The 52,263-nt window shown below is 64.8% G+C and carries 63 protein-coding genes (2 of these 63 running past the window's edge); 36 read left to right on the top strand and 27 right to left on the bottom strand.

Annotated features, from left to right (window positions below):
* Window positions 1-438, top strand: the end of a protein-coding gene (locus ACFFP0_RS21565) for a calcium-binding protein (protein ID WP_377264254.1). Its footprint begins 957 nt before the window's first position; the window shows 438 of its 1,395 coding nt (coding positions 958-1,395); the start codon falls outside the window, past its left edge; the stop codon is at window positions 436-438.
* 59 nt (window positions 439-497) lie between these two features.
* On the opposite strand, the gene ACFFP0_RS21560 is transcribed toward ACFFP0_RS21565, so the two are convergent.
* The 4 genes from ACFFP0_RS21560 to ACFFP0_RS21545 form a co-directional block, all read right to left on the bottom strand.
* Window positions 498-1,808, bottom strand: coding sequence for an alpha/beta hydrolase (locus ACFFP0_RS21560; protein ID WP_377264253.1), 1,311 nt, complete (start codon window positions 1,806-1,808; stop codon window positions 498-500).
* A 190-nt stretch (window positions 1,809-1,998) separates the two neighbouring features.
* Window positions 1,999-2,826: an aldo/keto reductase gene (locus ACFFP0_RS21555; RefSeq protein WP_377264252.1), complete on the bottom strand. Its 828-nt coding sequence runs from the start codon at window positions 2,824-2,826 to the stop codon at window positions 1,999-2,001.
* A 383-nt stretch (window positions 2,827-3,209) separates the two neighbouring features.
* Window positions 3,210-4,259 (bottom strand): aldo/keto reductase, encoded by a 1,050-nt coding sequence (locus tag ACFFP0_RS21550; RefSeq protein ID WP_377264251.1) that lies wholly within the window; start codon window positions 4,257-4,259, stop codon window positions 3,210-3,212.
* 24 nt (window positions 4,260-4,283) lie between these two features.
* On the bottom strand, window positions 4,284-5,480 hold the full coding sequence (locus ACFFP0_RS21545) for an MFS transporter (protein ID WP_377264250.1): 1,197 nt from the start codon (window positions 5,478-5,480) through the stop codon (window positions 4,284-4,286).
* A gap of 160 nt (window positions 5,481-5,640) precedes the next feature.
* On the opposite strand from ACFFP0_RS21545, the gene ACFFP0_RS21540 reads away from it, so the two are divergent.
* The 3 genes from ACFFP0_RS21540 to ACFFP0_RS21530 all read left to right on the top strand — a co-directional run bounded on the left by ACFFP0_RS21540 (window position 5,641) and on the right by ACFFP0_RS21530 (window position 7,860).
* On the top strand, window positions 5,641-6,534 hold the full coding sequence (locus tag ACFFP0_RS21540) for a LysR family transcriptional regulator (RefSeq protein WP_377264249.1): 894 nt from the start codon (window positions 5,641-5,643) through the stop codon (window positions 6,532-6,534).
* 85 nt (window positions 6,535-6,619) lie between these two features.
* Window positions 6,620-6,955 carry a hypothetical protein gene (locus ACFFP0_RS21535; protein WP_377264248.1) on the top strand — a complete coding sequence of 112 codons (336 nt, stop codon included), beginning with the start codon at window positions 6,620-6,622 and terminating at the stop codon, window positions 6,953-6,955.
* 239 nt (window positions 6,956-7,194) lie between these two features.
* Window positions 7,195-7,860, top strand: a complete 666-nt coding sequence (locus ACFFP0_RS21530; protein ID WP_377264247.1) for a trypco2 family protein — start codon at window positions 7,195-7,197, stop codon at window positions 7,858-7,860.
* 18 nt (window positions 7,861-7,878) lie between these two features.
* Here ACFFP0_RS21530 and ACFFP0_RS21525 read toward each other — a convergent pair whose 3' ends face one another.
* The gene (locus ACFFP0_RS21525) at window positions 7,879-8,538 is read right to left on the bottom strand and encodes a glutathione S-transferase family protein (RefSeq protein ID WP_377264246.1); all 660 of its coding nucleotides are present in this window, start codon (window positions 8,536-8,538) and stop codon (window positions 7,879-7,881) included.
* A gap of 142 nt (window positions 8,539-8,680) precedes the next feature.
* On the bottom strand, window positions 8,681-9,394 hold the full coding sequence (locus ACFFP0_RS21520) for a gamma-glutamylcyclotransferase (RefSeq protein WP_377264245.1): 714 nt from the start codon (window positions 9,392-9,394) through the stop codon (window positions 8,681-8,683).
* Here ACFFP0_RS21520 and ACFFP0_RS21515 point away from each other — a divergent pair.
* The gene (locus tag ACFFP0_RS21515) at window positions 9,393-9,785 is read left to right on the top strand and encodes a hypothetical protein (RefSeq protein WP_377264244.1); all 393 of its coding nucleotides are present in this window, start codon (window positions 9,393-9,395) and stop codon (window positions 9,783-9,785) included. The genes ACFFP0_RS21520 and ACFFP0_RS21515 overlap by 2 nt on opposite strands.
* Before the next feature lie 18 nt (window positions 9,786-9,803).
* Here ACFFP0_RS21515 and tam read toward each other — a convergent pair whose 3' ends face one another.
* Window positions 9,804-10,574, bottom strand: a complete 771-nt coding sequence (gene tam / locus ACFFP0_RS21510) for a trans-aconitate 2-methyltransferase (RefSeq protein WP_377264243.1) — start codon at window positions 10,572-10,574, stop codon at window positions 9,804-9,806.
* 168 nt (window positions 10,575-10,742) lie between these two features.
* On the opposite strand from tam, the gene ACFFP0_RS21505 reads away from it, so the two are divergent.
* Window positions 10,743-11,630: a branched-chain amino acid aminotransferase gene (locus tag ACFFP0_RS21505; RefSeq protein WP_377264242.1), complete on the top strand. Its 888-nt coding sequence runs from the start codon at window positions 10,743-10,745 to the stop codon at window positions 11,628-11,630.
* A 168-nt stretch (window positions 11,631-11,798) separates the two neighbouring features.
* On the opposite strand, the gene ACFFP0_RS21500 is transcribed toward ACFFP0_RS21505, so the two are convergent.
* The 3 genes from ACFFP0_RS21500 to ACFFP0_RS21490 all read right to left on the bottom strand — a co-directional run bounded on the left by ACFFP0_RS21500 (window position 11,799) and on the right by ACFFP0_RS21490 (window position 13,810).
* On the bottom strand, window positions 11,799-12,416 hold the full coding sequence (locus tag ACFFP0_RS21500; protein WP_377264241.1) for an alpha/beta hydrolase: 618 nt from the start codon (window positions 12,414-12,416) through the stop codon (window positions 11,799-11,801).
* A gap of 241 nt (window positions 12,417-12,657) precedes the next feature.
* Complete coding sequence (locus tag ACFFP0_RS21495; protein ID WP_377264240.1) at window positions 12,658-13,401, bottom strand: sulfite exporter TauE/SafE family protein; 744 nt, start codon at window positions 13,399-13,401, stop codon at window positions 12,658-12,660.
* Window positions 13,402-13,486: 85 nt separating this feature from the next.
* A complete protein-coding gene (locus ACFFP0_RS21490) occupies window positions 13,487-13,810 on the bottom strand; it encodes a hypothetical protein (RefSeq protein WP_377264239.1) in 324 nt (107 codons plus the stop codon).
* A gap of 172 nt (window positions 13,811-13,982) precedes the next feature.
* Between ACFFP0_RS21490 and ACFFP0_RS21485 the strand changes: the two genes are divergently transcribed.
* The gene (locus ACFFP0_RS21485) at window positions 13,983-14,585 is read left to right on the top strand and encodes a superoxide dismutase (RefSeq protein WP_377264238.1); all 603 of its coding nucleotides are present in this window, start codon (window positions 13,983-13,985) and stop codon (window positions 14,583-14,585) included.
* Window positions 14,586-14,894: 309 nt separating this feature from the next.
* Entirely contained in the window at window positions 14,895-15,737 is an 843-nt protein-coding gene (locus ACFFP0_RS21480; protein WP_377264237.1) for a metallophosphoesterase, read from the top strand.
* Window positions 15,738-15,834: 97 nt separating this feature from the next.
* Here ACFFP0_RS21480 and ACFFP0_RS21475 read toward each other — a convergent pair whose 3' ends face one another.
* Window positions 15,835-16,539, bottom strand: coding sequence for a helix-turn-helix transcriptional regulator (locus tag ACFFP0_RS21475; protein WP_377264236.1), 705 nt, complete (start codon window positions 16,537-16,539; stop codon window positions 15,835-15,837).
* A 134-nt stretch (window positions 16,540-16,673) separates the two neighbouring features.
* On the opposite strand from ACFFP0_RS21475, the gene ACFFP0_RS21470 reads away from it, so the two are divergent.
* Window positions 16,674-17,306 (top strand): LysE family translocator, encoded by a 633-nt coding sequence (locus tag ACFFP0_RS21470; protein ID WP_377264235.1) that lies wholly within the window; start codon window positions 16,674-16,676, stop codon window positions 17,304-17,306.
* Here the strand turns inward: ACFFP0_RS21470 and ACFFP0_RS21465 are convergent.
* Window positions 17,278-18,351, bottom strand: a complete 1,074-nt coding sequence (locus ACFFP0_RS21465; protein WP_377264234.1) for a phosphatase PAP2 family protein — start codon at window positions 18,349-18,351, stop codon at window positions 17,278-17,280. The genes ACFFP0_RS21470 and ACFFP0_RS21465 overlap by 29 nt on opposite strands.
* A 304-nt stretch (window positions 18,352-18,655) precedes the next feature.
* Here ACFFP0_RS21465 and ACFFP0_RS21460 point away from each other — a divergent pair, with 304 nt between their 5' ends.
* From ACFFP0_RS21460 to ACFFP0_RS21450, 3 genes are all read left to right on the top strand, one after another.
* Window positions 18,656-19,093: a c-type cytochrome gene (locus tag ACFFP0_RS21460; RefSeq protein WP_377264233.1), complete on the top strand. Its 438-nt coding sequence runs from the start codon at window positions 18,656-18,658 to the stop codon at window positions 19,091-19,093.
* A 91-nt stretch (window positions 19,094-19,184) separates the two neighbouring features.
* A complete protein-coding gene (locus ACFFP0_RS21455; protein ID WP_377264232.1) occupies window positions 19,185-20,099 on the top strand; it encodes a cytochrome c in 915 nt (304 codons plus the stop codon).
* A 76-nt stretch (window positions 20,100-20,175) separates the two neighbouring features.
* Window positions 20,176-20,553: a YybH family protein gene (locus tag ACFFP0_RS21450; RefSeq protein ID WP_377264231.1), complete on the top strand. Its 378-nt coding sequence runs from the start codon at window positions 20,176-20,178 to the stop codon at window positions 20,551-20,553.
* Window positions 20,554-20,613: 60 nt separating this feature from the next.
* Here ACFFP0_RS21450 and ACFFP0_RS21445 read toward each other — a convergent pair whose 3' ends face one another.
* From ACFFP0_RS21445 to ACFFP0_RS21425, 5 genes are all read right to left on the bottom strand, one after another.
* Entirely contained in the window at window positions 20,614-21,102 is a 489-nt protein-coding gene (locus ACFFP0_RS21445) for a GNAT family N-acetyltransferase (protein ID WP_377264230.1), read from the bottom strand.
* 187 nt (window positions 21,103-21,289) lie between these two features.
* The gene (gene pip, locus ACFFP0_RS21440; RefSeq protein WP_377264229.1) at window positions 21,290-22,252 is read right to left on the bottom strand and encodes a prolyl aminopeptidase; all 963 of its coding nucleotides are present in this window, start codon (window positions 22,250-22,252) and stop codon (window positions 21,290-21,292) included.
* 148 nt (window positions 22,253-22,400) lie between these two features.
* The gene (locus ACFFP0_RS21435) at window positions 22,401-22,817 is read right to left on the bottom strand and encodes a MerR family transcriptional regulator (protein WP_377264228.1); all 417 of its coding nucleotides are present in this window, start codon (window positions 22,815-22,817) and stop codon (window positions 22,401-22,403) included.
* Between the two features lie 144 nt (window positions 22,818-22,961).
* Complete coding sequence (locus ACFFP0_RS21430; RefSeq protein WP_377264227.1) at window positions 22,962-23,300, bottom strand: hypothetical protein; 339 nt, start codon at window positions 23,298-23,300, stop codon at window positions 22,962-22,964.
* On the bottom strand, window positions 23,300-23,851 hold the full coding sequence (locus tag ACFFP0_RS21425; protein ID WP_377264226.1) for a hypothetical protein: 552 nt from the start codon (window positions 23,849-23,851) through the stop codon (window positions 23,300-23,302). Before ACFFP0_RS21425 ends, ACFFP0_RS21430 begins: the two co-directional genes overlap by 1 nt.
* Before the next feature lie 242 nt (window positions 23,852-24,093).
* On the opposite strand from ACFFP0_RS21425, the gene dmeR reads away from it, so the two are divergent.
* Complete coding sequence (gene dmeR / locus ACFFP0_RS21420; RefSeq protein ID WP_377264225.1) at window positions 24,094-24,366, top strand: Ni(II)/Co(II)-sensing transcriptional repressor DmeR; 273 nt, start codon at window positions 24,094-24,096, stop codon at window positions 24,364-24,366.
* A 21-nt stretch (window positions 24,367-24,387) separates the two neighbouring features.
* The gene (dmeF, locus tag ACFFP0_RS21415; protein ID WP_377264224.1) at window positions 24,388-25,386 is read left to right on the top strand and encodes a CDF family Co(II)/Ni(II) efflux transporter DmeF; all 999 of its coding nucleotides are present in this window, start codon (window positions 24,388-24,390) and stop codon (window positions 25,384-25,386) included.
* A gap of 24 nt (window positions 25,387-25,410) precedes the next feature.
* On the opposite strand, the gene ACFFP0_RS21410 is transcribed toward dmeF, so the two are convergent.
* From ACFFP0_RS21410 to ACFFP0_RS21395, 4 genes are all read right to left on the bottom strand, one after another.
* Complete coding sequence (locus ACFFP0_RS21410; protein WP_377264223.1) at window positions 25,411-25,614, bottom strand: hypothetical protein; 204 nt, start codon at window positions 25,612-25,614, stop codon at window positions 25,411-25,413.
* Between the two features lie 190 nt (window positions 25,615-25,804).
* Window positions 25,805-26,341: a hypothetical protein gene (locus ACFFP0_RS21405; RefSeq protein WP_377264222.1), complete on the bottom strand. Its 537-nt coding sequence runs from the start codon at window positions 26,339-26,341 to the stop codon at window positions 25,805-25,807.
* Window positions 26,342-26,353: 12 nt separating this feature from the next.
* Complete coding sequence (locus ACFFP0_RS21400; protein WP_377264221.1) at window positions 26,354-26,869, bottom strand: DUF1697 domain-containing protein; 516 nt, start codon at window positions 26,867-26,869, stop codon at window positions 26,354-26,356.
* 262 nt (window positions 26,870-27,131) lie between these two features.
* Entirely contained in the window at window positions 27,132-29,240 is a 2,109-nt protein-coding gene (locus ACFFP0_RS21395; protein WP_377264220.1) for a S9 family peptidase, read from the bottom strand.
* A 226-nt stretch (window positions 29,241-29,466) separates the two neighbouring features.
* Here ACFFP0_RS21395 and ACFFP0_RS21390 point away from each other — a divergent pair, with 226 nt between their 5' ends.
* Window positions 29,467-29,853 (top strand): DUF930 domain-containing protein, encoded by a 387-nt coding sequence (locus ACFFP0_RS21390; RefSeq protein ID WP_377264219.1) that lies wholly within the window; start codon window positions 29,467-29,469, stop codon window positions 29,851-29,853.
* A gap of 34 nt (window positions 29,854-29,887) precedes the next feature.
* Here the strand turns inward: ACFFP0_RS21390 and ACFFP0_RS21385 are convergent, their stop codons facing one another.
* Both ACFFP0_RS21385 and ACFFP0_RS21380 read right to left on the bottom strand, forming a co-directional pair.
* The gene (locus tag ACFFP0_RS21385) at window positions 29,888-31,051 is read right to left on the bottom strand and encodes an AI-2E family transporter (RefSeq protein ID WP_377264218.1); all 1,164 of its coding nucleotides are present in this window, start codon (window positions 31,049-31,051) and stop codon (window positions 29,888-29,890) included.
* An 89-nt stretch (window positions 31,052-31,140) separates the two neighbouring features.
* The gene (locus ACFFP0_RS21380; protein WP_377264217.1) at window positions 31,141-32,004 is read right to left on the bottom strand and encodes a VOC family protein; all 864 of its coding nucleotides are present in this window, start codon (window positions 32,002-32,004) and stop codon (window positions 31,141-31,143) included.
* Between the two features lie 215 nt (window positions 32,005-32,219).
* Between ACFFP0_RS21380 and ACFFP0_RS21375 the strand changes: the two genes are divergently transcribed.
* The 4 genes from ACFFP0_RS21375 to ACFFP0_RS21360 all read left to right on the top strand — a co-directional run bounded on the left by ACFFP0_RS21375 (window position 32,220) and on the right by ACFFP0_RS21360 (window position 34,494).
* Window positions 32,220-32,630, top strand: a complete 411-nt coding sequence (locus ACFFP0_RS21375; protein WP_377264216.1) for a universal stress protein — start codon at window positions 32,220-32,222, stop codon at window positions 32,628-32,630.
* 119 nt (window positions 32,631-32,749) lie between these two features.
* On the top strand, window positions 32,750-33,070 hold the full coding sequence (locus ACFFP0_RS21370; RefSeq protein WP_377264215.1) for a TraR/DksA family transcriptional regulator: 321 nt from the start codon (window positions 32,750-32,752) through the stop codon (window positions 33,068-33,070).
* A gap of 150 nt (window positions 33,071-33,220) precedes the next feature.
* Window positions 33,221-33,886, top strand: a complete 666-nt coding sequence (gene trhA / locus ACFFP0_RS21365) for a PAQR family membrane homeostasis protein TrhA (protein WP_377264214.1) — start codon at window positions 33,221-33,223, stop codon at window positions 33,884-33,886.
* Window positions 33,887-33,990: 104 nt separating this feature from the next.
* Window positions 33,991-34,494: a GNAT family N-acetyltransferase gene (locus ACFFP0_RS21360; RefSeq protein WP_377264213.1), complete on the top strand. Its 504-nt coding sequence runs from the start codon at window positions 33,991-33,993 to the stop codon at window positions 34,492-34,494.
* A gap of 119 nt (window positions 34,495-34,613) precedes the next feature.
* Here ACFFP0_RS21360 and ACFFP0_RS21355 read toward each other — a convergent pair whose 3' ends face one another.
* Entirely contained in the window at window positions 34,614-35,240 is a 627-nt protein-coding gene (locus ACFFP0_RS21355; protein ID WP_377264212.1) for a DUF1062 domain-containing protein, read from the bottom strand.
* 408 nt (window positions 35,241-35,648) lie between these two features.
* On the opposite strand from ACFFP0_RS21355, the gene ACFFP0_RS21350 reads away from it, so the two are divergent.
* The 6 genes from ACFFP0_RS21350 to ACFFP0_RS21325 all read left to right on the top strand — a co-directional run bounded on the left by ACFFP0_RS21350 (window position 35,649) and on the right by ACFFP0_RS21325 (window position 39,829).
* Entirely contained in the window at window positions 35,649-36,059 is a 411-nt protein-coding gene (locus ACFFP0_RS21350) for a (R)-mandelonitrile lyase (protein WP_377264211.1), read from the top strand.
* 146 nt (window positions 36,060-36,205) lie between these two features.
* Window positions 36,206-37,363, top strand: a complete 1,158-nt coding sequence (locus ACFFP0_RS21345; RefSeq protein WP_377264210.1) for an endonuclease/exonuclease/phosphatase family protein — start codon at window positions 36,206-36,208, stop codon at window positions 37,361-37,363.
* 193 nt (window positions 37,364-37,556) lie between these two features.
* The gene (locus tag ACFFP0_RS21340) at window positions 37,557-38,426 is read left to right on the top strand and encodes an aldose 1-epimerase family protein (RefSeq protein ID WP_377264209.1); all 870 of its coding nucleotides are present in this window, start codon (window positions 37,557-37,559) and stop codon (window positions 38,424-38,426) included.
* Between the two features lie 58 nt (window positions 38,427-38,484).
* Entirely contained in the window at window positions 38,485-38,799 is a 315-nt protein-coding gene (locus tag ACFFP0_RS21335) for an ArsR/SmtB family transcription factor (protein WP_377264208.1), read from the top strand.
* The gene (locus ACFFP0_RS21330) at window positions 38,796-39,155 is read left to right on the top strand and encodes an SRPBCC family protein (protein ID WP_377264207.1); all 360 of its coding nucleotides are present in this window, start codon (window positions 38,796-38,798) and stop codon (window positions 39,153-39,155) included. Before ACFFP0_RS21335 ends, ACFFP0_RS21330 begins: the two co-directional genes overlap by 4 nt.
* Window positions 39,156-39,217: 62 nt before the next feature.
* Window positions 39,218-39,829 carry an ATP-dependent Clp protease proteolytic subunit gene (locus ACFFP0_RS21325; protein WP_377264206.1) on the top strand — a complete coding sequence of 204 codons (612 nt, stop codon included), beginning with the start codon at window positions 39,218-39,220 and terminating at the stop codon, window positions 39,827-39,829.
* Between the two features lie 164 nt (window positions 39,830-39,993).
* Here ACFFP0_RS21325 and msrB read toward each other — a convergent pair whose 3' ends face one another.
* Complete coding sequence (gene msrB, locus ACFFP0_RS21320) at window positions 39,994-40,404, bottom strand: peptide-methionine (R)-S-oxide reductase MsrB (RefSeq protein WP_377264205.1); 411 nt, start codon at window positions 40,402-40,404, stop codon at window positions 39,994-39,996.
* A 170-nt stretch (window positions 40,405-40,574) separates the two neighbouring features.
* Between msrB and ACFFP0_RS21315 the strand changes: the two genes are divergently transcribed.
* From ACFFP0_RS21315 to ACFFP0_RS21270, 10 genes are all read left to right on the top strand, one after another.
* A complete protein-coding gene (locus ACFFP0_RS21315; protein WP_377264204.1) occupies window positions 40,575-42,923 on the top strand; it encodes a putative monovalent cation/H+ antiporter subunit A in 2,349 nt (782 codons plus the stop codon).
* 250 nt (window positions 42,924-43,173) lie between these two features.
* The gene (locus ACFFP0_RS21310) at window positions 43,174-43,602 is read left to right on the top strand and encodes a Na+/H+ antiporter subunit B (protein ID WP_377264203.1); all 429 of its coding nucleotides are present in this window, start codon (window positions 43,174-43,176) and stop codon (window positions 43,600-43,602) included.
* Window positions 43,602-43,979: a Na+/H+ antiporter subunit C gene (locus tag ACFFP0_RS21305; RefSeq protein WP_377264202.1), complete on the top strand. Its 378-nt coding sequence runs from the start codon at window positions 43,602-43,604 to the stop codon at window positions 43,977-43,979. Before ACFFP0_RS21310 ends, ACFFP0_RS21305 begins: the two co-directional genes overlap by 1 nt.
* 1 nt (window position 43,980) lies before the next feature.
* Window positions 43,981-45,579 (top strand): Na+/H+ antiporter subunit D, encoded by a 1,599-nt coding sequence (locus ACFFP0_RS21300; RefSeq protein WP_377264201.1) that lies wholly within the window; start codon window positions 43,981-43,983, stop codon window positions 45,577-45,579.
* Window positions 45,576-46,049 carry a Na+/H+ antiporter subunit E gene (locus ACFFP0_RS21295; RefSeq protein ID WP_377264200.1) on the top strand — a complete coding sequence of 158 codons (474 nt, stop codon included), beginning with the start codon at window positions 45,576-45,578 and terminating at the stop codon, window positions 46,047-46,049. The genes ACFFP0_RS21300 and ACFFP0_RS21295 overlap by 4 nt, the downstream gene beginning before the upstream one ends.
* On the top strand, window positions 46,046-46,450 hold the full coding sequence (locus ACFFP0_RS21290) for a cation:proton antiporter (protein ID WP_377264199.1): 405 nt from the start codon (window positions 46,046-46,048) through the stop codon (window positions 46,448-46,450). Before ACFFP0_RS21295 ends, ACFFP0_RS21290 begins: the two co-directional genes overlap by 4 nt.
* A complete protein-coding gene (mnhG, locus tag ACFFP0_RS21285) occupies window positions 46,447-46,785 on the top strand; it encodes a monovalent cation/H(+) antiporter subunit G (protein WP_377264198.1) in 339 nt (112 codons plus the stop codon). The genes ACFFP0_RS21290 and mnhG overlap by 4 nt, the downstream gene beginning before the upstream one ends.
* 434 nt (window positions 46,786-47,219) lie before the next feature.
* Entirely contained in the window at window positions 47,220-47,654 is a 435-nt protein-coding gene (locus ACFFP0_RS21280; RefSeq protein WP_377264197.1) for a Ros/MucR family transcriptional regulator, read from the top strand.
* 310 nt (window positions 47,655-47,964) lie between these two features.
* Window positions 47,965-48,387 (top strand): helix-turn-helix domain-containing protein, encoded by a 423-nt coding sequence (locus tag ACFFP0_RS21275; protein ID WP_377264196.1) that lies wholly within the window; start codon window positions 47,965-47,967, stop codon window positions 48,385-48,387.
* Window positions 48,380-49,195, top strand: coding sequence for a DUF6456 domain-containing protein (locus ACFFP0_RS21270; RefSeq protein WP_377264195.1), 816 nt, complete (start codon window positions 48,380-48,382; stop codon window positions 49,193-49,195). Before ACFFP0_RS21275 ends, ACFFP0_RS21270 begins: the two co-directional genes overlap by 8 nt.
* A 321-nt stretch (window positions 49,196-49,516) precedes the next feature.
* On the opposite strand, the gene ACFFP0_RS21265 is transcribed toward ACFFP0_RS21270, so the two are convergent.
* Together ACFFP0_RS21265 and ACFFP0_RS21260 are read right to left on the bottom strand one after the other, a co-directional pair.
* The gene (locus tag ACFFP0_RS21265; protein ID WP_377264194.1) at window positions 49,517-49,936 is read right to left on the bottom strand and encodes a SufE family protein; all 420 of its coding nucleotides are present in this window, start codon (window positions 49,934-49,936) and stop codon (window positions 49,517-49,519) included.
* A 254-nt stretch (window positions 49,937-50,190) separates the two neighbouring features.
* Complete coding sequence (locus tag ACFFP0_RS21260; RefSeq protein WP_377264352.1) at window positions 50,191-50,634, bottom strand: DUF5330 domain-containing protein; 444 nt, start codon at window positions 50,632-50,634, stop codon at window positions 50,191-50,193.
* Between the two features lie 528 nt (window positions 50,635-51,162).
* Between ACFFP0_RS21260 and ACFFP0_RS21255 the strand changes: the two genes are divergently transcribed.
* Window positions 51,163-52,263: the 5' portion of a sensor histidine kinase gene (locus ACFFP0_RS21255; protein ID WP_377264193.1), read on the top strand. The gene runs 498 nt beyond the window's last position; the window shows 1,101 of its 1,599 coding nt (coding positions 1-1,101); its start codon is at window positions 51,163-51,165; its stop codon lies beyond the right edge, outside the window.

Here is a 52,263-nt window from a genome sequence, read left to right as displayed (position 1 = left end):
CGCCTCCGCGGCGGTGCGGGCAATGACGAGATCGTCGGCGGCGCCGGCAGGGATCGCATCCATGGCGGCGAGGGCAACGACATCCTGTCCGGCGGCGCCGGCCGGGATGTCCTGACGGGCGGAGAAGGCCGGGACACTTTCGTCTTCGACGTGCAGCCCGGTTGGGCAAACAGCGACCGGATCGTGGACTTTTGCTCCGCCGACGATGTCTTCCGGCTGGACAGCGCGGTATTCGCCGGGGTCGCCGCGGGCGTCCTGGATGCAGACGCCTTCGTGCAGGGCCGGGCCGCCCTGGATGAGAACGACCGCATCATCTACGACCGCTCCTCCGGTCGCCTGCTCTTCGATGCCGACGGTTCCGGCGATGCGGCCGCGGTGACGTTCGCCACCGTGAACCGCGGCACGGCGCTGGCCCCGGACGACTTCCATTTCGTCTAGGCGCGGCTCGCCGGGCGGCCTTGGGCATTGCCTGGGGCCGCCTGTCGCTGCGTCGTTTCCTACTCTCCCGCCACCCGTGGCTCGAAATCCATGATGAACCGGCAAGGCTCGTTGCCGTAGCGGGCGCTTGCCGCCTTGCAGCCGTCGGCGACCGACGCGCGGGTCGGCCTGTTCCCCTTGTCGATCCATTCGACCATGGCCGAGAAGATCGCCGCATACTGGGGTGTCGAGAGCTTGCTGTGCTGGTTCTCGTCCGTGAAGGTCTGCACCAGCAGGTCGGCATTGCCGGCCTTCGCCACCGTCTCGCGATACTGCGCCTCCAGTTCCACGAAAGCGGTCGGATCGTTCTTCGCATGCATCGAAATGGTGGGCAGCGCGATCGCGCCGGTCAGGTCCGCGTCATAGGCAAGCAGCCGCCGGGCCTCGGCATCGGCGGCGAACCGCTCCACGCCCCTGTTGAGGGCCGCGTCGTCATCCGAACCGGAATAGACGGTCTTCGAATTGTCGAACGGGTTCTTTCCATCGAGGCGCCGCCAGACGATGTCCTGGAAAAGGTTGGTCGCCCAGGCGAGATGCGCCACGAGGTTGCTTTCCGGCACCCTGGTGACGGCGAGGATGTTGGCGAGGTTTCTCGCCTGTTCCGGCGAGCGCCTGTCTTGCGCAAGCGAGATGCCGGTGCATTCGTCCACCCGTTTTTCGAGTTCCGCCCGCGGCATCCTGCCGTCCTTGGGAAGTCCCTGCCACACGGGATACTGCGTTTCTTCCGGGCGCGGGTGGTTCCTGCAGTAATATTGATAGACGGCGCGCAGGTCCGCGCGGAAACCGTAGGAGCCGGTGCCGCCGCCGAGCACGCCGCTCGTCAGCACCACGCCGTCGTAGTTCTTTCTGCCGTCCGCATCGAGCGCATGGAGTTCGGCGGCCTTGGCGGCCACGTTGCCGCCCCAGGACTGGCCGTGCAGCAGCGTGAGCCGCGGCTCGCCAAGCAGCTTGCGGGCGATCTTGCGGACGTTGCCGGTATCCTCGGCGGCCATGCGCACGCCGTAACCCTCGCGGCGATAGTTGGAGCCGGCCCAGGCATAACCCTCCTGCACGGTGACGGCGAACCGTTCGAGATCCTCGACCGGATCATCCGGCTTCGGCTTTGCGGTGCGTGGCCCGCCATGCGAATGCACGACGAGGATGCCGTTCCAGTTCTCCGGCCTGGCGATCCAGTAGAAAGCGCCGTTCTCGTCGGCGCCCGCGAAGCATTCGGTTCCCCGGGGAAGCGAGGCCGGGCAATCCTTCTTCTCCTGCCCCAGGGCCGGCAATGCCGCAGGCAGGGACATGACGGCGGCGAAAGCCACCGAAGCCAACAGTGTCCTGAAATACATGGAAAATTTCCTCCTACTCCACGACCCGAGGTTATTCCGGCCTGTGGAAGGGAGGCAATCGCCGCGGCGGCCGGCAATGCGGATCAGGCGCGATTCCGCACCTGCGAATGTTTCCCATTCCGCCCAACCGGGAATGGGGATGGGTGGAAAATCACCCATCCCTGGATTTGATGATCGTCAAATCTGAACATCAATCGTCCCAGTCGGGCGCGAGATGCCCCGGGTTGACGATGCGGCCATTCGGGCGGGCAAGGCCGTGGATCGCCTCCATCTCCTCCAGCGAGAGCGCGAAGTCGAAGACGTCGAAGTTCTCCGGCAGGCGTGAGACGTTCGCGGTCTTGGAGAGCGCCACGACGTCCTTCTGCTGCACGGCCCAGCGCAGCACGACCTGGGCCGCCGTCTTGCCGTGCCTTGCGCCGATCTCCTTGAGAAGCGGATCGTTCGGCACCTTGCCATCGGCCATCAGGTAATAGGCGGTCAGCGACATTCCGGTTCTGCGGGCTTCCTGCAGCACCTTCGTCTGGCGGAGATAGGGATGGTATTCGACCTGGTTGGTGGCGATCGGCGCATCCGAGAGCTTTACGGCTTCGGCCATCAGCGCCGCCGAGAAATTGGAGATGCCGATATTCCTCACCTTGCCGGCCCTGCGGACCTCGTTCAGCGCGCCGATCCGTTCGGCAAGCGGCACGTCGCTCTTCGGCCAGTGAAGAAGGAGCAGGTCCACGTAATCGGTCTTCAGCTTTTTCAGGCTTTCGTCGACCGAGGCGACGAACAGGTCGTGCGGATACTTGTCGACCCAGACCTTGGTGGTGAGGAAGATGTCGGCGCGCGGAATGCCCGATCCGGCGATCACGTCGCCGACAGCGGCCTCGTTGCCGTAGATCTGCGCGGTATCGACGTGGCGGAAGCCGAGCTTCAGGGCTTCGGGCAGCACGCGCAGCACATCCGCGTCCGGCATGCGGAAGGTGCCGAAACCGAGTGCGGGAATATTGGCGCCGTTGGCGCTGACTGTGAACATGGACAGAACTCCTGTGGAAAGCCCGGCTCGATTGTCGAAACGGCGCCGGGCAAATGAGGCCCATTACTAAATGGACCGACTCTGCAACGGATCAACCTCCGTCTTTTCGGAGGGCGATCGCATGTGGGGAACCGGGCAGGTGCCGCTTGCTCCCTCTTCTCCCCAGCGAGGCGATGAGGGGGTGTACGCGCGGCGAACGCAGCGCCGGCCTGTGGCTTCGCCCCTTCGTCCGGTCCTTCGGACCGCCTTTGTCGGGACGGGCCACGGGTCTTGCCCGTCCTTCGGACCCTCGCTGGGGAGAAGAGGCGCTTTGCCTGCCTCGTCATTCCACGGAGGCCCGGCACATCCTGCCCCGATGCGATTGCCCTGTTCCTTCTCGGGGACTACCCGGCGATGGGCGGGTTGAGACGGGCGAAGCCCTCCTGCCGCCGATAGGGGAAATGCGGATAGGGCGCGGTGACGGCGCTTGCCCGGTCGAGCTTTTCGACCTGCTCCTTCGTCAGCGACCAGCCGGTCGCGCCGAGGTTCTGGCGAAGCTGTTCCTCGTTGCGCGCGCCGATGATGACGGAGGAGACGGTGGGGCGGCTGACGAGCCAGTTGATCGCCACCTGCGGCACGGATTTTTCGGTTTCCGTCGCCACCTCTTCCAGCGCATCGACGACCTTGTAGAGCAGTTCGTCGTCCACCGGCGGGCCGAAATCCGCCGTCTCGTGCAGGCGGCTGCCTGCCGGGATCGGCCTGGTGCGGCTGATCTTGCCGGTGAGCCGTCCCCAGCCGAGCGGGCTCCAGACCAGCGCCCCGAGGCCCTGGTCCCGACCCAGGGGCATCAGGTCCCATTCGTAATCGCGGCCGACCAGCGAATAGTAGACCTGGTTCGCCACATAGCGGTTCCAGCCGTGCTTTTCGGCGGCGGCGAGCGATTTCATGATCTGCCAGCCGGAGAAGTTGGAGACGCCGATATAGCGCAGCTTGCCATCCTGCACGAGCCGGTCGAGCGTCGAGACGACCTCTTCCACGGGCGTCGAGGCGTCGAACGCGTGGAGCTGGAAGATGTCGATATGGTCGGTGCCGAGCCGCTTCAGAGCCGCCTCGACGGAGCGGATCAGCCGGTGGCGGGAGGAGCCCCAGTCGTTCGGCCCAGGGGCGTTCAAGTCACCTGTCGGCAGGCTCGCCTTGGTGGAGATCAGCACAGCGTCGCGCCGGCCCTTGATCGCCTGCCCGAGCACCTCCTCCGAGGCGCCGGCCGAATAGACGTCGGCCGTGTCGAACAGGTTGACGCCGGCTTCGAGGCAGATGTCGACGAGGCGGCGCGCCTCCTCGACATCCGTGGTGCCCCAGTGGCTGAAGAGCGGCCCGGAGCCGCCGAAAGTGCCGGCTCCGAAGCTCAAGACCGGCACTTTCAGGCCGGATGCGCCGAGATTGCGGTATTCCATGGCTGTGGCTCCTCTGTGAGCGGGTTATTCGGCGGGGCAGTTGAGGGCGGGGGAGCCGTCGATTGCGGCGCTGCGCCTGTCCAGCCGGATGGCGAAGAGCGCGACCGCCAGCGCCGCGAGCGGCACGAGGCCGGCAACCAGCGTGACCGCGCCGAGGCCCGGGCCGCGGTCGATGACGACGCCGCCGAGCCACGCGCCGATCGCATTGCCGAGGTTGAAGGCGGCGATGTTGAAGGACGAGGCGAGGCCCTGGCCGGCGCCTTCCGCCTTCTGCAACACCCACATCTGCAACGGCGAGACGGTGGCGAAGGCGGCGGCGCCGAAGAGGCCGATGGCGATCACGGCGGGCACCGGCTGGTGGATGGCGGCGGTCAGCGCCAGCAGCACGACGGAGAGCGCCACGAGGCTGCCGACGACGGTCGGCACCAGATGGCGGTCCGCAAGCCAGCCGCCGGCGAGGTTGCCGACGACGAGCCCGCCGCCGAAGACGAGCAGGATCGGCGAAACGGCGGCTTCGGAAAAGCCGGTGATCTGCGTGAGGATCGGCGCGATATAGGTGAAGCCCGCGAAGACGCCGACCCAGGAGAGCACGGTGGTCAGCAGGCCGAGCAGCACGGAACGGCGGCCGAGCACGGCAAGCGCGCCCTGTGAGGCTTCCTCCTCGTTGTCCGCGGCCTTGTCCCCGGGCACCAGCAGGCTGATGACGGCAAGGGCGACGATGCCGATCAGCGTCACCGCCCAGAAGGTCGCGCGCCACCCGAAGGCCTGGCCGAGCCAGGTGCCGAAGGGAACGCCGAGGATGTTGGCGACGGTAAGGCCCGTGAACATGATGGCGATGGCGGAGGCTTTCTTGTTCGGCGCGACGAGGCTGGTGGCGACCACCGAGCCGACGCCGAAGAACGAGGCATGCGCGAACGCGGTGAGAACGCGCGCCGCCATCAGCGTCCAGTAGTCGGGGGCGATCGCGCAGGCGAGGTTGCCGATGGTGAAGACCACCATCAGGCTCATGAGCAGCGTCTTCTTCGACCATTTGCCGGCGATCGCGCCGAGCAGGGGCGCGCCGATCACGACGCCGAGCGCATAACCGGAAATGAGCAGGCCGGCCGCCGAGATCGACACGCCGAGATCGGCGCTGACCTCCAGAAGCAGGCCCATGATGACGAATTCCGTGACGCCGATCCCGAAGGCTCCGGCCGTCAGGGCATAGAGTGCAAGTGGCATTGGTGCGGTCCTTGTCCTGGGGAGGAAGGGAATTTGATGCGGCGCAATATCCGCGCAGGCCACTTGCCTGTGTAGCCGCATAAGCGGATAATCATCTGTGAAACAAAGTCACAGATGGGGCGGACACGGCACGACGATCAAGGAAGAGCGAGGATAGACGATGGACAATCGCGCGGGAGAAATGGAGGTTTTCGTGCTCGCGGCGGAGCTCAAGAGCTTCTCGGCCGCGGGGCGCAAGCTGAAGCTGTCGCCGTCTGCCGTGAGCAAGCTCGTCACGCGGCTGGAGAACCGGCTCGGCACCCGCCTTGTCGTGCGCTCCACGCGCCTGCTGCAACTGACCCCGGAAGGCGAGACCTATCTGGCGCGCGCCCGGCGCATCCTCGCCGAAATCGCCGACACGGAGGAGGTGGTGGCCGGCGGCGGGCGCATGCTGCCGCGCGGGCCGCTGTCCATCAATGCCTCGGTCGGGTTCGGCGAGCGCTACATCCTGCCGCTTGCCGGCGAATTCCAGCGGTTGTTTCCCGATGTGCAGCTCGACGTGACGCTTACCGACGACACCGTCGACCTGATCCGCGAGCGGGTGGATATCGCCATCCGGCACGGCCCCTTGCGCGATTCCTCGCTGATGGCGCGAAAGCTCGGCGAAAGCCGGCAGGTGGTCATGGCCTCGCCCGGCTATCTCGATCGTCACGGCATGCCGAAAACACCGGCCGAACTCATCCATCACAACTGCATCAATTTCAATTTCCGCCGGTCGGTGGAAGGCTGGCCCTTTCGTGATCCGCAGACCGGCAGGCGTGACCTCCTGCCGGTTTCGGGAAACCTGAAGGCGAGCAGCGGATCGATCATCCGGCAGTTCTGCCTTGCCGGTCTCGGCATCGGCCGTGTCGGGCGCTTCCATGTGGAGCCGGATATCGAGGCCGGCCGGCTGGTGCCGGTGCTGGAGGATTTCAACCCCGAGGATATCGAGCAGATCCACGCCGTCTATGCCGGCCACGAGCATCTGGCGGTGCGCATCCGCACCTATATCGATTTCCTGGCGGCCCGGCTTTGACGACGGGGTGTGTCGTCAAAGCCGCATTCGTGCCACGCTTTGGCCGATTTTCTTGCGGAATCCGGCTGGACAGGAGATTCTCACCATGTCCGAACAACTGAACGAGATTCTTGCCCGCATCCATGCCGAGGTGAGCGCCGCTTCGGCAGAACGTCCGCATCTGAACATACCCATGGAAGACCTGCGGTTGCTGATCCAGAGTTTCGAGATCCTCCATTCGGAAAGGGAGGAGCTGCGGCGCAGGGTCGACCAGCACGAGGACGTGATGGAAGCCGTGACGGTTTTCATCGAGGCATACCGCGACAAGTACAAGAACTACGGCAGCGGCGGAGTGCGCCCGAGCGCGGTGCTGCGGCGCGAAGTCTGGAGGATCTGGGCGGCGATGAACGGCCATATCGTCGTAAACGACAGCGATTTCTAACCTTTCGGCCCGTGGCCGCGTGGGACGCGGATGATCGCGTCGACAGCGTTCCGCTTGTCACGGACGTCCGGTTCGCCTGGAGCAATCCCAGCAAAAGTGGGAACCGGTTTTGCGTCCGGAATTGCGTGGAAATAGAGAGATGGAGCATTTTAGGTGATTCCGTTTTTACCGGAAATGCTCTAGCTTGTGCATTCAGCGAATGCAGACTGCCGAATGATGCTCCAGGCCCGGGGGATGCCATGGCGTTGCAAGCTATCCTGAATGCGGTTCCGGTTGTCGTCGTGCTCGCCATCGCGGGCTTCGTCGCCTGGTATGTCCTGGGCAGGGCGGGCAAGCCCATGCCGGTGGTCGAGCAGTTCCCGCTGGAAAGTACGATCGGCGAGATCAAGGCCCAGTTGCGCAACCTCGAAGAGGGGGGCGGGGTCGGTTCGGGCCTTGAGCTCAAGGAGATCGGGATCGAGCTCCTTGTCCAGCAGGAAACCAAGCAGACGGGCGAGGCCGGCGTCAAGGAGATCAAGGTGCCGGTTTTCCAGAAGCCGAAGATCGACGCCAGCGCCAGTTTCGGCCGGACGGAAACCGGGGCTTCGAAGGTCACGTTGACGCTTGCGCCGGATTTCCCGCAGACGGACGGCGAGGCCTTCGCCGGGCAGCGGATCGAATTCGCAGCGCTCCTGATCGCGGTCCGCGAGGCGCTGAAGGCCGGCGTGAACGTGCCGCCCAGGCTCGGTGTCAAGGCTCTGGAGGTCGAACTCAGTTTCGTGCTGGTGCGGAGCACCGGCGCGAAAGGAAAGATCGAAGTCTTCATGGTTTCGGTCGGCGGAGAGGCCTCCCTGGAAAACAGGAGCAGCAACAAGGTGACGCTCAAATACGAGCATCCGGCGGCTTCGGCGACCAGACCGGCCTGATTGGCAGGCCGGGAGCTCTCAATCCCGGTCCGGCGCCCCGAGCGGGAAGAACGGCCGGTAGGGACGCGCCTCGTCGACCGCGCGGGCGAAGGAAGGCCGCGCCAGCAGCCGGTTGCGATAGGCCCGCAGGTTGCCGAAATGCGCGCCGATCCCATGCGTCCAGTCGGCGTAGAAGAGCGCCGGCGCAGCGGCGCAGTCGGCAAGGCTGAAGCCGCCGCCTGCGGCCCATTCGCGATCCGCCATGTGCCGGTCGAGCCAGCCATAGGCCGCATCCAGCATATCGCGCGCCTCTTGCACGCCGTAGGGGTCGCGCCTGTCTTCCGGCCGCAGCGCGTTGAAGACGACCTTCTGTTGCGGCGTGGAGATGTAGTTGTCGAAGAAGCGGTCGAGCATCCTGACCTCCAGCGCCGCGTCCGGAGCGTCGGGAACGAGCCGCACGGGGCCGGGATAATGCACCTGCAGGTATTCGATGATGATCGTCGCCTCGAAAACGGGCTTGTCCCCGTCCATCAGCATCGGAAAACGCTTCACCGGCCACACGCTGCAGAGTTCCTCATAGGCCGAGGGGTCCTCCGGCCCGAGCATGCGGGTGTCGAATTCGGTGCCGTTCTCGTAAAGGGCTGTCAGCACCTTCTGGCAATAGGACGAGAAGGGGTGCGAATAGAGGATCGGGCGCATGTCGGCCTCCCATAACCGATTGCAAAACGAAACCAGTATCGTATAGCTTAACTGATATTGATTTGCAACCGGTTTACAGGCCTGCCCTTGGCCGCGATCCGGTCTTCGCCCCTCTCGGGAGGCATGGCGCGTCCGGGAAAGATCAGGAGCCGAAGGCGGCGGGCGCCAGCGCCGGCGGCATGTGGAGCGCCCGGATTTCCGCGGCCACCAGTTCCTGCAGCCGCCAGAGGTTGCGGTCGCGGATGCCGAATTCGGCAAGATGCACGACGGTGTTGTAGAGATATTCGGCGCAGGAGCCGCGATGCCCGCAGGCGCGGGCGAGGACTGGCGCCACTTCGTGAAGCGGCAGCAGCGGACGGACGATCCGCTGGCTCGTTCCGCCGACCCAGAAGGTCAGCGCCCGCTGCGTTTCCCCGGATGCGGTCCGCACCGGCAGCCATCGCACCGAGGAAAGGCTGTCGAGATTGCTGATCTCCCGCCGCAGCGCCCTTTCGATCTGGACACGCTTTTCCGCGGCCGCCACCTGATAGATCACCCCGTCGCAGCGCCCGCCGCGCGACAGCATCATCATCAGCCCCGGCTGGGCCGGCGTGCCGCGACCGCGTTCGATCCTGAGCGAGAACGACCGGTGCCAGCCATAAAGGCTTGCGCGCGCGCTGGCGATGGAATCGAAGCCCGGTTTCCAGATCAGCGATCCGTAGGCGAATATCCACAGCGGTTCGTCGCCGACCTCTGCGGTCAGGCGGTCTGCCAAGAGCATATAGTCCTCGTCGCTGAGCGGCTCCCATGAGGGCGGCGGACCGGGGTCGATTTCCTCGCGGAAACAGAGGTCGACCAGTTCCTGGGTGAGCGACATGGCCCGGAAATTCAGCGAGGCAAGGGTTTTCGGCATGGTCCTGAACGGTTTTTCGGGCAAGGCGGCGAAAACGGCAAAACCGGAGAGTGCAGGCGGGTCCGGCGCAAGTCAATCCGTTTTGCTGCGCTGCCGTATAGACGCCCAGATGTTTTGCTGGATAAGGAATCACGGATTGTTTCCGGCTGAAACCTTTCCCGATCACTGGAGAAGTGGAGTTCCTGGACTGATGCGTTGGCTTTTCATTGCGGTACTGGCGATTCTGGTTGGTTGCATCCTGAGCATCATCTGGATGAATGATGACAGCAACTGGCCCCGGAGTGGCAACCGCGTCGATGGAACGCAGCCCTCGCAGCAGAATCCGCTTGTGCCGCCTCCGCCCACCAATCCGTGAGCGTTTGCCGCCCGCCTTTCAGGCTTTCACGGCGATGAGGAAGAGGCGCGGGAAGCGCAGGAGCACCCGTCCGTCCGTCATCGGCGGATAGGCCTTTGCGATCCGGGCGGTATAGTCCGCCGTGAAGGCTTCCGCATGCGCCGGGCCTGCGGCTTCGAGATAGGGCCTGAGCCCGGTCGCCTTGACCCATTCGACGATCGCCGGCGCGCTCGCGAGCGGATGGTAATAGATCGTGTGCCACACGTCGACGCGGACGGATTTTCCCATCAGCGCATCGAAATAGGCCGCGGGCGGGGGCAGCGGCGGCCGCCTTATCCGTCCGCCGGCGAAAGCCCCGGCCCAGGGACCGGCCGCCCCGGTTTCTTCCATCAGCGTATGGCTCGGTTCGGAAAGATTGTCCGGCATCTGCACCGCCAGCACGCCGCCGGGCCTGAGATGATCCATCAGCCGGGCGAGCGCCGCCAGGTGGTTCGGCACCCACTGGAAGACCGCATTGGCATAGAGCAGGTCGGCCGGCGCGGCCGGCGCCCAGTCGTTGAGATCTGCCTTGAGGAACATGGTGCCCGGCAACCGCTTGCGCGCCGCGGCCAGCATGTCGTCGTCGCTGTCGAGACCGACGACATTGGACGCGCCGAAGCGCTCCGCCAGCAGTTCCGTGGAATTGCCCGGCCCGCAGCCGAGATCATAGGCCCGCGTCGCGGCGGCGAGAGGCACCTGCGCGGCAAGGTCGCGGGCCGGCCTGGTGCGCTCGTCCTCGAACTTCACGTACTGCTCCGCCGACCATGCCATCTCACGCGCTCCCGCCGATTCCGATGAGAGGAAAATGCCACTACGGACGTCCGGCCTCCATGCACAAAAACATCAATTTTTGTGATGACTCATCTCATATTATCGCTTGACCTCGGACCGGAGGCGGGCCTTCACTCACCGCGCAATTGAAGAGCCAAGGAGACAGCCATGCCCGTCGATACCGCCGCCCGCACCACCACCTGGACCTTCGTGGATGGCGAATGGCTCGAGGGCAATCCGAAGCTCGTCGGCCCGACCTCGCATGCCATGTGGCTGGGCTCGACCGTGTTCGACGGCGCCCGCTGGTTCGATGGAATTGCGCCCGACATCGACCTGCATTGCCAGCGCGTCAACCGTTCGGCGAAGAACATCGGATTGACGCCGGTGATGGCCGCCGGGGAGATCGAGGCGCTCGCCTGGGAAGGCGTGGAGAAATTCGACGGAAAGACGGCGATCTACATCAAGCCCATGTACTGGGCCGAACACGGCATGCCTTTCAGCGTCGTCGCTGCCGATCCGGAATCGACCCGTTTCGCGCTCTGCCTCTTCGAGGCGCCGATGGCGACGGCGAAGCCGTCCTCGCTCACCGTTTCCCCTTATCGCCGTCCCAACCCGGAAGTGGCGATGACCACCGCCAAGACGGGCAGCCTCTATCCGAACAGCGGCCGCATGATCCTCGAGGCGCGCTCGCGCGGCTTCGACAATGCGCTCGCGCGGGACATGAACGGCAATGTCGCCGAGACGGCCTCTTCGAACATCTTCATGGTCAAGGACGGCGTGGTGATGACGCCGGTCGCCAACGGCACGTTCCTCGCCGGCATCACCCGTTCCCGCGTCATCGGTCTTTTGCGCCAGTCCGGCTTCGACGTGCGCGAAACGACGCTGACCGTGGAGGATTTCATGGATGCCGACGAGATCTTCACCTCCGGCAACTATTCCAAGATCGTACCGGTCAACCGTTTCGAGGAGCGCGAGCTTCAGGAAGGCCCGGTCGCCCGCAAGGCGCTGGAAGTCTACATGGACTGGGCGCATTCCAAGACCGGCGACGACGCCTGATGCCGGAAGCATCGGCCCGAAAATCGGAATCGGTTTTCGGAAAGCACGATGCGTCGTTTCAATAGGTTAGAGCGCCGCGTGAAAGGAGCTTCGCGCGATGGGCTGCAGCCTGTTGTTTTCATGCATGCCGTCGCCGCAAATCCGCCGCGCGCCTTTGCGCGACAGGCGTTAGCGGCCGAAGATCCGGGCCAGGAACGCGCCGGCGTGGCTGGCGCCCGCGCCCGAGATCGTATGGCCAAGGCCCGGTTCGAACCGGGTCTCGACCGGCAGGCCGAGCGCTGAAAGCCCGGCTGCCGCGCGTTCGGTTTCCTGCACGGGGATGACGGCATCGTCCGTGCCGTGAACGAGCAGGATCGGCGTCGAGCCCCGCGGCGTCAGCGGTTGCGGCGAGGCGAGCCGTCCCGAGAAGCCGACCACGGCGCCGACCGGCCACCGCCCGCTTGCAACCGCGTCGAGCGACATGATCGTGCCCTGCGAAAAGCCGACGAGGGCCACGCGGTCGAGCCGGCCTGTAAGGCCGTTCTCCTCGATGATCCCCGCAAGCGTCGCATTGAAGCCCGGCCGGGCGGCGGCGATCCGCGCCGGCCGGCTTTCGTCCGTTATGCCCGCGACGCTGAACCACTGGCGGCCGCTGCCGAAGCCGGACGCCTCGGGCGCGTCCGGCGCGGCAAGGATCGCCCCGGGCAGCAGCGCCGCGAGGCGGCTGGAGAGTGGGGCCAGGCTGCTGCCGCTGGAGCCTACGCCGTGCAGCAGGATGACAAGGGTTTTCGAGGCGGCTTCGGCCATGCGGGAATGCCTTTGCGTCCGATGGGGAGGGAGGGGCGCAGGTGCTCGGAGCGGGCAGGAAGCGCCGTCAGATGACGCTGCCTTGTTACGACATGTAAGGGGCGCGGCGCCAGACGGCGGCGGGTGACCGGTGCGTTCACCATGTTCAGGCGTACCGCATCAGGCTTCACCCGGCCATTCGCGGGCGCCATGCGGCACGAACAGCACTTCGACCCGATTTTCCATTTCTGCCTGCCCGTCCTCAGACGAACCGCACGGCTGCCGTGCCGATGATGATCGCAGAGACGGCGATCATCAGGGGCTTCACCGGCAGCCTCCTGACAAGGATGGCGCCGACGGGGGCCGCCAGCACGCCGCCGAGGACCAGCCCCAGGGCGGGCGTCAGTTCCGACCAGCCGAGCGTCACGATGAAGGCCGCCGATATCACCGTGGTGACCGCGAATTCGGTCAGGTTGGTGGAGCCGATCACCTTCTTCGGCTCGTGGCCGCGGCCGAGAAGGCTACTCGTCACGATCGGCCCCCAGCCTCCGCCGCCCATGGCGTCCAGCAGGCTGCCGGCGCCGCCGACATAGGGCACGATCCAGTCCCGCACGTCGCGCGGCCATTTCGGCTGGAAGGCCTTGTAGAGGATGAAGAGACCGACGGCGATGAGATAGGCAGAGACGAAGGGCTCGATCGCCTTGCCGTCGATATTGGCAAGCACATACGCGCCGAGCGCCCCGCCGGCCATGCCCGCCGGGGCCAGCCGGACGACCAGCCGCCAGTCGACGTTGCGATGGTAGAGGTGCGAAAGCCCCGAGGCGGCGGTCGTGAAGCATTCGGTGACATGCGTCATCGCGCTCGCCACCGACGGGGTCACGCCGACCGTCAGCAGGCTCGTCGTCGTCAGCACGCCGAAAGCCATGCCGAGCGCCCCGTCGACGACCTGCGCCAGGAAGCCGATGGCGACGAAGGTCAGGAAGTCGGACGGCGGGAAATCGGACATCGGGTCCTCGGGCGGCGTGTGTTCCGGTCCGGGGTAAGCCGCCCGGCCCCGAAAGGTTCCGGTGCGAAGGCCGATGGGCCGGGGATTATTTTCCGGTCTTCATCAGAAGTTCGTCGCCGGCAATCTCGCCGCCGATTTCCGCCTTTTTCGTCTTCTTGTCGAAGACGCAGATGGCGCTGATCGTCGCCTTCGCGCCGGCCGACTTGCCGGAGACGACCGCAAGCCCATAGCTTTCGCTGCCGAAGGGATCGACAAGCGCCTTGCCGTTTTCGATCAGGCCTTTTGCCGCCGCAAGGCAGGCCTTGTCGACCTCGGCCCGGAATTCGGACCATGCGTCGTCGGAGGAAGCATGCGCGGCGGTGAGGCCGAGGACTGCGAGAATGGCGGCGAGGGCGGATTGGGTCTTCATGCGGGCTGCTCCGAATCGGTGATCTGGCATGTTTCTTGTAGGCGCAGATTTCGAGAAGTTCTTGACGGTAGAGGCTTGATTTTTGGCAATATCACCGTTGCCTCTTGGCCGCTCCGCTCCTATGTTCCGGCTCGACGCTTGTTCAAGGTGTATGCCGAAAAGGAGTAAGACCATGGCTTTCGAACTTCCCGAACTTCCCTACGATTACGAAGCGCTTTCGCCCTACATGTCGAAGGAAACGCTGGAATTCCATCACGACAAGCACCACAAGGCTTATGTCGACAACGGCAACAAGCTGGCTGCCGAAGCCGGCCTGGGCGATCTTTCGGTCGAGGAGGTCGTCAAGAAGTCCTTCGGCACCAACCAGGGCCTCTTCAACAATGCCGCCCAGCACTACAACCACATCCATTTCTGGAAGTGGATGAAGAAGGGCGGCGGCGGCACCAAGCTGCCGGGCAAGCTCGAAGCCGCCATCGCCTCCGATCTCGGCGGTTATGACAAGTTCAAGGCGGATTTCGTCGCCGCCGGCACGACGCAGTTCGGCTCCGGCTGGGCATGGCTCTCCGTCAAGGACGGCAAGCTCGTCATCTCGAAAACCCCGAACGGCGAAAACCCGCTGGTCCACGGCGCCGAGCCGATCCTCGGCGTCGACGTGTGGGAACATTCCTACTACATCGACTACCGCAACGCCCGTCCGAAGTACCTCGAAGCCTTCGTCGACAGCCTGATCAACTGGGACTACGTCCTGGAACGCTACGAAGCCGCCACGAAGTAATCGAACGGCCTGTCGTCGTTTTTCGGGAACACCCGGTGTCGCAAGGCGCCGGGTGTTTTCGTTCCGGAGATGAATTTCCTTGATCTCCACAGGCTGCAATCCCATAGGTAGTCACAAGTGACCACCATCGCCAGTTTTCATGGGTTGACCATCATCACCAACAATCTGAAGCATTTCCGGCCGTTGGCGTGTCGGTGAAGGCGCCCGGCGAACTCACTCGCTGACCGCGACGCGGCCGCCGCCAAAACCCTGCCGGTCGCCGTCAATCGATGTCATATACCTGTCACAGCAACGGCTTACCTCCGCGACATGTCCAGTCAGAACCCGCTTCTCCGCTTCGGCGTGATCGCCGATCCTCAATATGCCGATGCAGACCCCTGGCTGGAGCTCGACCGCCATTATCGCAACAGCCTTGGCAAGCTGCGGGAAGCGGTCGCCGTCCTGAACGCGGAAGACCTCTCCTTCGTGGTGACGCTCGGCGATCTCATCGACCGGGGCTGGGAGAACTACGACGCGGTTCTTTCGATCTACGGGGATCTGCGCCACGAAAGCCTCCTCCTGCCGGGGAACCACGATTTCGCGGTCTCGCCGGAATGGCTGGGCGGCATCCACGAGCGCCTGGGGATGCCGGCGGCCTGGCACGATTTTTCCCGCGGCGGCTTCCGTTTCGTGGTGATCGACGGCAACGAGGTCAGCCTGTTCTCGACGGCTGCCGGAGACCCGCGGCATGAGCTGGCCCGGCGGCGGCTGGACGCCCTCGCCGCCGCGGGAGCGGTCAACGCCAGGGAATGGAACGGGGGCATGAGCGACGAACAGTTCGCCTGGCTCGAAGTCACGCTGGAGCGCGCGAGCGAGGCCGGGGAGAAGGTCATCGTCATGGGCCACTATCCGCTCCATCCGCAGAACGAGCACAATCTGTGGGATTGCGAGCGGCTGACGGGCCTGTTTGCCCGTTCCGGCAATGTCGTCGCCTATCTGAACGGCCATAACCATGCGGGCAACCTCGGCCGCGACGGCAATACCTGGTACGTGAACTTCAAGGGCATGGTCGACACCGAGGCGGAAAACACCTTCGCTGTCGTCGAGGTCTTCCCCGACCGCATCGTCATTGCCGGTCATGGCCGCGAGGAAAGCCGCTTGCTGCCTTTCTGAGCACGTCCGGCGAAAACGGGGATCGCCTCCGTGCTCTATCTCCTTGTTCTTCCGGATTTCCGAACGCAAGGCCGCTGCACGCTTCTGCCGAATTGCTTCAGCCGGCCTCCGCCACGGTCGCGCCGGTATTCCAGCCCTCCACCCAGAGAGCCCGCAGCCTCTCGCCTTCGCCACGGAAGAAATCGTCGACGGGTTCGCAATGCTCCACCCGGTCGGCGCGGAAGTTGCGGATCGCCTGCCGGAGTTCGCACCAGGCGACGATATTGGCCGTCTGCGAATAATAGATGAGCGCGAGCGGCCTGATCGTCCTTTCGGTGGCGCGCGCGTATTCGTCGCGATAGTCGAGCGCCAGTTTCTGCTCGTCGCGGATCGCCCGGCGCACCATGGCGAGGTCGACCGCCTCGGGCACCGGTGCAACCGTGCCCCAGGCATGCAGCGCATTTGCGGAAAAGGCGCGGGCGAGCGGCATCGGCACGACGGCGGCGATCTTGCGGTTCACCTGTCTGGCGGCCTGTTTCAGCCCGGTGTCGCCGGTGCGTTCGAGAAGCGCCAGCGCCAGCACGATCGCTTCCGTCTCCTCGATCGACAGCATCAGCGGCGGCAGCGTGAAGCCAGGCCTCAGGATGTAGCCGATGCCGCGCTCGCCCTCGATCGGCACGCGCATGGCCTGCAGGGCGGCGATATCGCGATAGATGGAGCGCACCGTCACCTCAAGCTGGTCGGCGATCCCGGCCGCCGTCACCGGCTTTCCGGCAAGCCGCAGGATCTGGATGATCTCGAAGAGGCGCGAAGCCTTGCGCATGCCGTGTCCTTCCGGATCGATGATCGCTCCTGACAACACGCTGTCAGTTGGGCTGCTGTATAGGAACGCATACCCGATTGAAAAACAAGGTTCCGGCCTGCCGGAAGCCTTTCCTCCCGAAACCGGCAACTGACATGACATACACGGAAAACCTCTGGCTCTACTTCACCCTTCTTTTCGGCATCATCGTCGTGCCGGGCATGGACATGATCTTCGTTCTGGCCAATGCGCTGACCCGTGGCCGGGCGGCCGGCCTTGCCGCGACGCTCGGCATCATGCTCGGGGGGCTGGTGCATTCGGTCTATGGCGCGGTCGGCGTCGGCCTGCTGGCAAGCCTCGTGCCGGTGCTGTTCAGGCCGCTCCTGATCGTCGGCGCGCTGTACATGGCCTGGATCGGGATCGGCCTGATCCGCAGCTCGATCGTTGTCGACCATGTCGGCCCGGCCGACACGCGCTCCAACTGGGAAGCGTTCCGGCGCGGCGCGATCACCTGCCTCATCAATCCGAAGGCCTATCTGTTCATGCTCGCCGTGTATCCGCAGTTCCTGCGGCCGGATTTCGGCCCGCTCGCGCCCCAGGCGGCGGTCATGGCGGCGATGACGGCGGGAACCCAGTTCGCCGTCTATGGCGGACTGGCGGCCGCGGCGGGCCGCGCGCGGCAGGTGCTGGTCGGCAACGGCCGCGCGACCGTCTGGGTAGGGCGCATCGCCGGCCTCCTGCTCCTCGCCGTCTCCCTGCTCACGCTGTGGGAGGGGATGAGGGGGTGAGGGCCGCCGGTTGTCCGGCCGCGTGCGATATGGCCGGCTCCCGCGCTGCGGTCTCGTGGGCATGGAACATGCGCCGCATCAGCGTGTGCAGCAGGATGACCACGAGGATCGACGCGTAGCCGTCGATCGCATAATGCCAGCCCAGATAGACCGAGCTGAAAGCCACGAGGCCGACATAGGCGAAGCCCAGCAGACCGGCCGTGCGGTTGATCTCGCGCAGGAAGAGCGCATTCATCGTCGCAACGCCCACATGCACGCTTGGGAAGGCGGAGATGCCGCTTCCGAGCGCCGAGGTGCCGGCCTGATGATTGTTCCAGAGATAGGCCTGGAAAAGGGCCGCGGACGCGGAGCCCGGCTCTCCTTGTCCCAGAAAATCGAGAATCGCGGAAAACCGGGCCGTATCGCCCGTCACTCCGCCATAGAAGGCGGGGCCGGCCGACAGGAAGAGACAGGCGAACAGGCTGCCGATGACCGCCCAGACGGTGAAAACCATCATGAAATAGCGCGTCCGGACCCGGTCGGCCGCCTTGGCGGTCGCAATGACGAAAACCGGGATGAAGCCGAGGAGCGCCCACAGGACGCTATAGTTCCATTCGATGATCCGCAGCAGGAGCGGGCTGTTCAAAAGGTCGACCAGCGCCGGGCCGGGATCGTGGCCGAAGTGAATGAGCCTGTCGAAATCGGCCTGCAGACGGTCCTGCAGGAAGCCGCCGCGGATGTCCGGCATCAGGTTCTTGAAGGTCGTGAACGACCCCATGAAGATGACGAAGCTGAGGGTCGCGAGAAGGCCGGAAATGATCCGGCCGAGCGCCGCCGGGGTGAGGGCCGCGATGACGGCCCTTTTCCGCGTGCCCCAGTCGTTCGTCCGGTGGATGAGGATCACGAGCAGGACGACCAGCCCGAGCATCGGCAATGTCAGCAGGTATACGGGGGCCAGCCGGGCAAGGTAGGCATCGTGCGCGAGCGCCTCGACCTTGCCGAGCTGCAACGACAGAAGCACGACCGCCAGGGAATAGCAGAGCACCGCGGCATGGAACGGTGCCATGCGCCGGACGCCGGCCATGCTGGCTTGCAGTGTTCGATATGCCAATTGTCGCATGTCTCGGCTCATGGCGACCTCCGTGCCAGAAGCTCTAGCCGTTAACTCTCAAGATTTGCTGAATGGAGCCCGCGCAATCCGCGTAACCGGGAGGGACGGTCCCCGGGCGTGGCTCCCCGGGGCAGCGGCCGGGCAGTGCTCTGAAAAACACAATAATGTCAGATAAATGTTACTACCTCAGCGGATTTAATATGCAAATCATGCGCCGTCGGAATCCGCCGGAATGCCCGGCTCAATCAGGAGAGATTCAATGAAGTTCAAAACGGCCGCTGCCGCTGCTGCCATTCTCTGTCTCGGCTTCACTGCCGTTATCGCGCAGGAAACCCCGCAGGCGAAGCGCGAGCAGCTGATGAAGGGCGTCGGCGGCGCGACTGCTACGCTCGGAGGCATCGCCAAGGGTGAAAAGCCCTATGATGCCGCCGCCGTCCGCACGGCTTTGACGACGATCAGCGCCAACATGAAGGCCTTCCCCGACCAGTTCCCCGCCGGTTCCGAGACGAATTCCTCCGCAGCCCCCGCCATCTGGGAAAACGGGGCGGATTTCCGCGCCAAGGCATCGAAGCTTGCGACCGACGCGGAAACGGTTCTCGCTTCCATGCCTGCGGACCAGGCGGCGGTCGGCTCGGCGCTCCAGACGCTCGGCCCGAGCTGCAACGGCTGTCACCAGACCTACCGCGTGAAGAAATAGGCGCATTGTTTTCGGCATGGGAACGGCCGCAGCCTTCTGCGGCCGTTCCCATAGGGCATGACGAATCGCATGACTGAACTGGAGGAAGGCGATGGCCTCGACATGGTCGAAATTCCTGCTGGCGGGCGCCGTGGTGATTGTCGCTGGAGCAGCGACCGCCTGGGCGTTGACGAAGCCTGATCCGCACCCGGCTTCCTACTGGGCGAATGTCGGCGAGGCCGATCTCGCCAGGGGCGAGCAGCTCTTCTGGGCCGGCGGCTGCGCGAGCTGTCATGCGGCGCCCAACGCCAAGGGCGACGGGTTGAAGGTGCTGGCCGGCGGCCGGGAATTGCCAAGCCCCTTCGGCACTTTCCACATTCCCAACATCTCGCCCGATCCGGCGGCCGGCATCGGCAACTGGACGCTCGCCGAGTTCGGCAACGCCATGACCCGCGGCGTCGGGCCGGATGGCGAGCATCTCTATCCGTCCTTCCCCTACGGCTCCTATGCCCGGCTTTCGGCGGGGGACGTCAACGACCTCTTCGGTTACCTGAAGACCCTGCCGTCGAGCAGCTATCTCGCGCCGCCCCACGAGCTTCGGTTCCCCTACAACATCCGCCTGACGGTGGGCGGCTGGAAATATCTCTATTTCACCGACCGGCCGCGCGTGCAGCTTGCCTCCGCCGACGACAGGGTCAGACGCGGCCAGTTCCTGGCCGAAGGGCCGGGCCATTGCGGCGAGTGCCATACGCCGCGCAATGCGCTCGGCGGTTTCGAAGCCGACCGCTGGCTGGCCGGCGGCCCCAACCCGGAAGGGCGGGGCACCATCCCCAACATCACGCCGGGCTCGAAGGACATGGGCTCGTGGAGCGAGGCGGACGTCGTCAACTATCTCGAAACGGGCTTCACGCCGGACTACGATTCCGCCGGCGGCTCCATGGTCGAGGTGCAGCAGAACATGGCGCATCTGCCCAAGAGCGACCTCGAAGCGATCGCCGCCTACCTGAAGGCGGTTCCGGCACGGTGAGCGAATCTCCCGTGGCGAAATCGGTCGCCACCGCCTAGTGTCCCCGGAGCGGCAATCGGCGTGGATGGGAAGCGATATGACGCCACAGGATCACATGAAACTGTACGAAGCGAAGATCAACCTTCGCCGTTTCGAGGAGGTCGAGCCGCTCGTCTCGGCCGACGCGACCTTCTGGTTCACCGATGGCACGCATCACGGACTGGACGACATAAGGAATGCATTCGAGAAAACCTGGGCGCAGCTCGGGAACGAAACCTACTGGCTGGAGGACGTGGACTGGGTCGCCGTCGGCGATCAGGCCGCGAGTTGCATCTATCGCTTCCGCTGGAAGGCCGAGATCGATGGCAGGACCCTCGAAGGGGAAGGGCGCGGCACGACCGTGCTTTCCAGGGAAGGGCCGAACTGGAAGATCGTTCACGAGCATCTGAGCCGTTTCCCTGCCAAAGCGTCCTGAAAGTCCCGTTGGCCCGATGGTTCCGGCCAAGGCCGCCGGATAGGCCCTGGCCGGAATGGGTCAGGCGAGCGCCTGCATGTAGCGCATGCCGGTCACCGGCCGCGGCTTGAAATCCATCTGCTCGTAGAAGCGGTGGGCGGCGAAATTGCCGGTGGCGGCGCTGACCGAAAGATAGTCGCAACCGGCGTTCTTCGCGACTTCGCGGGCGCGCGAGACGAGATGATGGCCGATGCCGTGGCCGCGATGGCCGTCGCGCACGAAGAGATGATGCAGGTCCATGCCGCGCGTTCCTTCCTGCGCCCTGTAGAGCGGGACAAGGATGGCGTAGCCGATCAGTTCCGAACCGGTGTCGGCGACCAGCGCCGTGATCCACGGCATCGGGCCGAAGAGGTCGCGTTCCAGCTTTTCCGGCGTGATGGCGGCCGGATCGTTGTGATGGGCGGCAAGCGCCGCGATCATTTCGTTGAGCGCAGGCAGGTCGCGCGACTTCGCACCGCGGATGGTCACCACCGGCGGGCGGGGCAGCGAGATTTCGGTATCTTCGGTCATTTCCGGCATCCTTTTCCGGTCTTGCGTCGCCGTCAGGTGCCGTTTCTTACAACAAAGCCGCCTGACGGCGGCTTGTTGACATGATGATCTGTCGGCCGCCCTTTACAGGTAGGCCCAAAAGTACGAGCAGGAGAGAATGGTGCGCGTCTTGATCATGCGCGTTCAATGCTCCCGATCATGAAGCTTGTCAAGTGCCATCCGCGAAACGCTCCGCGGCGGCGATGATCGCCCCGGCCATGCCTCCGTCGCCCGTGGAATGGCCGGCGTTTTCGACAAGGACCAGCGCGCTGCCGGCCCACGCCCTGGAAAGCGCATGCGCCGTCGCGGGCGGACCCTGCAGGTCGAGCCTGCCCTGGATCAGCACGCCGGGTATGCCGGCGAGGAGATGCGCCCCGGCGAGCAACTGCCCGTCTTCCAGCCAGGCGCGATGGTGGAAATAATGGGCGCAGAGCCGCGCGCGGGCAAGCACGAAGCGGGGGTCTTTCCAGCGTTCGGGCAGTCCCGCCCCCGGATCGGCCGAGATCGAGCCCGCTTCCCAGGCGTGCCAGTCGAAGGCGGCCTTCTGCCGGATCGCCGGATCAGGGCTGTTCAGTAGGGCATGGTAGGCGGCAACCGGATGCTCGCCCCGCAGGTATCCGGGGATTGCGGCGACGAACCTCTCCCAGGCCTCCGGCAGGAAGAGCGAGAGGCCGTTGTAGAGCCAGTCTATCTCCTGCCAGCGCGTGGTGGTGACGCCGGCAAGGATCATCGCGCAGACGCGGCCGGGAAATTCCTGCGCGTAGGCGAGCGCCAATGTCGCGCCCCAGGAATGTCCGAAGACCAGCCAGCGCTCCACGCCCAGCATCTCCCTCAACGCCTCCATGTCGCCGGTGAGGTGCCGGGTGGTGTTGTCGGCGAGCGTATTGCCGAAATCACCGGCATCCGGCGTGCTTTTGCCGCAGCCGCGCTGGTCGAACTGGATGATGCGCCACACCTTCGGATCGAAGTGGCGTCTGGCGCTTTCCGACATGCCCGACCCCGGCCCGCCATGCAGCAGCAGCGCGGGCTTGCCGGCGGGATTGCCGGAGAGCGCGAAAAAGATCCGGTTGCCGTCGCCGGTTTCAAGGAAACTGGTCTCGTAGGGGGAAAGGGGAGGGAAAAGGGCGGACATGGGAAACCGTATTCTTGAAAAGCGGCCCGTACCGGCTTCCTGTTACAGATCCGTGACGGTTGTTCCAGGCTGCGGCCTCATGACGACAATCAGGGCCTGCTCCATTCACCGTCCTCGCGCCCGTTTGTGATATCCTGAATGAAAGGTATCAGTGCTCCCCGTCGCACAGCCCGTGGTCGGAAAGCGCCCGGATCACGTAGCATTCCTCGATCGAATGGCCGCCGTCGCAATGGGAGACGATCCGGTTGAGCTCGTGCTCCAGCGTCTTCAGCCGTTCGATCTTTTCACGCACGGCGGCGAGGTGGTCGGCGGCGATACGGTCCGCATCGGCGCAGGGTTCGTTGGGATGCTGGCTGAGCGCGATCAGCTCGCGGATCGCCGGGATATCGAGGCCGAGGTCGCGCGCGTGGCGGATGAAGGCGAGCCGTTCGAGGTCGCTCCGTTCGTAACGGCGCTGGTTGCCCTCGGAGCGCTCGGCCGCCGCGATCAGGCCCATCTGCTCGTAGTAACGAATGGTCGGCACCTTCACCCCGGTGCGTTTCGAAAGATCGCCGATCGACAGCATCGAAAAAATCCCTTGAAGCTCTGAAGCGCCGTGCACCCGGACGGGCGCACCAAGGACGCTCTAACATTTTGAATCTAGGGCATCTTGTCTGCGCTTAAGCGATTCCACCTAAACGCAGGATGCTCTAGTCGCTAGAGCAATTATCTAGTGCGTCACCCGGAACGGCACAAGCGGAGAGGTGACGATCATGAGCCCATGCTGCAGCCGGTGCCACGGCAGGTTCGAAGGATCTTGCGGGAATATCGGGCAGGTCTTCTGGTCGCTCGTCGCCGTCGTCGCCGGCCTGTGGTTCCTGCAGGCGACGGAGATGCTGCGGCGTTCGCGGGCAGGATGAGGGCGGAATGGCGGGCAGGATGGTGGTACGGCGCCGGGGATGCGGAAGGCGCTGCCGCCTTCCTCCGCATCCCCGGCGCCGATATCCGCGGTCGCCCGGCGGATGCGGGCCGCGACTGCGGGGATCGCGGCCGCGATATCCGACGGCACTACAGGGAAAACAGCGGGTCGTCCCTGGTGCCCTGGCGTGCGGTCCCGACGGGGGCCGGCGCGGCCGGATTGGCGGCTCCGGCCTCCATGTCCGCCTCCTGCTTCCGGCCATTGACGCCCGTGGCTTCGAGGATCGCCTTGCGGATTTCCGCTTCGACCGCGTCGCGGTCCTCCTGCGACATCGCCTTGAGGTCGCCCTCGGTCAGGCCGTGCTTGTCGAGATATTGTTCCCGGATGCGCTCGGCGAAGGTCTTCCTGGAGAGTTCCGTGAACTCGTCCTCGTAAGTGGTGGAGCGCGGTTCGCCGAGCCACGCATCGTCGGCGGTCTGGTTGAGGTCGACGCCCTGGCTTTCCATGCTCCAGAGCGCTCCGGCGAGCCTTGCGCCGAAAACCGTATCGCTGCCGGTGACGCCGCCCGTGACGCTGCCCGGGGACGATTGCCGCGGAGCCGTATAGTCGCCGCCGCCAGACGTGTTCCTGTCGCCGCCATTCTTGCCGTAACCGGCCAAAAGAGATGCATGATATGGGTTGGTGCTGCCAATCGTCGTCATCGCGACTCTCCTCGGTATGAGACTGATGTATGAGACTGATGGCGGCTTAGAAGGCCAATCCTGCACGAGGCTTTCTGGAGCGCCATGCGCCTGAATGGACGCATGACGAACACTCCAGTCTCTTGAACCGACAGATCGCGCTTTCCGAAAATCGGAAGCGATTTTCCGGCGATGCCGTAGCCGGGCTTGCCGTCCGCCTTGCTCTTATATAGGGTACCCCCCTATATTAATAGGAACTGGCAATGGCCCATACCATTCGGGAAAAGGCGAAGCTCCTGGCGCGCGTGCGCCGGCTGAAGGGGCAGATGGAAGCGGTCGAGCGGGCGCTGGAGAAGGAGGCGCCCTGCGGCGAGGTGCTGCAGCTTCTGGCCTCGATCCGCGGTGCTCTGGCCGGGCTGACGGGCGAGGTGATGGAGGATCACCTCCATGAGCATGTGCAGCACGCCGAGAATGAACAGCTAAGAGCCCAGGCGGTGGAAGAGCTTGCCGAGGCCCTGAGAACCTACATCCGCTGAGCGGGCGAAAAGGAGAGGCCGATGGCGCATTCCATCGAAGAGCTGAAGCACGAGCATGTGTTCCTGGGGGCCGACCATGAGCGCAACGAACGCAAGGTATGGCTGGTGATCGCGCTCACGGCGGCGATGATGGTGGCGGAGATCGTCGCCGGATCGGTGTTCGGCTCCATGGCGCTGACCGCCGACGGCTGGCACATGTCGACCCATGCCGGCGCCATGCTGATCTCCGCGCTCGCCTATCTTTATGCGCGCCGGGAGATCCGCAACCCGCGCTACACGTTCGGCACCGGCAAGCTCGGCGATCTCGCCGGTTTCGCCAGCGCCATCGTGCTTGCGCTGGTCGCGATCCTGATCGCCTGGGAAAGCTTTCTGCGGCTTGCGCATCCGGTCGCGATCGACTTCGATCAGGCGATCGCGGTCGCCGTCATCGGTCTCGCCGTCAACCTGCTGAGCGCCTGGCTGTTGCGGGACGATCATCACCACCAGCACGGCGGCCACCACGGCCATCACGGCGCCCATGCGCATGACGGCGGCCACCATCATGACGGTCACCACGGCCACCACGGCGGCCACGATCATGCCCGCCGCGCGGAGGATCACAACCTGCGCGCCGCTTATCTGCATGTGCTTGCCGATGCGCTGACCTCCGTGCTGGCGATCTTCGCGCTCATTCTCGGCCGGGGTTACGGCTGGATCTGGCTCGATCCGGTCATGGGCGTCGTCGGCGGTCTGGTGATCGCCCGCTGGTCCTGGGGGCTGATCCGCACCACGGCGAAGGTGCTGCTCGACGCGCAACCGGACGACGAGGATCTCGCGGGCGAAATCCGCCGGAAGGTGGAGACGGAGGAGGACAGGATTTCCGACCTGCATGTCTGGCAGGTGGGGCCGGGCCATCGTGCGGCGATCGTTGCGCTCGTCACGTCAAGCCCGAAGGCGCCGTCCTTCTACAAGGACAAGCTCCGCGACATCCGGGATCTGTCGCATGTCACGGTGGAGGTTACGCCGGCCGAAGCGGCGTAAGGGAGACGGATCGAAAAACAGGCCTCAGGCGAATTCCTGGTAGAGGTCCTCGACCCAGTCGTGCGGAATGGTCGGCGCCGGCTGATCGGCCGAATCTCCGCTCTCCATCACCCACAGGGCATTGGCGAGCGAGGACGACAGCAGCGTGCTGCTGCCCGTCAGGGCATTGGGGGAACGCTGAACAGACATCGCTTCGCGCGGAGGCGCTTCTTCTGTCTTCCGGTCCATCTCTTGTGTCCGGTTGGGATAATAATAGCCGCTAAGGCCGCTATCGATCTTCATGGCAGAGCGCCCGTGTTCAGAATGGTTAACAAATGGTTAACGCCTGAACCTTGCGCGAGGCTTGCGGCGACTGTGTCGGTTTGACGACAGGGGCTTGACAAGAAAGTGCAACCGAACCGTGCTTCGCTGCGGTTCTTCATCCGTTCCGCTGCAGGAACCTGTCGATGATCTCCGTCCGGAGCCGCTGATTGTTCCGGTACCATTCGTCTTCCGTGTGGAAGACCGGTTCGGCCGGGTCCCAGCCGCTCATGCTGAAATCGCTCTGGCGGGAAAAGAATGCGGTGAACTCCGCCTCGCTCGCCCAGGTGGCGATGGCGGGCCCCGGAAAATGCCCGTCCTGGATATCGCAGAGGATGACGCCGGCTTCCGTCCGGATCAGCCCCTGGCCGCAGAAGTCGCGATGGAATTCGTGGATCAGGCCTTCGCCGATCCCGGCCGCCTGCAGCCTCCGCCAAAGCCGCCGCGCCCGCTCCGCGCCAAGCGGCTTGTGGGAAAGCCTGTCGCGAAGCTCGACCCGTCGCCGATTCATCTCCTCTTCGCTGGCGTCGATGACAGGATAGGGCGGCCAGGCGGGAGCCTTGTTCTTCCGCTGCTTCCACAGCGACCATGAGATCGCGCCGAGCACATAGACGATGACGGCGTAACAGGCGATGGGAATGACGATGCCCGCCATCGCTTCGTTCGCCTATTCCATCGCGCGGGCCAGTTCCGCCAGCTTGCGGACGGTATTGAGATTGCGCGACGTGCCCGCCTTCAGCGCCGGCAGTTTCAGCTTCGATTTGCCCGACCCGATCGGATAATGCACGTAGATCTCGCGTCCGGCGACAACCGCTTCCTCGCCGTCCGGCGCGACCATCTGCTCCAGCGCACCGGCCGGCGCTGTTTCGGGCAGGAAATGGACGAACAGGAAATTCGGCCTGGCCTCGGGGAAGGGGGCTTTCGCGGCGATCTCCTCCAGCTCCTCCGTCGTGCGCACCATGACGCCTGGCCTTTTGCCGAATTTTTTCCCGAGCGCCGTATCGAGTTTTTCAGCGGCGACATCCTCCGGCTCGTCCGAGCGGAACAGCGCATTGCCGCTCTGGATGTAGGTCTGGGCGTCGGAGAAACCGAGCCCTTCGCAGATCGCCTTGAGCTCGGTCATCGGCAATGCGCCCGTACCGCTGACATTCACCGCTCGGAGCAAGGCTACATAGACGGTCAATTACTGTCTCCCTCGGGTCGCAAGCTTGCTTTGCTGTATTCTCGGTTGGCGAGAAGGCATGCTGTGTCCACCCCCTCTGCCCTGCCGGGCATCTTCCCACAAGGGGGGATCGGTTTCCCAAACAACAACGGTAGCGGCAGAGCATGGGGCTCGCCTGGTGGGAAAGCCATGCGGCTTGTGATCTCCCCACCTGTGGGGGAGATGTCCGGCAGGACAGAGGGGGCCGGCCCGGCAGACCGTCTCTCATCCCGCGCAGTGCCATTCACATCTTCCCCGCCACCTTGATCGCAAACGCATATTCGAAGGCGATCTCCTCCAGGCGCTGGAAGCGGCCGGACTTGCCGCCATGGCCGGCGGCCATGTTGGTCTTCAGGAGATAAGGCCCGGCCTCGGGCGCCTTTTCCCTGAGCCTGGCCACCCATTTGGTCGGCTCCCAGTAGGTGACGCGCGGATCGGTGAGGCCGGAAAGCGCGAGGATCGGCGGATAGGGTCTGGCGCCGACATTGTCGTAGGGGCTGTAGGCGGCGATCCACCGGTATTCCTCCAGGCTCTCGATCGGGTTGCCCCATTCGGGCCATTCGGGCGGGGTGAGCGGCAGCGTGTCGTCCAGCATGGTGTTCAGGACGTCGACGAAGGGCACGGCGGCGATGATGCCGGCGAATTTTTCCGGCGCCATGTTGGCGATGGCGCCCATCAGCATGCCGCCCGCGGACCCTCCTTCGGCGATGATGTTCGCGTAGGACGTGAACTTCTCCTGATTCAGATAGTCGGCCGCGGCGATGAAGTCCTTGAATGTATTCTGCTTGTGCTGCATCTTGCCGTTTTCGTACCAGGCGAAACCCTTGTCCTTGCCGCCGCGGATATGGGCGATGGCATAGACGAAGCCGCGATCGGCGAGCGACAGGGCGTTGGTCGAGAAACCGGCCGGAATGGTGATGCCGTAGGCGCCGTAGCCGTAGAGAAGGCAGGGCGCGGAGCCGTCGAGGGCCACGTCCCTGCGGTAGAGCAGCGAGACCGGCACCAGCTCGCCGTCATGGGCGGGCGCCATCACCCGGCGGGTCACGTAGTCGTCCGGATCGTGGCCGGAGGGCACTTCCTGCGTCTTGAGCAGCACCCGCTCGCGGGTCGTCATGTCGTAGTCGAAGAGCTGGCTCGGCGTCGTCATCGAGGAGTAGGAGAAGCGGATGACGTCGGTGTCGTATTCCGCCGCGCCCGAAAGGCCGAGCGAATAGGCTTCTTCCGCAAAGGCGATCGCATGTTCCTCGCCGGTCCTGCGGTCGCGGATGACGATCTGCGGCAGGCCGTCCTTGCGCTGCAGCCAGAGGAGATGGCGCGCGAACGCCATGTGGGAAATGATCAGCCGGCCCGGCTCGTGCGGCACGACCTCGGTCCAGTTCTCCTTGCCCGGCGCGCCGACGGGCGCGGCCATGATCTTGAAATCCTTGGCGCCGCCGTCATTGGTGAGGATGTAGAAGACATCCCCGCCTTCCGTCATCGAATATTCGACGCCTTCCTCGCGCGCCGCGACCAGCTTCGGCTCGCCCGTCAGGCCGGCGGTCGAAAGGATGCGGTATTCGGACGTCTCGTGGTCGTGGATGTCGATATAGATGAAGTCGTCGAGCAGCGAGCCGCCGACGCCCATGAAGAAGCCCGGGTCCTCTTCCTCGTAGACCAGCCGGTCTTCCGATTGCGGCTGGCCGACGATATGGTGGAAGACCTTCGAGGGACGGTGGTTCTCGTCCTGCAGCGTGTAGAAGAAGCTCTTGCCGTCCGGCGCCCAGACGCCGCCGCCGGAGGTGTTCTCGATCACGTCGGACAGGTCTTCGCCGGTCGCGAGGTCGCGGATGCGCAGCGTGAAATATTCCGACCCCTTGTCGTCATAACCCCAGATGCCGCGGCTGTGGTCCGTCGTATGGTCGATGCCGGACAGGCGGAAATAATCCTTGCCGCTCGCCTCCCTGTCGCCGTCGAGCAGGACCTGGCGGTCGCCGCCGTCGCGCGGGGTGCGGAAGTAATGCGGCTGCTCGCCGCCGGTGACGTAGAGCGTGCCGTAGGCGAAAGGCCCGTCCTTCATCGGCACGGAACTGTCGTCCTCCTTGATGCGGCCGCGCATTTCGGCAAACAGTGCCTTCTGCAGGTCCGCCGTGTCGCCCATCGCCGCTTCCATATAGGCGTTCTCGGCTTCCAGATAGGCGCGGATTTCCGGGTCGAGGATCGACGGGTCCTTGAACATCGCCTGCCAGTTGTCGGCCCTCAGCCACGCGTAGTCGTCGGTGCGGGTCACGCCGTGGCGGGTATCGGAGACCGGCTTCCTCGCGGCGGCCGGGGAGGCGCGAAGGCGGGCGAAAGGCGGTTTGCGGGAGAGGTCCAAGGAAGCGCTCCGGATTGTCTTTTTACGGGAGTGCCAGAGATAGGGGCCGCTTGCCCGCGAGGCAAGCGGCAGAAGCGGGAATGCTCAACCGGCCGCGGCCCGCCTCGAGGGCCGGGGCACGTCCCGGCCCGATCACATCATCCTGTTTCCCGCTCTGGTAGGTGGTCAATCCGGTTTCCATTTCCTAGTTTCCGCGCCGTCCGAGTCACATTGGATAGGAAATGACATGATGAGACACTGGTCGCTCGTAGCGCTCACCCTTCTTTCCGCCTTGCCGGCCCATGCCCTCGAGGCCCGCATCGTCAGGCAGCTCAATGCGCTTGCCCCCGATGAAAGGCGCGAGCAGCGTTGCGATATCGAGGCGATGAACCGCATCCGCGAGGAGGGGGAATTCAAACCCGACAAGGTGATTGCCTACACGTTCGCCGATCCGGTCGAGACGGACAATTCCATCCGCGCGCCGGGCGCGGTCTTCCGCAGCGGCGGCGACTGGTATCGCCTGAAGTTCGATTGCGAGACTGCCGAACAGGGACTGAAGATCATGTCCTTCGACTACAAGATCGGCTCCAAGGTTCCCCGCGAGCAGTGGGAGCGATATTACCTCTACGACTGATGCGGAAGCATGCCGGGTCATGCCGCGCCCGCCGTCAGCCCGGCAGGTGCGGCGTGGCCTTTCGTTCCGGGAAGAGTTCGGCAAGCACGGTCATCAGGATCAGGGAAAGCGGCAGCGCCAGCATGGCGCCGACCGCGCCCCACATCCATGTCCAGAACAGGATGGCGAGAAAGACGATGAACGGGTTGATCTCCCATTGGCGGCCCATGATCGCCGGGAAGACCAGGTTCTCCATGGCGAGATGCACGCAGAAGAAGATGACGGCCGGGATGAGCCCGATGAACAGGGCGTCGTGGGTGAGGATGCCGGCCACCGCCACCGAAATCGTCATCAGCGTGATGCCGAGAAACGGGATGAAGCTGGACAGGAAGGCGAACAGGCCCCAGAGCACCGGCATGGCGAGGCCGCCGAACCAGGCGATCAGGGTCATGGTGATCCCCAGTCCGAAATAGAGGATGCTCGCCGTCGCGAAATAGTAGCCGAGCACCTGGTCGATGGCGTTGAGCACGCGGATTGCGATCAGCCGCTGCCGCCGGGTCGGGAAAGCGAGTATGACGGTGCGCCGCAGCCTGACGCGGCCATAGAGGAACAGCAGCAGCGCGGCGAAGAAGATCAGCCCCTGGATGATCGCCGGAGTGAGGCTGCCGGTGACGACGCCCAGGATGTTGCTGGAATTCTCGATCAGCGACTGCATCGACATCGGCCCCGTCTCGAACGTGGCGGGCGAGATGTTCAGCCAGTGCTGCCGCTCCAGAAAGGGCATGATGCGGTTGATCGTCCGCTCGATGAAGTTGGGGCCTTCCCTGACCAGGATGGCGGCCGGTTCCGCCAGCGAGTTGACGATCAGGAAGAGCACCGCGAAGACGAGCGTCGAGAGGATGAGCGCGATGCCGAAGCGCGGCACGCCGGCCTGGCCGAGGCGGTCGGCGGCAAGCCCGAGGATCAGCCCCACCACGACGGCGAGCGTCACGGGGATCAGGATGAGCGACATGTAGTGGACGATGGCGAAGAAGACGATCGTGAAGATGCCGATCACCGCCCAGGCCATCGCGACGTCCAGCGCCTCGCGGCCGAGCCGGGGGCGGTGTTCCGTCATGTCCAGCTCTTCGCCGTTCAGGGCTGCGTCCTTGCGGGCCACGCCTGCTATGTCGACCGGATGTTTCTTCGGCTTGGCGCCGCGCGCAGTCAATATCGCCATCTGTCCCAGGGTCCCCCGTGATGCCCTTCAACGCAAAAGCGGCGCACCGGTTCCGGAGCGCCGCTTTCACGGGGAGGAGGGCGTATGGATCAGGCCGCGAGCGTCAGGCCGATGCCCCAAGGGTCCCTGAGCGAATAACCTTCGGCGGTCTTCGTCGTGGCGATCTCCTGGGCGTCGAGGGCGTTCAGCGCCCTGTCGAGCGCCGCCTTGTCGTTGAAGCGCACGCTATAGTCCGAGAGGCCGGTCATGTTGCCCTCCCGGGCGCGGGCGCCGCGGCTGTTCCAGATATTGGCGGCGATATGGTGGTGGTAGTCGCCGGTGGCGAAGAAGCTCGCTCCCGGATACCGCGCCATGATCTTGAGGCCCAGCACGTCGCGATAGAAGGCGTCGGCCTGCGGTATGTCGCCGACCTGGAGATGGATGTGGCCCACGGCCGTGCCGTCCGCCATGCCGTTCCAGCCTTCCTTCGGCGCGCTGCCGTAGAGTTCCTGCAGGTTCAGCCTTTCGGTCGCCATGGCGACCGTGCCGTCCGGATGGTAGGTCCATTCCTCCGGCTTGCGGTCGCGATAGATCTCGATGCCGTTGCCTTCGGGGTCGGAGAGGTAGAGCGCCTCGCTGACGAGATGGTCGGACGCGCCGTCCAGCCGCACGTTGTTATGGGCGGCATGCGCCAGCCAGTGGGCGAGCTCCCGCCGGTCCGGCACCAGGAAGGCGGTGTGGAACAGGCCGGCCGCATTGCGCGGCGCGCGGGAAACGCCGTTGCCGGTGGTCAGCGTCAGGAGCGGCCGGCCGGCGACGCCGAGCACCTCGCCGCTTGCGGTTTTCTCGATCGGCTTGAGGCCGATGACCTTCTGGTAGAAATCGGAGACGCTGGCCAGGTCGCTGACGACGAGATGCGCGTCGCGCACATGGGCGGGCCGGGACAAAGCGAAAGATTGAACAGCATCGGACATTTCGAAATCCTCATCGGTCGGGCGCTTCCGGCACCCTTTGGTTCCTATATGGCCGATCACCATCGTTCACGATAGGGCGCGAATTGGCGATTGATTGTCTACGAAATTGAAACGGTGTCCGGGCCCGGTTGACCTCGATCAATGCACCGGGAAACTGACAGGAAAGGAATATGGGAATAGAAAGGAAGAAAGGAAAAAAGGAAAAGGAGGCCGCAATGTACAAGAAGATCATCGTCGCGGTGGACATCGCCGAATTCGAAAAGGGCGAGCGGATATTGCGCAAGGCATCGACGCTGCTGGATGGGGGCGGGTCGCTTCTGCTGCTCAACGTCGTCGAGAATCTGCCGGGTTACCTCGTCTCGGATCTTTCCGTCGACCTGATCGTGAAGGCGCGGCAGGAAGCCGAGCAGACCCTGATCGATCTCAAGGCGAAGGCCGGGGTGACCGCCGAGATCGAGATCCGGGAGGGCTCGCCCGCGCGGGAGATTCTGGCCGCGGCGGAGCAGCGCAAGGCCGACCTGATCGTCGTCGCGTCGCATGTGCCGGATTTCTCGAACTATTTCATCGGCGCCACGGCCGACCGCATCGTGCGTTATGCCAAATGCTCGGTGCTGATCGACCGCTAGGTCGCGGCGCGTGCGGGCGGATGCGCAAGGGATGCCCTGAGTGAATAGCAGATCGACGCATCGTGCTTTCCGAAAACGGGTATCGATTTTCGGGCCGACGCCGCAAGGAGGATAAAGTCATGGATACAGCAAGATACGAAACCGTCCTGCGGGCGAGGAAAGCCGAACTGGAAAACCGCCTCACGCGTATCGAGCAGGATTTCACCGCGCCGCGCAATCCCGACGATGACGACCGCGCCATCGAACGGAACAACGACGAGGTGCTCGATGAACTGGGCGAGGTCGGCGAGCGTGAACTCATGGCGATCGACGCCGCCCTGGAGCGCATCGCCAAGGGCACTTTCGGCATATGCGCCCGATGCGGCCAGCCGATCGCGGAAAAGCGGCTCGACACCGTGCCGCATACGCCGCTTTGCCAGGCCTGCGCCGGCGAGGTCTAGGCCGGAAGGCTGCCGCCGGGAACCGTGGCATCGGCCTGAAAATCGGAAGCGGTTTTCGGAAAGCGCGCCGCGGCGCCCGAATATGAAGCGCTCATCTCTTGCCTTCCGCCTGCGCCGGGCTCATCTTGGGCGAAGAGGCGGGAAGGCAGGATGAGCGAGTTCTTCAATTTCGGACGGAAATACGATTTTCACGAGATCGTCGCGGATGGCATCATCAACGGCATCGGCATCGTCTTCGCGCTGGTCGGCGCCACCGCGCTGATCTTCTACGCCACGGTCTGGTCGAGCCACGGCGCGATTGCCGCCGCCTGGATCTACGGGCTGGGGCTGGTGCTCTGTCTGTCGATCTCCTTCACCTACAATATCTGGCCGCACTCCCGCACCAAGTGGGTCCTGAGAAGGCTCGACCACTCGGCGATCTTCATCCTGATCGCCGCCACCTACACGCCCTTCCTGCAGCGCGGCGCGCAGGACCCGTGGATCTTCGCCATGCTGATGGCGATCTGGACGACGGCCCTTGTCGGCATCCTGCTGAAATGCCTGTTTCCCGGCCGTTACGACAAGCTGGCGATCCTGCTTTACCTCGGCATGGGCTGGAGCGGCGTCATGGTGGCCGGGCCCATCTCGCAATACCTGCCGCCCGTGACGGTCTGGCTGATCATCATCGGCGGGCTCATCTATTCGCTCGGCGTCATCTTCCATGTCTGGGAAAGGCTGCGCTTCCAGAACGCCATCTGGCACGGTTTCGTGGTGGCCGCCGCCGCGGTGCATTACGGCGCGGTGATGACCTGCTTCAGCCTCGCCGGCGGCCTCTGATCGTCATCCGGGCCGGATGGGCTTCCTTCGATTTGAACGGCCCTTTGATTTGAGCAGATCGTCCGCTAAAGTGGATATATCGATATTATAGTGGACGGCAGGACATGACCACGACCCTGGTGCGGGCAGCTTCGGAAGCCGATCTTCCGGCGATCATGGAAATCTATAACGACGCGGTCGCCAATACGACGGCGATCTGGAACGAGGTGCTGGTCGATCTGGACAACCGCCGGGAATGGTTCGGGGCGCGGAGGGCGCGCGGGTTCCCCGTGCTTGTGGCCGAGGTCGACGGCAGAGTCGCGGGCTACGCGTCCTATGGCGACTGGCGCGCTTTTGACGGATACCGCCATACGGTCGAGCATTCGGTCTATGTCCAGCGCGATCATCGCGGGGGCGGCATCGGCCGCCTGCTGATGCGGGACCTGATCGCCGAGGCCGCCTCGAACGGCGTCCATGTGATGATCGCCGCGATCGAATCGGAAAACGCCGCCTCGATCCGGCTGCACGAGAAACTCGGCTTCCGCATTGCCGGAAAGTTCTCCGAAGTGGGCACCAAGTTCGGCCGCTGGCTGGACCTGACCTGTATGGAACTCAAGGTTTCCGGGTGAATGTTGGCGATAGCGGCGGCATCGGTGCATCAGGCCCCGACGGAGTACGCCATGACGGCCGTGGCGGGTCGGCATCCCGATTTTCCGGCAGCGGCCCGCCACGGCATGTCGCCGTCGCGTCAGCCGCCCATTGCCCTTCCTCCGACGGAAAGCCGCTCGGCCTCGTCGCGAAGGTCGAGCATGATGGTCGTGCCGTCGCGGACGGCGCGTTTCAGCGCGTCCTTCCGCTTCGGCTCGATCCTGATCTCGCCCGCCTCGAAGAGCTTTTGCAGCCGGCTGCGGGAGAGGGCGAGTTCTGCGGCCAGCAGCCGGTCGAGCTTGAGGCTGGCGGAAAAGGGCAGGGAAAGTGCGATATGGATCGCCCGCCAGTCATGGCCGGCGGAAAGCGCGCGTTTCCGTATGCCGGTCTCCTCGCTTTCCTCGATGCGGCCGGCCTTGGCCTTCAGCCCGCCCGCGTCGAATTCGAGGCGTTCCACGAAGCCGGGCGTGCTGGCCTGAAGCGCATCCAGCAGGGCCGGGTCGAGCGAGCGGACGCTCTGCCGTTCGAAGATCGGCCGGTTCCAGGTGCCGTCGCAGGTGGTGCATTTGTAGATGAGCCAGGCATCCAGCCGCTTGCCGTTGGCATTGAGGCGGATGCGCCCGCTGGAGCGGAAGGCTTTCTGCCCGCCGCAGGTCCTGCAGGCGAGAATCGGCCGGGGTGGGGATTTCGGGGTTACGGTCCATTCAACATGAAGGATTTTGGACATGCCGTTTTGATCTTCCGGTCAGGAAGTTCATGCGGAACGGCACTTGAGAGGCCCGGGGCGGGCGCGGCGTGGCGAAGGTCCGGACTGTTGGTGGAAGCGAAGCGTCGGATGGTTCAGGGCGGCTTTTCAAGAGCAGCACTGGCAGATCAATGCCAAACCGGTCTCAAGCCGCCACCCCGATGAACAGGTCTTGCATGCGTCGGCCGCTGGCCTGCCCGCATGGAAGGGTGAAACTGTCGAGACCGGGGATTACTTAGGCAAAATGAACCTCAAAAGCCGACGCTTATGGGTTGCAATTCATAACAGGTGAGAAGCGAAAAGCAAGCGACGGATGGCGGTCCGACGCTCCGCCCTGTATGAAGCGAAGCCCGAAGAGAAGAGTGACCGGGCAGTCACGAGGAGAGCGTCATGGACATCAAGCGCAGCGGCTCGCAGCCTTCCAGGAGGCAGCCGGCCGAATATTTCACCGGGGCGGTGCGTCTGGACCCGCTGAACGAAGCGCCGGCGCCGGCAAGAGCCGTCTGCGCCTCCGTCACCTTCGAACCCGGCGCGCGCACCAACTGGCACACGCACCCGTTCGGCCAGACGCTGGTCGTCACGGCCGGTTTCGGGCTGGCCCAGGTCTGGGGCGAGCCGATCCGGGTGATCCGCCAGGGCGACGTGGTCTGGTTCCCGCCCGGCGAAAAGCACTGGCATGGCGCAGCCAAGGCGACCGCGATGACCCATATCGCCATCCAGGAGGCGTTCGACGGCAAGACGGCCGACTGGCTGGAGCCTGTGACGGACGGGCAATATTCCGGCGAAATCGCCCCCGATTGAGGCGAGCAGATCCCCTCTTCAGGGGTTGCGCGCCATCGCGCGCGGATGCGACTTAAAAGTGTATGAAAACTGGGCTATGCTTCAGGGAGGTATGATGGCCTGCCGCCATGCCGCGATGCGCATGGGCGGCTTCGGGGGAGGGGACGATGGTGAATTACGCTGGCCTGCGCTTTGCTTTCAGGGAGGAGCCGGCGGCGGCGAAGCGCTGCGCCGAACGGCTGATCGGCATCCGCAAGACGCTGGAACCCTTGCGGGCGCGCAAGAAGGACAGTTCCCTGCTTCTGGCGACCTGGAACATCCGCGACTTCGATTCCAATGAATTCAGGTTCGGCCCGCGCCTGCCGGAGACCTTCTATTACATCGCCGAGATCATCTCCTGCTTCGACCTCGTGGCCGTCCAGGAGATCAACCGGGATCTTTCCGCGCTCGACAGGGTGATGCGCATCCTGGGCCGCGAATGGGACTACATCGCCACCGACGTGACGGAAGGGACGAGCGGCAACGGCGAGCGCATGGCCTTCGTCTACAACACCGAAAAGGTCTGGTTCCGCAAGATCGCGGGCGAGATCGTGCTGCCCGAGGGCCAGCTCGTGGTCTCCCGCAAGAAGGTCAAGGCGCCGAAGGACCAGCCGGATATCGAGCCGAAGATCGTGGAGATGGAGCAGCAGTTCGCCCGCACGCCCTTCCTCGTCGCCTTCCAGTCGGGATGGTTCCGCTTCAGCCTCTGCACGGTGCACATCTATTTCGGCGACGATTCCGGCGACAAGCTCAAGCGCCGCATTTCGGAGATCGAGCGGCTGGTGGAGTTCTTCGCGGACCGGCAGGACAAGGAAAGCAGGCTGGCGGAGGCGGACAAGCCGCATCCGGACCGCCGCGAGGCGGAAAACTACATCCTGCTCGGCGATTTCAACGTCGTCAGCCCGGAGCACGGGACGATGACGGCGCTGACGAAGGAGGGTTTCAAGGTACCGGAGGAAATCGACGGCGCCCGGATGCCGAACCGCGACCATTTCTACGATCAGATCGCCGTGCGCGTGAAGGACAAGCGTTTCAAGGTGCTGGGCGGCGGCATCGTCGACATGTACGCCGATGTTTTCCGCAGCACGCCGGACGACATGAAGCTCTACGAGCAATTCGTTCCGAAGAAGGACCCCGAGAAGAACAGCAAGTACCGCGCCCGCACCCCGGAACAGCTCTACGAGAAATGGCGCACATGGCAGATGTCCGACCACGCGCCGCTGTGGATCGAGATCCAGACCGACTTCGCCGAAAGCTACCTGCGGGAGATCGTCGACGGCAAATGAGCGCGGGGGCCGCAGACGGCGGGCACGGTCATCGAATGGCAATGCTTCTGCGCCAAGCTGCGGATGAATCGGGGTGGTCCCTTGCGTCCGGTGGGGTGCATGGGGGATGCTCCGCGTATCGAACCCGCGCATCGTGCCTCCGAAAGATCGATCCCGATTGCCGGACCGATGCTCCAGCCGCGAGGAAAGAACCGTGCCGGACGTCACCCGCATCTCGAACGATCATCTCACCGTCGATATTTCCCCGCTGGGCGCGGAGATGCAGGCGCTGTCCACGGCGGATGGCCGTTCCTGGCTGTGGAACGGCGACGCCGCCTTCTGGGCCGGCCGCTCGCCGATCCTCTTTCCCATGGTGGGCAAGGCGCCGGAAAACCGGGTCACGATAGACGGCGGGTCCTATGAGATGGCGCAGCACGGTTTCGCCCGGCGCAGCGGGTTTTCGCTCGCCGCTTCGACCGGCGCCATGTGCCGCTACGAGCTGGCCGCCTCGGATGCGACGCGGGCCGTCTATCCCTTCGAATTCCTGCTGGCGGTAACCCATGCGGTCGAGGGCCGCAGGCTGACGGTTTCGGCGGAGGTGGAAAACCGCGATGCGCGGGCAATGCCCTTCGGCCTCGGCTTCCATTCGGCCTTCGTCTGGCCATTGCCGGGGGCGGCGGGCCGCGCCCACGCCGTCACGCTCGACAATGGCGGGGAACCGGCGCTCGTGCGGCTCGACGGCGGGCTGGTGAAGAGCGGCAGACTGCCGTCGCCCTTCAAGGCAGGCCGGCTGACCCTCGATCCCGCGATGTTCGAGGCGGATGCGATGATCTTTCCCGAAGGGGCGGGCGAGGGGCTGGCCTACGCCGCCGAAGGCGGGCCGGCCTTGAAATTCTCCTTCGAGAACCTGCCGAACCTTGCGCTCTGGCAGAAGCCCGGCGCGCCTTTCATCTGCATCGAGCCCTGGCACGGCACGGCCGCCGAGCTTGGCGGTTCGGACGATCTGGTGAAGCGCCCCTACGGCCTGACGCTGCGTCCCGGCGAAACGACCCGGTTCGCATTCACGGTGGAACTGCCGGCCTGATCGCGCCGATCCGCATATGGGTCTTGCGAATCACATAAGTGCGTGCTTATCTGTTGGCATGATCGAGAACGAGATATTCCGGGCCCTGGCGGACCCCACCCGCTGCGCGATTTTCGAGAAGCTGGCGGCGGGCGGCATGAACGCCAGCGCCCTGCGCGAGGGCATGGAGATCAGCCAGCCGGCGATGTCCCAGCACCTGTCGGTTCTGCGCGGCGCCAGGCTGGTGCGCGAGGAGCGGCAGGGCCGTTTCGTGAACTATGAGGTCGATCCGGAAGGGCTGGCGCTCATCGCCGGCTGGCTGTCGAAATATCGTGCCTACTGGCCTCAGCGCATCGAAGCCCTCAAGCTCTTGCTGAAGGATATGGACCAATGAACGACGGAATGGCCGGGGAGCGGAAGGACGGTTTCGAAATCGAGTATGAACTGGACGCGCTGCCGCAAAAGGTCTGGCGCGCGATCAGCATTGCGGAGTTTCGCGAAAGCTGGCTGCCGAAGGATGCGCTGGCCGCCGCCGAGGCGACCTCGGTCACGCCAGGCCAGGAGGTTTCCTACAGGATGCGCGACAACGCGCCGCCTTTCCTTGAAAGCACGGTCACCTTCAGGATCGCCCCGAATGCGGCCGGCGGAACCAGCCTGCGGATCATCCACGAACTCACGGACGTGAGGTTCGGCTGCGCGACGAGGGCCGCCGCAAACAGCAACGGCCCGCCCTTCATGCTCGCCGCCTGACGCGGGGAGACATCCGACAAGTTCCGAAAACCCGACAGTTCCGAAAAGATTGGAGTTCGCCGATGCGCGAAGCGATGCAGCTCGTCCCCATGGTCATAGAGCAGTCCGCCAGAGGGGAGAGGTCGTTCGACATCTATTCCCGCCTTCTCCGCGAGCGGATCATCTTCCTCAACGGCGAGGTGAACGATGCCGTTTCCGCCCTGGTCTGCGCGCAGATGCTGTTTCTGGAAGCGGAGAACCCGAAGAAACCGATCAGTCTTTATATCAATTCGCCGGGCGGCGTCGTGACCTCCGGTCTCGCGATGTACGACACCATGCGCTACATCCGCGCTCCGGTGCATACGCTGTGCATGGGGACGGCCCGCTCGATGGGATCGTTCCTGCTGATGGCGGGGGCGCGCGGCGCGCGGGCCGCATTGCCCAACGCCAGCATCCTCGTCCACCAGCCGTCGGGTGGCTTCCAGGGGCAGGCTTCGGACATGCTCATCCATGCCGAGGAAATCCTGAAGACCAAGCAACGCATGACGAGGCTCTATGCCGAGCATTGCGGACGCAGCTATGAGGAATTCGAACGCGCGATGGACCGCGATCGCTTCATGACCGCCGAGGAAGCCCTGGAATGGGGCCTCATCGACCGCATTCTGGACGTCCGGGAGGATATCGCGGAACCTTGAGGCGAGGCGCGATGCCGCGGGAGTTCCGGTTGGGGCGAAGGTCCTCATCGGACGTCGCGTCGTCGCAGGACCGGCCCCCTGCGACAGGCGCACGGGGCATGAGCGCCTTCGGCGCCCATGCCGTGTCCGGGTTGCGTATCCGAGCGGCCGGCCTTGGGCCGATGTTACTTCAGCGGCTCGAAGGTCATCGCGTGGCCGTTGATGCAGTAGCGCAGGCCGGTCGGCGGCGGGCCGTCCGGGAAGACGTGGCCGAGATGGCCGCCGCAATTGGCGCAGCGCACCTCCGTGCGGATCATGCCATGCGTGGCATCCCGGTGCTCGGTCACGACGCCCGGCTTCACCGGCTCGAAATAGCTCGGCCAGCCGCAGCCCGAATCGAACTTGGTGTCGGAGACGAAGAGTTCCTCGCCACAGCCCGCACAGCGGTAGAGGCCCTTTTCCTTGCTGTTCCAGAAGGGGCCGGTGAAGGCGCGCTCGGTGCCCGCCTGGCGCAGGATGCGATATTGCTCGGACGAGAGCTGCTCGCGCCATTCGGCGTCGCTTTTGTGGACTTTCGGAGTGATCGTATCGGACATCGTGGAGATTCCTTTCGTTTTTCCCATAGATAGGTATCCGGGCGCCGGAGGGAAAGTCGTGTTTTTGTGCGTAGCGTCCGGTTCTGCTTGAGGCGGCCGATTGTTTCCCCTAGAAAACCAGTTCCTTCCGGAAGGGTATGGTCTCAGGTTTTTCAAGGTGGGAGATGACATTGGCTGCCAATGCGCCGGCATTGACGTTCATTGCGTTGTTCCTGCCCTTCCTGGGGGCGGCCTTCGCGCCTTTCCTCGTCCGTCGGTTCGGCGCCGGGGCGGCCTGGCTGCTTGCGCTCGCGCCGGCGCTCGTCTTCCTGCATCTGTGCGGCTTCCTGCCGGAGATCGCGGCCGGCGAGGTCGTGACGGGCGGTTATGCTTGGGCGCCGAGTTTCAACCTGTCCTTCTCCTGGTTCCTGGACGGCCTGTCGCTCAGCTTCGCGCTGCTGATCACCGGCATGGGGGCGCTGATCGTCGTCTATTCCGGCAGCTACATGAAGGGCCATCCGGATCAGGGCCGTTTCCTCGCCTTCATCCTGCTCTTCATGGGAGCCATGCTGGGGCTTGTCGTTTCCGACAGCTTCCTGATGCTCTTCGTCTATTGGGAACTCACCTCGATCACGTCCTTCCTGCTGATCGGCTTCGACCATGGGCGGGAGGCGGCGCGGCGCGCGGCGCTGCAGGCGCTGGTGGTGACCGGCGGGGGCGGGCTTTGCCTGCTCGCGGGCCTCGTCTTCCTCTGGAACGTCTCGGGCGTCACGCAGCTTTCGCTGCTCGTGCATCTGGAAGGCGGCCTGCGCGAAAGCCCGTTCTATCTCGCGACCCTCCTGCTGGTGCTCGGCGGCGCCTTCACCAAGTCGGCGCAGTTTCCCTTCCATTTCTGGCTGCCGAACGCCATGGAGGCGCCGTCTCCCGTCTCGGCCTACCTGCATTCGGCGACCATGGTGAAGGCCGGCGTCTATCTGCTGATGCGGCTGAACCCGGTCCTGGGGGCGACCCCGGCCTGGGAGATCCTGCTGCCCTTCTTCGGCGGCATCACGCTGATTGCCGGCACCATGCTCGGCCTGCGCCAGACCGACATGAAGCTCATCCTCGCCTACACGACCATGGCTTCGCTCGGCCTGCTGGTCATGCTGACCGGCTTCGGCTCCCCGCACGCGGTGGAGGCGGCGGTGCTCTATCTCGTCGCCCATTGCCTGTTCAAGGGAGCGCTCTTCATGGCGGTGGGCGCGGTCGATCACGAGGCCGTCGTCCGTGACGTGACGCAGCTCGGGGGCCTGCGTTCCGTAATGCCGATCACCTTCGGCGCGGCCCTGCTGTCGGCTCTTTCGATGGGGGGGCTGCCGCTCTTCTTCGGCTTCCTCGCCAAGGAGGAAATCTATGCGGCGCTCGCCGCCGGCAATCCGCGGGCGGTCTTCTTCACCGGCCTTGCGGTGATCGGCAACGCACTGATGTTCGCGCTCGCCTTCGCGGTGGCCCTGAAGCCGTTCCTGGGCGCGCGGACCGAGGCGACGCGCGACGTGCACGAAGGGCCGGTCGTGCTCCTGCTCGGCCCGGTCTACCTCGCCGTCCTCGGCCTGCTCGGCGGCATCTTTCCCGGCATCGCCCACCGCTACATCTCCTCGCCCATGGCAAGCGCCATCGCCGACGAGAAGGTGGTGATCGACATCACCACGGTGCCGCATCCGGGCATTCCCCTGCTGCTCTCGGTCGTCACCGTGGCGCTCGGCGCGCTCGTCTACTGGCGGCTGGACGCCGCCCGCGCGGCGATGGCCCGTGTCCTGGAAAATCTCGGCCCGGGGCCGGATCGCGGTTTCGATCATTTCGTGTCCGGGCTCGTCCGGGTTTCCGTCGCGGTCACCCGCTTCGTGCAGCCCGGCCGGCTGGAGATCTATGTCACCGCCACCTTCATCCTGCTGGCGCTGACACTGCTGGTCCCCCCGGTCGTCTTCGGCGAGCTGCCGGGCCTGCCGGACCTGCCGGCCGATATCCTCGTGCAGGAAGCGGCCTTCCTGCTGATCGCGGCGGTCGGCGTTTTCGCGGTGCTGAGGGCGAAGGACCGGCTGACGGCGATCGTCTCGCTCGGCATCCAGGGTTTTGCGGTGGCGGTCATCTTCCTGCTTTTCGGCGCGCCGGACCTCTCCTTCACGCAGTTCATGGTCGAGACGCTGTCGGTCGTCATCCTGGCGCTGGTCATGACCCGGCTGAGGCTTTCCTCGGCGGATCACCGCCCGCCCGGGCAATTGCTGTTCGACGCGGCCGTGGCGGCCGCCTGCGGCATCGGTTTCACGCTGCTGCTCCTGAAGTCGGTCGAGGCGCCGTTCGACGCCGTGCTGACGGATTTCTTCAACGCCTATTCGAAGGTCGTCGCCCACGGCGCCAATGTCGTGAACGTCATCATCGTCGATTTCCGCGGCACGGACACGCTCGGCGAGATCGCCGTGGTGATGATCACCGGCCTTGCGGTCCTGGCGCTGATCCGGGTGCGTGCGGGCGGGAAGGCCTCGCAAGAGGAGGAAGGGCGATGATATCCGTCGCTTACCCCCCTCTGTCCTGCCGGACATCTCCCCCACAGGGGGGGAGATCGAATCGCCGCGACGTCTCGCTCCAAACGAACGTTAGCGATGGAGGGAAACCGGCACGTTTGGCCAATCTCCCCCCTCGTGGGGGAGATGTCCGGCAGGACAGAGGGGGGCGGCCTGCTCCCTCGAATGGGCAGGACGGAGGGAAGCGGTCCTGCCCGGCGGCAGGGGCAGGGCGCGCGAAAGGTGTCCAGCCATGAACACGCTGATCCTGCGCACCGTCGCGCCCGTGCTTACCGCCCTGATGCTGCTCTTTTCGGTCTTCGTGCTCCTGCGCGGCCACAACGAGCCGGGCGGCGGCTTCATCGGCGGGCTGATCGCGGCTTCGGCGCTGGCGATCTATGGCATCGCGTTCGGGGTGGGGGCGGTGCGCCGCGCCATCCGCTTCCATCCGATGGCGATCGCCGGAGCGGGCCTGATGCTGGCGACGCTTTCCGGCCTCGTCTCGATTTTCGCCGGCGTGCCCTTCATGACCGGGCTCTGGGTCTATCCGGAAATCCTGGGCATCGAAGTGCCGCTCGCGACCGTCATGTCCTTCGACCTCGGCGTCTATCTGGTCGTCGTCGGCGCCATCACGTCGATCGCGCTCGCGCTGGAACAGGATTCGGGAAGGGAGGAGGATTGATGGAGGCGCTCCTTGCCGTTCTGATCGGCCTGTTCTTCACCGCCGCCGTCTATCTTCTGCTGTCGAAGCACACGGTGCGCATCCTGCTCGGCATCGTGCTGCTCGGCAATGCGGTGAACCTGCTTCTGTTCACGACCGGCCGGCTGACCCGCGAGGTGCCGCCGATCATCCCGGGCGGCGTGGACGCGCTGCCGGCCGGGGCCGCAAATCCGCTGCCGCAGGCGCTGATCCTGACGGCGATCGTCATTTCCTTTTCCTTCTTCGCCTTCCTGCTGGTGCTGACCTACCGCGCCTATCAGGAACTCGGCACCGACAATACCGACGAGATGCGTCTTGCCGAGCCGCGCGACGAAGAGCTTCCGCCGATGGGGTATTGAGATGGCTTCTCCTCCGACGGATCTTTCCGCCGCGCTCGTCCTCGCCCCGCCGCCCCTGGCCGAATGGCTCGTCGTGCTGCCGGTCGCCTGGATGATCGGCCTCGGCGCGCTTCTGATGATGGTGCGCAAATCCGTCCGCCTGCATGGGGCGATCGCGATCGCGGGCCTCGTCCTGCTCGTCCTCCTCGACGCCGCGCTCCTCTGGCGCGTCTGGAGCCACGGGCCGGTGACCATGGTGATGGGGCGCTGGCTGCCGCCCTTCGGCATCGCCTTCACGGCCGATCTCTTCGGCGCCGCCATGGCGCTGGCCTCGGCGGCGGCCGCGCTCGCCGCCGGTATCTTCGCGCTCGGCGACATCGACGCCAATGGCCGCCGCTACGGCTTCTTCCCCTTCCTGATGCTGCTGATGGCGGGGGTGACGGGTTCCTTCCTCACCGGCGACATCTTCAACCTCTATGTCTGGTTCGAAGTGCTGCTGATCTCGTCCTTCGGCCTGCTGATCCTGGGCTCGGAGCCGGAACAGATCGACGGGGCGCTGAAATATGCGATCCTCAACCTGATCGGCACCACCCTGTTCCTGATCGCGGTCGGATATCTCTACGCGATCTTCGGCACGCTCAACATGGCCGATATCGCCCGCAAGGCCGGGACCCTGCGCGAGACGGCGCCGCTTGCGACGCTGACGGCGCTGTTCATCCTGGCCTTCTCCATGAAGGCGGCGGCGTTCCCGGTGAACTTCTGGCTGCCGGCCTCCTACCACACGCCGCGCATCACCGTGTCGGCTCTCTTCGGCGGACTGCTCACCAAGGTCGGCGTCTATGCGCTGATCCGCGTCACCGTCATGCTGTTTCCCGTCGAGCGGGAGGAACTGAGCCTGGTGATCGCCGTCCTGGCCGTCTTGACCATGCTGATGGGCGCGCTCGGCGCCCTTGCCCAGAGCGACACGCGCAGGCTGGTCGGCTACGTGGTGATCGCCGGCATCGGCAACATGCTGGCCGGCGTGGCGATCGGCACGCCGGCGGCGGTCAGCGGCGCGATCCTCTATGCGCTGCACTCCGTCGCGACGATGACCGCGCTCTATCTGGTCGCCGGCGAGGCGGCGCGGCTGACCGGCGCCTGGTCGCTCTCGGGGCTCGGCGGGCTTTACCGGCAGGCGCCGTGGTTCTCGGCCGCGTCGCTTGCGCTTTTCCTGGCCGCCGCCGGGCTTCCGCCGCTCTCCGGCCTGTGGCCGAAGGTGGCGCTCCTGAAGGCTTCGCTCGACATCGGCGCGTGGTGGCTGGCCGCCGCCATCCTCGTTTCCGCCTTCGTCGTCACGCTTGCGCTCGCACGCGTCTTCCTGTTTGCCTATTGGCGGCCGCTGCCCGCACCCGTCGAAGGACAGCTTGCCGGAGAGGCGCCGTCCGGGCCGGGGGCGGCGGCCGGCAACTGGCGGACCGCCCTGCCGCTCGGGTTCCTGACGGCGCTCGTCGTTCTCTTCGGCCTCCTGCCGGAACCCCTGCTCGACCTGACGCAGAGGGCGGCGGACGCGCTTGCCGATCCGTCGGGCTACACAGGTTCGGTCTTTTCCCGGCCGACGACAGAGCGGGGTGCCGCACCGTGATCACCTACATCCTGTCGCTGGTCTTCGCCATCATCTGGGCCGCCATCACCGGCAGCGCGACGCTGCACAACCTGATCTTCGGCTTCGCGCTTTCGACGCTTTCGCTGTGGATCGTCCGCGACCAGACGAGCGGGCGCGGCTATTGGCGGAGGCTTGGCCGCATCCTGTCGCTCGCTCTCCTGTTCTTCAAGGAGCTGGGGCTTTCGGCCTGGAAGGTGGCGGTGCTCGTCGTCAGCCCGCGCATGGACCTGAAGCCCGGCATCTTCGCCTTTCCGCTCACCGTCGACCGGGATTTTGAAATCACGCTTCTGGCCAATCTCATCACGCTGACCCCGGGCACGCTCTCGGTCGACGTCTCCGAGGACCGCAGGACCCTCTTCGTCCATGCGATCGACTGCTCCGACATCGAGGCGACCAGGCGGGATATCGCGAACGGCTTCGAGAGGAAGATCATGGAGGCGTTCCGATGACGGTGGCCGAAACGATCCTCTCCTGGGCCCTCTGGTTCGCGTTCCTGGTGCTCGGCCTGTCCTTCCTGCTGACGGTCTGGCGGGTGATCAAGGGGCCGACGCTCGCCGACCGCGTGGTGGCGCTCGACATGCTGGTCGGCATCGTCATCGGCTTCATCGCGCTGATCGCCATCCGCACCGGCTTCACGCTTTACATCGACATCGCGATTTCGCTGGGGCTCGTCGGTTTCCTGGCGACCGTCGCCTTCGCCCGCTTCATCCTCGCGCGCGGCCGGGAAGGGGCGCCCCCCGAAGGCGCGGGCCGGATGCTGATGGCCGCGCCGGCGGCGCACAGGCGCAAGCCCGGAGAAAAGCGCAGGAGCGGGGCGGGACCCGCCGTGCGGCGAAAGGCACGGAAATGACTGATTCGCTGGTCGCCATCCTCACCGCTTTCCTGATCCTTTCCGGTGCCGGTTTCGCGCTCGTGGCGGCGGTCGGGCTCAATCGCCTGCCGGACGTCTATACGCGCATGCACGCGGCCTCCAAGGCCGGTACGGTCGGTTCCGGGCTCATGCTGCTGGCGGTCGCGCTGCATGCCGGCGATCTTTCGACATTCGCGCGGGCGCTTGCGGGCTTCTTTTTCTTCGTCCTGACGGCGCCGGTTTCCGCGCATCTGCTTGCCATGGCGGCGCACAAGGTCGGTTATCCGCTGTCATCGCAATCCGTTCGCGACGAAATGAATGATGATGCAAAATGAATATAAGCTGTCGGAAACGAGTTATAACCCTGTCATATTTGATGAAATTCTCGTCTATCCGTCAGTAAAGCCGATTTAGGGCTTCTATAGCCTTCAGAAAGGCCGGTAACTGTTAAATTTCGCACTTGGACATTTGGCGAAGCGGTGATACTCCATTAAAAGTAGAGTTCAGATGTTGTTCTAGATTAGGCGTTCCTGCGTCTTTTCCACCAATCCGGGAGATTTTTCGTATTGAAGAATCGCCGGACGTGGGTAACGGGGCGGGTTCTATCGAAAGCAATATCCGGCGAGAACCGTTTTTCTTCCGCATGAAGCTTAGGGGTAGGCTTCTGTCTTCGGACGGTGCGGGCACAAGGTTCTCCTCGACGGACTCTGCGAACGGGTAGGCTCGCGGAGGTCGCGGACCTGCCGGTCACTCAAACAGGAGACAGGAAATGACAGAAATCGCATTGGGCAAGGGCCAGGATCTGCTGGTCGAACTGACCGCGGACATCGTGGCTGCCTATGTGAGCAATCACGTGGTTCCCGTCGGCGATCTTTCGAACCTGATCGCGGACGTTCATTCGGCGCTGAGCAATACTTCCTCGCCGGTCCCGGTCGCGACGGCCGTCGAAAAGCCGAAGCCGCCGGTTCCGATCAAGAAGTCGATCGAAGACGATTACTTGATTTGCCTGGAGGACGGTCAGAAGTTCAAGTCGCTGAAGCGGCATCTGATGACCCACTACAACATGACGCCGGAAGAATATCGCGAGAAATGGGGCCTGCCGGCCGATTATCCGATGGTGGCGCCGGCTTATGCCGAAGCACGCTCCAGGCTCGCCAAGGAAATGGGCCTCGGCCAGCGCCGCAAGCGCGGCAAGGCGGCCTGAGCAAGGGTAGATCCCTGCGGCCATGGAGTGAATTGAATCCCGCGCAGCGAGGACCGATTGCAACAGCGACGGGCGGGTGGGATTTTGCATGGGAAAAATTCAAACGCGGACAAGGACCGGGCCTCGCGCCCGGTCTTTCCGTTTGATGGGTCGGGAAGGGGGATGAGGTGAGGAAAAAAATCCCATTATCTTTCCGCCGCTTGTCAAAAATATCAATAATTTCAGCGTGTGGTTGCGCCCGGTCGGTTTCTTGCATCCCCGTTCATGCTCTAGGGTGTATGAATTAATTCCTATTCATAGAGGAGTTGTCATGCCTTTGGAGAAACGTTTCGAGCCCCTCGCTGCGCGGCCCGGCCACCTGATCGCCGCCGCGGCCATGGCTCGCCCGCCGCAGCTTCCCGCCAGCCTGCCGCTGAGGACCGCCTGCCGGATCGTCCGCCAGATGGTCGCCGAGATGGTGCTGCTTTTCGGCGACCGCGTGATGCTGCGCCGCGACCGGCGGCGGATCGCGTGTCATGTGCGCCAGATCGCCATGTATGTCTGCCATGTGGCGCTGAGGATATCGATGAGCGATATCGGCGACGCCTTCGGTCGGGACCGCACGACGGTCAGCCACGCCTGCCATGTGGTCGAGGACCGCCGCGACGATCCGGCCTTCGACGAATTCGTCGGCGCGGTGGAACGCATCGTCACCGCCGTCTTCGGCCTGTCGGAGGTGGCTGCCCATGAGTGAGGCTGGGGGCAAGGCGAATTCCGATCCGGCGCTGCGGAGGCAGCTTGTGAAGCTGGTCCGCCAGCTTGCCCGCGGCGAATGCCGCGTGGAGGCGGTGGAGGGAAGCGGGCTGCGGCTGACGGGGGCCGAGGAGCGGTTTTATCCGGAAGCCATCGTTGCCGAGGCCCGGTCGCTCGGGCTGGCGCGTCTTGCCGGCGGCCGGCTTGCGGCGAGCGCAGAGGCAACCGCCTTCCTGCGCCGGGCGCTGGTGGCGGGCGAGGAGGCGTTCGTGGAGCAGCACGGCGGGATCGTCAGGACGGCGGCCGAGGTCGACGGCGTCCGCCAGCCGGTGCGGCGCGATCTCCTGGAATCGCCGCTCGGCGCGGTCGCGCGGCTGAAGGATCGCGACGGCAAGGCCTTTCTGCCGGCCGAAGCGCTGGAGGCCGGCGAACGGCTGCTGGCGGATTTCACCCGCGGGCAATTGCAGCCCCGCGTCACCGCGTCCTGGGAGCCGCGCCTTGCAAGCCGCGCGAAGGGGCAAGCCGGCGGCCAGGCCGAGATCGCCGACAGCGCCATGGCGGCCAGGCTGCGGTTCTCCAGGGCCATGGATGCCATGGGGCCGGAGCTTTCCGGCGTCGCGATGGATGTCTGCTGCTTCTCCAAGGGGCTCGAAACGGTCGAGCGGGAGCGCCGGTGGCCGGTGCGTTCGGCCAAGCTCATGCTGCGCACGGCGCTTCTGGCGCTTGCCCGGCATTACGCGCCGCCGCTGCCGGAGAACCGCCGGAAAACCCATCACTGGGGCACGGAGGACTACCGGCCGGCCCTGTGAGTGCCTGCCGCCGTCCCGGGATTCCCTCCGAAGGAGGCAAGGCAATCGCATAGGAGCAGGATATGCCGAGGCTCTTGTGGAATGGTAAGGGGGAAGCTTGCTCCCCTTCTCTCCCAGCGGGGGTCCGAAGGACGGGATGAAGGGGGCGAAGCCGGATAAGCTGGCGATGAGTTTGCCGCGTGTACACCTCCTCATCGCCTCGTGTCGCTCGGCACTTCTCCCCGCTGGGGAGAAGAGGGGGCAAACCGCACCTGCGCGGTTCCTCATATGCGATCGCGCTGCCGCTCGCGGGGAGGGGCATGCCGGCCGGGAGGGGTGTTGCTACGCGGCCGTCTTCACCCGCGCCTCTTCCCTGATCCTCTTCACCATCGAGCGCAGGCCGTTGGCGCGCTGCGAGGAAAGGTGCTCGACGAGGCCGATGCGGTCGAAGATCTCGATCGCATCCGTCGCGGCGATCTCCGAGGCGCGTTTCCCCGAATAGACGGCAAGCACGATGGCGACGAGGCCGCGCACGATATGGGCGTCCGAATCGCCCTCGAAGGTCATGACCGGATCGGCGCCGCCGTCGACATGGCTGACGAGCCAGACCTGGCTTGCGCAGCCCTGCACCTTGTTTTCCGGCACCTTGTCGTCGTCGGCAAGGTCGGGCAATTGCTTGCCGAGCTCGATCACATAACGATAGCGGTCCTCCCACTCGTCGAGGAAGGCGAAATCGTCGATGATCTGTTCGAGACTGGCCATGGGCGCTCCGGTTCGTCTGCGCTCCATATAGGCATTGCCGGGCGGGATGAAAGAAAAAAATCGCCGTGAGGAGTTCATTCCTCACGGCGTCAGCAGAATGCTGAATGACAGGGCAGGCAGGTCCGGCGCCGGGAACCGAGGCACTCAGGCCCGGCGCAAGCTTTGAAATCTGGTGGAACGCGTTTCCCCTTGAGGAATTGCGTAAAAATAAAGAGGTAGAGCATTTCAGGTGGTTCCGTTTTCACCGGAATGCTCTAGTGCGCAGGGCGCTTCTGCGGAACCGGCACGGTGCCGGTGGAGATCGTGTCGGCGGATTTCGCCGGGAAGGGCGTCGGGTCGGGGTCGGCGAGCACGGCGGTTTCGGGTTCCGCCTTCGCCTTGGCCCCGCCGGGGTGCCCGCCATTGCCGAACTGCCCGCCATTGCCGAACTGCTTGTCGAGCAGCTCGAAGGCGACGCGGGCGCCTTCCTTGGCCCTTACGCCGAGCACCGAAAAGGTCTCCGCACCCTTTTCGCAGACATCCGGCTTCTCGGCGCAGATCGCGCTCACATACCGGTAGGCTTCGGTCGCGGCGGTAAAGGCGTCGCCGACCTGGAGCGCCGAAGCGCCTTCAGTCTCGGTCACGGGCCGGCTGCTGAAGTAGGAAAGCACCACCAGCACGGCTGCGAACCAGAATGTTCCCTTGATGAGAAACCACATCGTCCTGTCCACCTGTCTTTTCCGCCGGTTCCATGGCAATTTCGGGGGCGATTCCGGGAAAGGCGTGAAGCGATTTTCCGTGTGGAACTGCGTCTGGAACCTTGCGAGCGCCGGGTCTGTGCCGGTCTTGAACATGGTTGTACCGCACGGAAGCAAACATCGCTTTGACGGAGCCGTTCGGTTTTTCGGCAAATTTATCTAAAATGCGAAATATCTGCATTTGAGCGGCCTTCGCTTCGAGCTTGCATCGAAGTTTAGCGAATGATGTTAAGCATAATTGCGGCAGCCGCCCGCAAACCCCCGGCTTTTGCGCGTCCGCCCTTGCCACAAAAGTTAACGCTCCGGGAAAATCGAGCCAAATCCGCCGCTTACGCCGCGTTAACCACAAGCGGAGAAGGTCGTCCGACATGTCCCAAAGCTGGACTTCCGGGCCTTTCGAAGGGGGTTTGGGCACCCATCTTTTATACTTTCCTTAAGCCGCGGGGGCCTATTGTCCCCGCAGTCAAGTGAGTCTCATCAGGGTTTGGTGTGCGCGTATTGAGTAACATTGCCGGAAAGGCGGTCCTGCTGGTCGACCGGACCGCAAGCCGCTGGCTCACTCGCCTCGGTGAAGGCGAGGTGGCTCGGGCTGCCGAAATCGCGCTGTTCCGCAGGCTGGCCTTTGCATGCCTCGCCGCGCTCGTCGTCGTGCCTGCCGCATTCTCGCTCGTTCTCACTCCCGCCCTGGCGCTGCCGGTCGGCGCCGCGCTGGTCCTCTCCTTCTTCCTGCTGGCGGTGGCCGCCTTTTTCGCCTTCCAGCGCCGGGTGGCGCTGCCGGCTCCCGGTCCGCAGCCGGAAGACGTCGCTTTCGACGCCTGCCCGGGTCTGTCGCTCGTCCTCGATCCGCAGGGCCTGGTGCTGAAGGCGGGCGGCCGCGACCGCCATGCTTTCCCCGCGAGCCTGCGCGAGGCTTCCGGCCAGCCGCTGGCCGAGGTCGTGCATGTGTCGGACCGGATCGGCTTCGCCCAGGCCTTCGACGTCCTGCGCCAGGGGGCGGCGGACGCGATGGTCGATATCCGCATCGAGCGGCCGTTCAGCGCCGCCGGACGCCAGTTCCTGCCCGTCCGGCTGGACATGACGGCCATTCGCGACGGCGAGGAGGAGCTCGTTTCCGTCTTCGCGCAGGCGCGCGATCTTTCCGAGGAGGAAGAGCTGCGCCTGGAGGCTGCCGCCCATGTGGCAGAGGCGCGCTCCGCCCACGAGGCGAAGTCGCGGTTCCTCGCCGCCGTCAGCCACGAGCTGCGCACGCCGCTCAACGCCATTCTCGGGTTTTCGGATGTGCTCGCCGGCGAATATTTCGGCAGGCTGGAGAACGACCGGCAGCGCGAATATGTCGGGCTGATCCGCCAGTCCGGCGCGCATCTGCTGTCTGTCGTCAACACCATGCTCGACATGTCGAAGATCGAAGCCGGCCGCTACGAGCTTCTGGCCGAGCCCTTCATGATCGCCGAGGCCATGGAAGCCTGCCGCGCCATGCTCGACCTGTCGGCCCGCGAAAAGGGCGTCACGCTGACGAGCCGCGCCTCGCGGGGTCTGGGCGAGGTGATCGCCGATCGCCGCGCCGTGCAGCAGATCCTCATCAACCTCGCC

Origin of the sequence: Neorhizobium puerariae (assembly GCF_042429745.1) — a bacterium.
In the GTDB taxonomy this organism is placed as follows: Bacteria; Pseudomonadota; Alphaproteobacteria; order Rhizobiales; family Rhizobiaceae; genus Neorhizobium; species Neorhizobium puerariae.
Note: the sequence above shows the minus strand (reverse complement) of the source record. Positions and strands in the feature narration are given on the sequence as shown.

Coding starts and splice junctions, on each gene's coding strand:
- ACFFP0_RS21560 (WP_377264253.1), bottom strand. CDS start 1,808: ATGTATTTCAGGACACTGTTGGCTTCGGTGGCTTTCGCCGCCGTCATG.
- ACFFP0_RS21555 (WP_377264252.1), bottom strand. CDS start 2,826: ATGTTCACAGTCAGCGCCAACGGCGCCAATATTCCCGCACTCGGTTTC.
- ACFFP0_RS21550 (WP_377264251.1), bottom strand. CDS start 4,259: ATGGAATACCGCAATCTCGGCGCATCCGGCCTGAAAGTGCCGGTCTTG.
- ACFFP0_RS21545 (WP_377264250.1), bottom strand. CDS start 5,480: ATGCCACTTGCACTCTATGCCCTGACGGCCGGAGCCTTCGGGATCGGC.
- ACFFP0_RS21540 (WP_377264249.1), top strand. CDS start 5,641: ATGGACAATCGCGCGGGAGAAATGGAGGTTTTCGTGCTCGCGGCGGAG.
- ACFFP0_RS21535 (WP_377264248.1), top strand. CDS start 6,620: ATGTCCGAACAACTGAACGAGATTCTTGCCCGCATCCATGCCGAGGTG.
- ACFFP0_RS21530 (WP_377264247.1), top strand. CDS start 7,195: ATGGCGTTGCAAGCTATCCTGAATGCGGTTCCGGTTGTCGTCGTGCTC.
- ACFFP0_RS21525 (WP_377264246.1), bottom strand. CDS start 8,538: ATGCGCCCGATCCTCTATTCGCACCCCTTCTCGTCCTATTGCCAGAAG.
- ACFFP0_RS21515 (WP_377264244.1), top strand. CDS start 9,393: ATGGCCCGGAAATTCAGCGAGGCAAGGGTTTTCGGCATGGTCCTGAAC.
- ACFFP0_RS21520 (WP_377264245.1), bottom strand. CDS start 9,394: ATGTCGCTCACCCAGGAACTGGTCGACCTCTGTTTCCGCGAGGAAATC.
- tam (WP_377264243.1), bottom strand. CDS start 10,574: ATGGCATGGTCGGCGGAGCAGTACGTGAAGTTCGAGGACGAGCGCACC.
- ACFFP0_RS21505 (WP_377264242.1), top strand. CDS start 10,743: ATGCCCGTCGATACCGCCGCCCGCACCACCACCTGGACCTTCGTGGAT.
- ACFFP0_RS21500 (WP_377264241.1), bottom strand. CDS start 12,416: ATGGCCGAAGCCGCCTCGAAAACCCTTGTCATCCTGCTGCACGGCGTA.
- ACFFP0_RS21495 (WP_377264240.1), bottom strand. CDS start 13,401: ATGTCCGATTTCCCGCCGTCCGACTTCCTGACCTTCGTCGCCATCGGC.
- ACFFP0_RS21490 (WP_377264239.1), bottom strand. CDS start 13,810: ATGAAGACCCAATCCGCCCTCGCCGCCATTCTCGCAGTCCTCGGCCTC.
- ACFFP0_RS21485 (WP_377264238.1), top strand. CDS start 13,983: ATGGCTTTCGAACTTCCCGAACTTCCCTACGATTACGAAGCGCTTTCG.
- ACFFP0_RS21480 (WP_377264237.1), top strand. CDS start 14,895: ATGTCCAGTCAGAACCCGCTTCTCCGCTTCGGCGTGATCGCCGATCCT.
- ACFFP0_RS21475 (WP_377264236.1), bottom strand. CDS start 16,539: ATGCGCAAGGCTTCGCGCCTCTTCGAGATCATCCAGATCCTGCGGCTT.
- ACFFP0_RS21470 (WP_377264235.1), top strand. CDS start 16,674: ATGACATACACGGAAAACCTCTGGCTCTACTTCACCCTTCTTTTCGGC.
- ACFFP0_RS21465 (WP_377264234.1), bottom strand. CDS start 18,351: ATGGCACCGTTCCATGCCGCGGTGCTCTGCTATTCCCTGGCGGTCGTG.
- ACFFP0_RS21460 (WP_377264233.1), top strand. CDS start 18,656: ATGAAGTTCAAAACGGCCGCTGCCGCTGCTGCCATTCTCTGTCTCGGC.
- ACFFP0_RS21455 (WP_377264232.1), top strand. CDS start 19,185: ATGGCCTCGACATGGTCGAAATTCCTGCTGGCGGGCGCCGTGGTGATT.
- ACFFP0_RS21450 (WP_377264231.1), top strand. CDS start 20,176: ATGACGCCACAGGATCACATGAAACTGTACGAAGCGAAGATCAACCTT.
- ACFFP0_RS21445 (WP_377264230.1), bottom strand. CDS start 21,102: ATGACCGAAGATACCGAAATCTCGCTGCCCCGCCCGCCGGTGGTGACC.
- pip (WP_377264229.1), bottom strand. CDS start 22,252: ATGTCCGCCCTTTTCCCTCCCCTTTCCCCCTACGAGACCAGTTTCCTT.
- ACFFP0_RS21435 (WP_377264228.1), bottom strand. CDS start 22,817: ATGCTGTCGATCGGCGATCTTTCGAAACGCACCGGGGTGAAGGTGCCG.
- ACFFP0_RS21425 (WP_377264226.1), bottom strand. CDS start 23,851: ATGACGACGATTGGCAGCACCAACCCATATCATGCATCTCTTTTGGCC.
- dmeR (WP_377264225.1), top strand. CDS start 24,094: ATGGCCCATACCATTCGGGAAAAGGCGAAGCTCCTGGCGCGCGTGCGC.
- dmeF (WP_377264224.1), top strand. CDS start 24,388: ATGGCGCATTCCATCGAAGAGCTGAAGCACGAGCATGTGTTCCTGGGG.
- ACFFP0_RS21410 (WP_377264223.1), bottom strand. CDS start 25,614: ATGGACCGGAAGACAGAAGAAGCGCCTCCGCGCGAAGCGATGTCTGTT.
- ACFFP0_RS21405 (WP_377264222.1), bottom strand. CDS start 26,341: ATGGCGGGCATCGTCATTCCCATCGCCTGTTACGCCGTCATCGTCTAT.
- ACFFP0_RS21390 (WP_377264219.1), top strand. CDS start 29,467: ATGATGAGACACTGGTCGCTCGTAGCGCTCACCCTTCTTTCCGCCTTG.
- ACFFP0_RS21385 (WP_377264218.1), bottom strand. CDS start 31,051: ATGGCGATATTGACTGCGCGCGGCGCCAAGCCGAAGAAACATCCGGTC.
- ACFFP0_RS21380 (WP_377264217.1), bottom strand. CDS start 32,004: ATGTCCGATGCTGTTCAATCTTTCGCTTTGTCCCGGCCCGCCCATGTG.
- ACFFP0_RS21375 (WP_377264216.1), top strand. CDS start 32,220: ATGTACAAGAAGATCATCGTCGCGGTGGACATCGCCGAATTCGAAAAG.
- ACFFP0_RS21370 (WP_377264215.1), top strand. CDS start 32,750: ATGGATACAGCAAGATACGAAACCGTCCTGCGGGCGAGGAAAGCCGAA.
- trhA (WP_377264214.1), top strand. CDS start 33,221: ATGAGCGAGTTCTTCAATTTCGGACGGAAATACGATTTTCACGAGATC.
- ACFFP0_RS21360 (WP_377264213.1), top strand. CDS start 33,991: ATGACCACGACCCTGGTGCGGGCAGCTTCGGAAGCCGATCTTCCGGCG.
- ACFFP0_RS21355 (WP_377264212.1), bottom strand. CDS start 35,240: ATGTCCAAAATCCTTCATGTTGAATGGACCGTAACCCCGAAATCCCCA.
- ACFFP0_RS21350 (WP_377264211.1), top strand. CDS start 35,649: ATGGACATCAAGCGCAGCGGCTCGCAGCCTTCCAGGAGGCAGCCGGCC.
- ACFFP0_RS21345 (WP_377264210.1), top strand. CDS start 36,206: ATGGTGAATTACGCTGGCCTGCGCTTTGCTTTCAGGGAGGAGCCGGCG.
- ACFFP0_RS21335 (WP_377264208.1), top strand. CDS start 38,485: ATGATCGAGAACGAGATATTCCGGGCCCTGGCGGACCCCACCCGCTGC.
- ACFFP0_RS21330 (WP_377264207.1), top strand. CDS start 38,796: ATGAACGACGGAATGGCCGGGGAGCGGAAGGACGGTTTCGAAATCGAG.
- ACFFP0_RS21325 (WP_377264206.1), top strand. CDS start 39,218: ATGCGCGAAGCGATGCAGCTCGTCCCCATGGTCATAGAGCAGTCCGCC.
- msrB (WP_377264205.1), bottom strand. CDS start 40,404: ATGTCCGATACGATCACTCCGAAAGTCCACAAAAGCGACGCCGAATGG.
- ACFFP0_RS21310 (WP_377264203.1), top strand. CDS start 43,174: ATGAACACGCTGATCCTGCGCACCGTCGCGCCCGTGCTTACCGCCCTG.
- ACFFP0_RS21305 (WP_377264202.1), top strand. CDS start 43,602: ATGGAGGCGCTCCTTGCCGTTCTGATCGGCCTGTTCTTCACCGCCGCC.
- ACFFP0_RS21300 (WP_377264201.1), top strand. CDS start 43,981: ATGGCTTCTCCTCCGACGGATCTTTCCGCCGCGCTCGTCCTCGCCCCG.
- ACFFP0_RS21290 (WP_377264199.1), top strand. CDS start 46,046: ATGACGGTGGCCGAAACGATCCTCTCCTGGGCCCTCTGGTTCGCGTTC.
- mnhG (WP_377264198.1), top strand. CDS start 46,447: ATGACTGATTCGCTGGTCGCCATCCTCACCGCTTTCCTGATCCTTTCC.
- ACFFP0_RS21280 (WP_377264197.1), top strand. CDS start 47,220: ATGACAGAAATCGCATTGGGCAAGGGCCAGGATCTGCTGGTCGAACTG.
- ACFFP0_RS21275 (WP_377264196.1), top strand. CDS start 47,965: ATGCCTTTGGAGAAACGTTTCGAGCCCCTCGCTGCGCGGCCCGGCCAC.
- ACFFP0_RS21270 (WP_377264195.1), top strand. CDS start 48,380: ATGAGTGAGGCTGGGGGCAAGGCGAATTCCGATCCGGCGCTGCGGAGG.
- ACFFP0_RS21265 (WP_377264194.1), bottom strand. CDS start 49,936: ATGGCCAGTCTCGAACAGATCATCGACGATTTCGCCTTCCTCGACGAG.
- ACFFP0_RS21260 (WP_377264352.1), bottom strand. CDS start 50,634: ATGTGGTTTCTCATCAAGGGAACATTCTGGTTCGCAGCCGTGCTGGTG.